At 66.0% G+C, this 51,593-nt stretch carries 49 protein-coding genes and 1 pseudogene; 18 read left to right on the top strand and 32 right to left on the bottom strand.

Translation table 11 applies throughout. From position 1 onward, the window contains the following. Positions 1–317: 317 nt before the first annotated feature. Positions 318–1,388 (bottom strand): LacI family DNA-binding transcriptional regulator, encoded by a 1,071-nt coding sequence (locus FM104_RS01100; protein WP_087129614.1) that lies wholly within the window; start codon positions 1,386–1,388, stop codon positions 318–320. A gap of 143 nt (positions 1,389–1,531) precedes the next feature. Between FM104_RS01100 and FM104_RS01095 the strand changes: the two genes are divergently transcribed. From FM104_RS01095 to FM104_RS01070, 6 genes are all read left to right on the top strand, one after another. Next, entirely contained in the window at positions 1,532–2,410 is an 879-nt protein-coding gene (locus FM104_RS01095; protein ID WP_087129613.1) for an ABC transporter substrate-binding protein, read from the top strand. 74 nt (positions 2,411–2,484) lie between these two features. After that, entirely contained in the window at positions 2,485–3,273 is a 789-nt protein-coding gene (locus FM104_RS01090) for an amino acid ABC transporter permease (RefSeq protein WP_087129612.1), read from the top strand. Further along, complete coding sequence (locus tag FM104_RS01085; RefSeq protein WP_087129611.1) at positions 3,270–4,040, top strand: amino acid ABC transporter ATP-binding protein; 771 nt, start codon at positions 3,270–3,272, stop codon at positions 4,038–4,040. Before FM104_RS01090 ends, FM104_RS01085 begins: the two co-directional genes overlap by 4 nt. Further along, complete coding sequence (locus tag FM104_RS16840; RefSeq protein WP_087129610.1) at positions 4,040–4,318, top strand: hypothetical protein; 279 nt, start codon at positions 4,040–4,042, stop codon at positions 4,316–4,318. Before FM104_RS01085 ends, FM104_RS16840 begins: the two co-directional genes overlap by 1 nt. Then, positions 4,315–5,199, top strand: coding sequence for a PfkB family carbohydrate kinase (locus FM104_RS01075; protein WP_218778536.1), 885 nt, complete (start codon positions 4,315–4,317; stop codon positions 5,197–5,199). Before FM104_RS16840 ends, FM104_RS01075 begins: the two co-directional genes overlap by 4 nt. Next, entirely contained in the window at positions 5,196–6,212 is a 1,017-nt protein-coding gene (locus FM104_RS01070; RefSeq protein WP_087129609.1) for an SIS domain-containing protein, read from the top strand. The genes FM104_RS01075 and FM104_RS01070 overlap by 4 nt, the downstream gene beginning before the upstream one ends. 320 nt (positions 6,213–6,532) lie before the next feature. On the opposite strand, the gene FM104_RS01065 is transcribed toward FM104_RS01070, so the two are convergent. Beyond that, positions 6,533–6,748: a hypothetical protein gene (locus tag FM104_RS01065; RefSeq protein WP_087129608.1), complete on the bottom strand. Its 216-nt coding sequence runs from the start codon at positions 6,746–6,748 to the stop codon at positions 6,533–6,535. Between the two features lie 125 nt (positions 6,749–6,873). Between FM104_RS01065 and FM104_RS01060 the strand changes: the two genes are divergently transcribed. Next, positions 6,874–7,416, top strand: a complete 543-nt coding sequence (locus tag FM104_RS01060) for a YaeQ family protein (RefSeq protein ID WP_087129607.1) — start codon at positions 6,874–6,876, stop codon at positions 7,414–7,416. Positions 7,417–7,668: 252 nt separating this feature from the next. Then, positions 7,669–8,751 carry a 3-deoxy-7-phosphoheptulonate synthase gene (locus tag FM104_RS01055; RefSeq protein ID WP_087129606.1) on the top strand — a complete coding sequence of 361 codons (1,083 nt, stop codon included), beginning with the start codon at positions 7,669–7,671 and terminating at the stop codon, positions 8,749–8,751. Between the two features lie 42 nt (positions 8,752–8,793). Here the strand turns inward: FM104_RS01055 and FM104_RS01050 are convergent, their stop codons facing one another. From FM104_RS01050 to FM104_RS01010, 9 genes are all read right to left on the bottom strand, one after another. Beyond that, a complete protein-coding gene (locus FM104_RS01050) occupies positions 8,794–10,200 on the bottom strand; it encodes an MFS transporter (protein ID WP_087129605.1) in 1,407 nt (468 codons plus the stop codon). A gap of 64 nt (positions 10,201–10,264) precedes the next feature. After that, positions 10,265–10,789, bottom strand: a complete 525-nt coding sequence (locus tag FM104_RS16220) for a hypothetical protein (RefSeq protein WP_143738224.1) — start codon at positions 10,787–10,789, stop codon at positions 10,265–10,267. Continuing rightward, positions 10,773–11,591, bottom strand: coding sequence for a prolipoprotein diacylglyceryl transferase (locus FM104_RS01040; RefSeq protein ID WP_087129603.1), 819 nt, complete (start codon positions 11,589–11,591; stop codon positions 10,773–10,775). Before FM104_RS01040 ends, FM104_RS16220 begins: the two co-directional genes overlap by 17 nt. Position 11,592: 1 nt before the next feature. Then, the gene (locus FM104_RS01035; RefSeq protein ID WP_087129602.1) at positions 11,593–11,910 is read right to left on the bottom strand and encodes a hypothetical protein; all 318 of its coding nucleotides are present in this window, start codon (positions 11,908–11,910) and stop codon (positions 11,593–11,595) included. Then, complete coding sequence (locus tag FM104_RS01030) at positions 11,907–13,538, bottom strand: radical SAM protein (RefSeq protein WP_256971450.1); 1,632 nt, start codon at positions 13,536–13,538, stop codon at positions 11,907–11,909. Before FM104_RS01030 ends, FM104_RS01035 begins: the two co-directional genes overlap by 4 nt. Positions 13,539–13,547: 9 nt before the next feature. Then, on the bottom strand, positions 13,548–14,483 hold the full coding sequence (locus tag FM104_RS01025; protein WP_256971449.1) for a PaaX family transcriptional regulator: 936 nt from the start codon (positions 14,481–14,483) through the stop codon (positions 13,548–13,550). Beyond that, positions 14,480–15,733: a kynureninase gene (locus tag FM104_RS01020; RefSeq protein WP_087129601.1), complete on the bottom strand. Its 1,254-nt coding sequence runs from the start codon at positions 15,731–15,733 to the stop codon at positions 14,480–14,482. The genes FM104_RS01025 and FM104_RS01020 overlap by 4 nt, the downstream gene beginning before the upstream one ends. 1 nt (position 15,734) lies before the next feature. After that, positions 15,735–16,724, bottom strand: coding sequence for a hypothetical protein (locus tag FM104_RS01015; protein WP_087129600.1), 990 nt, complete (start codon positions 16,722–16,724; stop codon positions 15,735–15,737). Continuing rightward, entirely contained in the window at positions 16,724–17,578 is an 855-nt protein-coding gene (locus tag FM104_RS01010) for a tryptophan 2,3-dioxygenase (protein ID WP_087129599.1), read from the bottom strand. Before FM104_RS01010 ends, FM104_RS01015 begins: the two co-directional genes overlap by 1 nt. A gap of 92 nt (positions 17,579–17,670) precedes the next feature. On the opposite strand from FM104_RS01010, the gene FM104_RS01005 reads away from it, so the two are divergent. Then, the gene (locus tag FM104_RS01005) at positions 17,671–19,167 is read left to right on the top strand and encodes a glutamate-cysteine ligase family protein (protein ID WP_087129598.1); all 1,497 of its coding nucleotides are present in this window, start codon (positions 17,671–17,673) and stop codon (positions 19,165–19,167) included. A 3-nt stretch (positions 19,168–19,170) separates the two neighbouring features. On the opposite strand, the gene FM104_RS01000 is transcribed toward FM104_RS01005, so the two are convergent. The 4 genes from FM104_RS01000 to FM104_RS00985 form a co-directional block, all read right to left on the bottom strand. Beyond that, positions 19,171–19,737 (bottom strand): cysteine hydrolase family protein, encoded by a 567-nt coding sequence (locus FM104_RS01000; protein ID WP_087129597.1) that lies wholly within the window; start codon positions 19,735–19,737, stop codon positions 19,171–19,173. Then, positions 19,734–21,188 carry a purine-cytosine permease family protein gene (locus FM104_RS00995; RefSeq protein WP_087129596.1) on the bottom strand — a complete coding sequence of 485 codons (1,455 nt, stop codon included), beginning with the start codon at positions 21,186–21,188 and terminating at the stop codon, positions 19,734–19,736. Before FM104_RS00995 ends, FM104_RS01000 begins: the two co-directional genes overlap by 4 nt. Positions 21,189–21,290: 102 nt before the next feature. Beyond that, positions 21,291–22,580, bottom strand: a complete 1,290-nt coding sequence (locus FM104_RS00990; protein ID WP_087129595.1) for a M18 family aminopeptidase — start codon at positions 22,578–22,580, stop codon at positions 21,291–21,293. 69 nt (positions 22,581–22,649) lie between these two features. Next, positions 22,650–23,213 (bottom strand): FHA domain-containing protein, encoded by a 564-nt coding sequence (locus tag FM104_RS00985; RefSeq protein WP_179206618.1) that lies wholly within the window; start codon positions 23,211–23,213, stop codon positions 22,650–22,652. 88 nt (positions 23,214–23,301) lie between these two features. On the opposite strand from FM104_RS00985, the gene FM104_RS00980 reads away from it, so the two are divergent. Next, on the top strand, positions 23,302–24,342 hold the full coding sequence (locus FM104_RS00980) for an NAD(P)H-dependent flavin oxidoreductase (RefSeq protein ID WP_087129594.1): 1,041 nt from the start codon (positions 23,302–23,304) through the stop codon (positions 24,340–24,342). 134 nt (positions 24,343–24,476) lie between these two features. Here the strand turns inward: FM104_RS00980 and purU are convergent, their stop codons facing one another. Continuing rightward, positions 24,477–25,334: a formyltetrahydrofolate deformylase gene (gene purU, locus FM104_RS00975; protein WP_087129593.1), complete on the bottom strand. Its 858-nt coding sequence runs from the start codon at positions 25,332–25,334 to the stop codon at positions 24,477–24,479. A gap of 73 nt (positions 25,335–25,407) precedes the next feature. Between purU and FM104_RS00970 the strand changes: the two genes are divergently transcribed. Next, complete coding sequence (locus FM104_RS00970) at positions 25,408–25,866, top strand: glutaminase (RefSeq protein WP_087129592.1); 459 nt, start codon at positions 25,408–25,410, stop codon at positions 25,864–25,866. A 49-nt stretch (positions 25,867–25,915) separates the two neighbouring features. Here FM104_RS00970 and FM104_RS00965 read toward each other — a convergent pair whose 3' ends face one another. The 7 genes from FM104_RS00965 to FM104_RS00935 all read right to left on the bottom strand — a co-directional run bounded on the left by FM104_RS00965 (position 25,916) and on the right by FM104_RS00935 (position 35,093). Further along, the gene (locus FM104_RS00965; RefSeq protein ID WP_087129591.1) at positions 25,916–26,638 is read right to left on the bottom strand and encodes a glutamine amidotransferase-related protein; all 723 of its coding nucleotides are present in this window, start codon (positions 26,636–26,638) and stop codon (positions 25,916–25,918) included. Between the two features lie 35 nt (positions 26,639–26,673). Beyond that, positions 26,674–27,429 carry a LysR family substrate-binding domain-containing protein gene (locus FM104_RS00960; protein ID WP_087129616.1) on the bottom strand — a complete coding sequence of 252 codons (756 nt, stop codon included), beginning with the start codon at positions 27,427–27,429 and terminating at the stop codon, positions 26,674–26,676. Positions 27,430–27,457: 28 nt separating this feature from the next. Beyond that, complete coding sequence (locus FM104_RS00955) at positions 27,458–28,135, bottom strand: helix-turn-helix transcriptional regulator (RefSeq protein ID WP_087129590.1); 678 nt, start codon at positions 28,133–28,135, stop codon at positions 27,458–27,460. A 109-nt stretch (positions 28,136–28,244) separates the two neighbouring features. Beyond that, positions 28,245–28,652 carry a transferase gene (locus FM104_RS00950; RefSeq protein WP_087129589.1) on the bottom strand — a complete coding sequence of 136 codons (408 nt, stop codon included), beginning with the start codon at positions 28,650–28,652 and terminating at the stop codon, positions 28,245–28,247. 80 nt (positions 28,653–28,732) lie between these two features. Next, complete coding sequence (locus FM104_RS00945; RefSeq protein WP_087129588.1) at positions 28,733–29,506, bottom strand: DNA-formamidopyrimidine glycosylase family protein; 774 nt, start codon at positions 29,504–29,506, stop codon at positions 28,733–28,735. Position 29,507: 1 nt separating this feature from the next. Then, on the bottom strand, positions 29,508–30,305 hold the full coding sequence (locus tag FM104_RS00940) for an EI24 domain-containing protein (protein WP_087129587.1): 798 nt from the start codon (positions 30,303–30,305) through the stop codon (positions 29,508–29,510). Between the two features lie 69 nt (positions 30,306–30,374). Next, on the bottom strand, positions 30,375–35,093 hold the full coding sequence (locus tag FM104_RS00935; RefSeq protein ID WP_087129586.1) for an ATP-dependent helicase: 4,719 nt from the start codon (positions 35,091–35,093) through the stop codon (positions 30,375–30,377). 71 nt (positions 35,094–35,164) lie between these two features. Between FM104_RS00935 and FM104_RS00930 the strand changes: the two genes are divergently transcribed. After that, positions 35,165–35,575, top strand: coding sequence for a DUF6157 family protein (locus FM104_RS00930; protein ID WP_087129615.1), 411 nt, complete (start codon positions 35,165–35,167; stop codon positions 35,573–35,575). Between the two features lie 42 nt (positions 35,576–35,617). Here the strand turns inward: FM104_RS00930 and FM104_RS00925 are convergent, their stop codons facing one another. Both FM104_RS00925 and FM104_RS00920 read right to left on the bottom strand, forming a co-directional pair. Continuing rightward, complete coding sequence (locus FM104_RS00925; RefSeq protein WP_087129585.1) at positions 35,618–37,315, bottom strand: ABC-F family ATP-binding cassette domain-containing protein; 1,698 nt, start codon at positions 37,313–37,315, stop codon at positions 35,618–35,620. Positions 37,316–37,566: 251 nt separating this feature from the next. Next, on the bottom strand, positions 37,567–38,220 hold the full coding sequence (locus FM104_RS00920) for an alpha/beta hydrolase (protein ID WP_087129584.1): 654 nt from the start codon (positions 38,218–38,220) through the stop codon (positions 37,567–37,569). Positions 38,221–38,261: 41 nt separating this feature from the next. On the opposite strand from FM104_RS00920, the gene FM104_RS00915 reads away from it, so the two are divergent. Continuing rightward, positions 38,262–38,846 (top strand): NUDIX hydrolase family protein, encoded by a 585-nt coding sequence (locus FM104_RS00915; protein ID WP_087129583.1) that lies wholly within the window; start codon positions 38,262–38,264, stop codon positions 38,844–38,846. Between the two features lie 469 nt (positions 38,847–39,315). On the opposite strand, the gene FM104_RS00910 is transcribed toward FM104_RS00915, so the two are convergent. The 3 genes and pseudogenes from FM104_RS00910 to FM104_RS00905 form a co-directional block, all read right to left on the bottom strand. Further along, entirely contained in the window at positions 39,316–39,570 is a 255-nt protein-coding gene (locus FM104_RS00910) for a hypothetical protein (protein ID WP_087129582.1), read from the bottom strand. A gap of 72 nt (positions 39,571–39,642) precedes the next feature. Continuing rightward, positions 39,643–39,879 (bottom strand): annotated as a pseudogene (locus FM104_RS16870) (hypothetical protein); the annotation flags it as partial. Further along, complete coding sequence (locus FM104_RS00905; protein ID WP_218778535.1) at positions 39,821–40,189, bottom strand: PadR family transcriptional regulator; 369 nt, start codon at positions 40,187–40,189, stop codon at positions 39,821–39,823. The pseudogene FM104_RS16870 and the gene FM104_RS00905, both read right to left, overlap by 59 nt. A gap of 79 nt (positions 40,190–40,268) precedes the next feature. On the opposite strand from FM104_RS00905, the gene FM104_RS00900 reads away from it, so the two are divergent. From FM104_RS00900 to FM104_RS00890, 3 genes are read left to right on the top strand one after another with little or no spacing between them, the layout of a single operon-like run. Next, the gene (locus tag FM104_RS00900) at positions 40,269–40,967 is read left to right on the top strand and encodes a hypothetical protein (protein ID WP_087129580.1); all 699 of its coding nucleotides are present in this window, start codon (positions 40,269–40,271) and stop codon (positions 40,965–40,967) included. A 36-nt stretch (positions 40,968–41,003) separates the two neighbouring features. After that, positions 41,004–41,591: a peptidoglycan-binding domain-containing protein gene (locus FM104_RS00895; RefSeq protein WP_087129579.1), complete on the top strand. Its 588-nt coding sequence runs from the start codon at positions 41,004–41,006 to the stop codon at positions 41,589–41,591. Between the two features lie 23 nt (positions 41,592–41,614). Beyond that, on the top strand, positions 41,615–42,991 hold the full coding sequence (locus FM104_RS00890) for a S8 family serine peptidase (RefSeq protein WP_087129578.1): 1,377 nt from the start codon (positions 41,615–41,617) through the stop codon (positions 42,989–42,991). A 296-nt stretch (positions 42,992–43,287) separates the two neighbouring features. Here FM104_RS00890 and FM104_RS00885 read toward each other — a convergent pair whose 3' ends face one another. The 4 genes from FM104_RS00885 to mobF form a co-directional block, all read right to left on the bottom strand. After that, entirely contained in the window at positions 43,288–44,001 is a 714-nt protein-coding gene (locus tag FM104_RS00885) for an META domain-containing protein (RefSeq protein ID WP_087129577.1), read from the bottom strand. A gap of 144 nt (positions 44,002–44,145) precedes the next feature. Next, entirely contained in the window at positions 44,146–44,334 is a 189-nt protein-coding gene (locus FM104_RS16215) for a hypothetical protein (RefSeq protein ID WP_143738222.1), read from the bottom strand. Further along, a complete protein-coding gene (locus tag FM104_RS00880; protein ID WP_087129576.1) occupies positions 44,327–45,082 on the bottom strand; it encodes a serine hydrolase domain-containing protein in 756 nt (251 codons plus the stop codon). The genes FM104_RS16215 and FM104_RS00880 overlap by 8 nt, the downstream gene beginning before the upstream one ends. A gap of 10 nt (positions 45,083–45,092) precedes the next feature. Next, positions 45,093–48,554: a MobF family relaxase gene (mobF, locus tag FM104_RS00875; RefSeq protein WP_087129575.1), complete on the bottom strand. Its 3,462-nt coding sequence runs from the start codon at positions 48,552–48,554 to the stop codon at positions 45,093–45,095. A gap of 342 nt (positions 48,555–48,896) precedes the next feature. Between mobF and FM104_RS00870 the strand changes: the two genes are divergently transcribed. Continuing rightward, positions 48,897–50,015 (top strand): hypothetical protein, encoded by a 1,119-nt coding sequence (locus FM104_RS00870; protein ID WP_087055728.1) that lies wholly within the window; start codon positions 48,897–48,899, stop codon positions 50,013–50,015. A 101-nt stretch (positions 50,016–50,116) separates the two neighbouring features. Further along, a complete protein-coding gene (locus FM104_RS00865; RefSeq protein WP_179206617.1) occupies positions 50,117–50,740 on the top strand; it encodes an LppA family lipoprotein in 624 nt (207 codons plus the stop codon). Positions 50,741–51,593 lie beyond the last annotated feature (853 nt).

Genomic DNA, 51,593 nt, shown 5'->3' with positions numbered 1-51,593 from the left:
CGGCGTGCGGTCATTAAGCCACTCCGAAACCACCCACGGTTACGTCAGGAGAGCCCGAAAATACAGGGATTGCGGGGGTTTTTCTTTCTCGGTGACAACCGCGAAAACATTCGCGGCATGGCGAGCCTGCCATGCTCGACGCGAGGCGAGGCCCTTCGGACAGGCGAATGACCCGGATCGAAGCGGTTGTCCTTCGCAGAATCCGCGCATCCAGCCCAACAAGCTGTTTTCGTCGCATACTTAGGCATCGTGCTGCTCGTCGTCGTCGCGATCGTGGTAGAAGGCACTTGCTCCGCATGAGGGAATCGAGCGCATATTTACCCGGTCGAGGCCCTGACCTCGCCGTGCGACTCGCGAATAGTCAGCACAGCGTCGAATTCTTGAGAAGGCGCAGCCAAGCCTTCGATTAGCCTCAACGCGGCCTTCGCTGTCGCGACGCCGACGTCGTAGATCGGGTGCGTGATACCGGTGAGCGGGGGATCGCTGATCCTCGCCCAAGGCGAATCATCGAATGCGATGACCGAAATATCTTGCGGAACTCGTAGTCCCCGTGCACGAAGAGCGATCAGGACGTTGAGGGCAACCGTCGCATCGGATGCAAGCATGGCCGTGGGCGGATCAGCCATCCTCAACATCTCATCAATGATCGCACCGGTCTCGGTTTCGCCGATCGCAAGATATCGAATGAGATCAGGATCGATTGCGATGCCATTGGCTTGAAGGGCGCCTATCAAACCTGATAGGCGGTCGGAAACAGACGATACCGCCGTCTCAACCCCGCTGAAACGGTCTCCGTCGGTCTTCAACGCTGAGATGAATGCGATTCTCTGGTGGCCGAGGTTAACCAGCATCTCAGTAGCTTGCGCTGCTGCTGGCGCAATGCGGACCCGGACTCCGACGGCGCCGAGTTCATCTGCCTGACGGTCCAGGAGCACCAGCGGTCGTGAGGCATCGAGGACCGCATGAAGATGTTCGGTGTCGTAGTTGGACGCAAGTGCGACAATCACCGCGTCGACACGCTTGTCGAGAAAGAACCGCACTGCGTCGCGCTCCTCAGTCAGTCGTTCCGATGTGTTCGCGAGGATGACATCGTAGCCAGCGGCCCGGGCGGTATCGGAAATTCCTCGTAGCGCCACACTGAAGTAGGGATTCTCTACATCACCGACAATGACACCAATCGAATGAGACCGCCCTGTGTTCATGCTCCGGGCGAGCTCATTCGGGCGGTAGTCAAGCTCCTCAGCGGCGGAGAGCACTCGATTTCGCACTTCTTCGCTAACCGCGCCGTATCCGCCGAGGGCGCGCGATGCCGTCGACTTGCCGACTCCTGCGCGCCGAGCCACGTCCGCGACGGTCGCGGGTCGGCGTATGGAATTCGATCCGATCATTCGGCTTCCTCCTAACAGAGATTGACAGAACGTCGATCATGCGCATATTGTCAATGGGTCCGGGCCCAGCCTAGTCCATGGGTCCGGACCCAAACCCTGATTGCAGCCTTCGCGGCCAGGGAATCAGTTCAGAGAGGAACTTCATGAGCATCTTCAGAATTCGACGGGGAGTCGCAGTCGCTGCCATTTTCGTCACTGCCATCGTCCTGACCGCGTGCTCCCCGAGTACCGGCTCCGACGGCGCGTCGGCTAACGGCGGTGACGACAACCCATACGGTCTGATCACGCCGGGGCAGATTCGTGTCGCAAGCGTTGGCGACCTGAAACCCTACAGCTTCACGGATGCGAAGGGAGAGTTCACCGGATTCGACGTCGAACTATTCACCGACGTCGCCGAGCGAATGGGATACGACGACGTCGTCTTCACTGGCCAGGACTTCGCAGCTGTTCTCCCCGCCGTTGCGAACGGTCAGTTTGACGTCGGCGTCGCGGCGATTGGAATCACGGATGAGCGTATGCAGACGGTTGACTTCTCCGATGGCTACCTCGCGGGATACCTGACCGTCCTCACGAAGCCGGACTCCGGGATCGAGGACGCAACTGGCCTTGTGGGCAAGCGTCTTGGGGTGGTGCAGGGCACGTTGCAGGAGGCCTACGCGGTTAAGAACTTCCCGGACGCCGCGCTCGTGCGGTACCCCGACAACAATGCGGGTGTCGCTGGTATCAACACAGGGAACGTCGACGCACACTTCCTGGACTATGAGTCGGCGAAGTCCTATGCAGAGCAGTACGGACTCGAGGGCGTCATCGACGTTCCGTCGTTTGATGCGCCGGCAGGCTTCGCAGTTGCGAAGGGCAAGGACAAGTTCACGGTCGCGCTGAACGACGCTTTGCATGCAGCCATGGAAGACGGCACCTGGAAGGAGCTGTACCAGAAATGGTTCCCCGGTTCGCCGATGCCCGATCAGTACCTGCCTTCCAGCGAGCAGGGTCAGGACAGCCAGCCCGAGGGCGACGAGTAATCACCTGATCGGATGTGGGGCGGCAGATCCACTGGCTGGAACGCATGTCGCCCTACATCCCGAAAGGAAACTTCATGGACTGGCTCGAAACCGTTTTCAAGACCTTTCTCGATTTCGACGCGATGCTGCAGGTGCTTCCGCAGCTTCTCGGAACCGGACTGGTTAACACATTCATCATCTCCGCCTGCGCCACTGTATTGGGAATCATCATCGGCATGATCCTCGCGATCATGGGGATTGCGCGCAGCGCCTGGTTGCGTCTGCCGGCGCGAATCTACACAGATATTTTTCGAGGGCTGCCTGCGATCCTCACGATTCTGTTAATCGGTCAGGGCTTTTCCTGGCTCAGCCAGCAGATCTTCGGACCCTCTCCTTACCCTCTCGGCATTCTCGCGCTGAGCCTGATCGCCAGTGCCTATATCGGCGAGATCTTCCGTGCCGGCATCCAAAGCGTCGAGAGAGGTCAGCTCGAAGCTTGTCGCGCGCTAGGCATGACGTACGGGTCAGCCATGCGGCTGGTCGTCGTTCCCCAGGGCATTCGTCGCGTGCTGCCTGCGCTGGTCAACCAGTTCATCGCGATCGTGAAGGATTCCAGCCTCGTCTACTTCCTCGGCCTCCTTGTCAGCGAGCGCGAACTTTTCCGTGTCGGGCAGGATGCCGCCGTGCTCACCGGAAACCTGTCCCCCCTGGTTTTGGCGGGAATCTTCTACCTCGTGATCACTGTCCCGCTCACCCACCTCGTGAACTACTTCGATAACCGCTTCCGCACCGGTCGTCGTAAAGCTACGTCGCCGAAGAGTGGCCTCGAGGAGGTCGCTGAACAGTCGTTGAGTCCAGCGCTCAACCACGGAGAGAACACATGACCTACACCTCACCTCTTCCGGTCACCGACGGCCATTTCTATGAAGGGTCACGCCTGCAGATCGAGAGCCTTGCAATGGCGTACGGTGAAATTGAAGTACTCAAGGACGTAACCCTTACTGTCGAACCCGCTACGACCACGTGCGTCATCGGCCCCTCCGGCTCAGGAAAATCGACTCTTTTGCGTGGAGTGAATCGTCTGCACGAGCCGAAGTCGGGCCGAGTCCTTCTCGCGGAAGACGATGCTCTGAGGCTGAAGCCTGATCTACTACGGCGCCGTGTAGGCCTCGTCTTCCAACACTTCAATCTATTTCCCGATCACACCGCCCTACAGAACGTCGCGCTCGCGCTGCAAAACGTCAAGCGCATGTCCAAGGGCGAGGCGGAGAGGAGAGCCCTAGCGCGACTGGCTGAAGTCGGCCTCGCCGAGCGGGCCGACCACCGGCCCCGAGACCTCTCAGGCGGTCAACAGCAGCGTGTCGCGATCGCGCGAGCTCTCGCGATGGAACCCGAAGTCATGCTCTTCGACGAGGCCACTAGTGCTTTGGACCCTGAGCTGGTCAAGGGGGTTCTAAATCTCATGGCCGAGCTCGCTCAGAGCGGTATGACCATGCTCGTGGTGACGCACGAAATGGGTTTTGCTCGCAAGGTGGCTGACCAAGTCGTATTCATGGACGAAGGTCGCGTGATCGAGACCGGCACGCCGGAGCAGATCTTCAATAGTCCTCAGAGCGAACGGTTGCGGCTCTTCCTCTCCGAGGTACTGTGATGGCGAGTTCCGTCACATGGCCGACCCGTGCGGCCGTCGTTGGGTTCGGGTCGTCTGGGCGGGTATTCCACGCCCCGTTCTTCGTCACCGACCCGGCGGACTCTCTCGACGTGATCGGCACGCCGCTGGCCACTGACGCAGACATGGCGCGGCCACTACTCGAAGCCTTCCGGCCGGACCGCTTCCACGCGGATGAGGAGCTCCGAGAGGGCGCCGTCTATGCCTGGGCTCATGTGCCCCGCGCCCTCCCTCAGGGATTCTGTGAGGGGAAGTCGTGAGCCGTGCCGTCAGTATCGCGGGGCTCGGAGACAACGTTGTCGACTGCTATATGGCGGCCGGAATAATGTTCCCGGGTGGGAACACACTCAACGTTGCGGCGTTCTCGGCGAGAGCAGGGGCTCGCGCGGCATACTTCGGCCAAGTCGCGGACGACCGCGCAGGCGATCACATCGCCCGCTCATTGGCGAACGAGGGCGTCGACACCTCGTGGCTCCGCAGGGCGCACGGTAGGACGGCGCACTGCATGATCGGCCACGATGCTCAAGGAGACCGCGTTTTCCTGTCTTTCGATCTCGGAGTGTCGCGCTTCGAACCCACTGTCGCAGATCTCGAAGCCCTTCGAGGTTTCGATGCCGTGCACGTCGGTTCGACTAGTGGGCTAGATTCGCACCTTGACACACTCTCGAGCATCACCCGTGTGTCTTACGACTTCGCCACCCACTCAGAGGCAGAGCATGTCGCGCGGATCGGGAGGAATTGCTTCCTTGCCGTCCACTCGGGCGCGGACTTGGATGATGAGGCGTTCGCAGATCTGCTCGCGTGCAGCGCAGCTTCGGGAGCCCAATGGAGTCTGGCCACCCGAGGAACCAAAGGCGCTGTGCTCAGTCATCAAGGGCAACGCTGGGTAGTAGCAGCCCGCACGGACCTTCCCGCGCTCGACACACTTGGGGCCGGCGATAGCTTCGCTGCGACGGTCCTTGTCGGGCTCCTCCGCGGCGAGGATCCACCGTCTGTGCTCGCCATTGCTGCTGATGTCGCTGCTGACACCTGCCAACGTCTCGGTGCCTTTGGCGACGGTATCCCGATCGATTCGACCATCCTTGCTGAGTGCACAGCCTCACGCGTCCTCGAACCAATTATCACAAAGGAGCACAGATGACCGACGGCACCTATGTCGGGCCCAAGCCCGTCAAACCCATCCCTCAGGAGATCCGCCCCTCGCAGGAAAACGCCCTCCGCCGATGGGGGGAGATCCGCGACTGGGTCCTGGGGCTGCCTGCTTTGGAGCGCGTCTTTCTCGTCGGAGCCGGTGGCTCGTACTCGGGGCTTCAGGCGGCGCACTACCTCCTCGATCGAGAGTCAGCCCTCCCGGTCGTCTCCGTGAACTCCGACGAGTTCTACCACCGCGCTTCGCCCAGCGTAGGACCGGGTGCCCTGGTCATCGCGCTTTCAGCCGCCGGAGCCACAGCGGAGACCGTGCGGGCAGCGTCTTGGGCGCAAGAACGAGGCGCAGCGGTGGTTGCCGTTACTCTGAAGTCCGATGGCCCGCTTGCGCAGGCGGTAAGCAATGGTTTCATCTCCCTCAACGGTGACGGCAATCAGATCGTCCTTCAGCTTCTCGTCCTCGCAACGCTCGCCCGAGAAGGCCACGATGTGAGCGCGAAGATCGACGCCCTCCACGCACTCCCGGACGCGACCGACGCCGCCCTGCGAGGGTTCGAACCTCTCGCCGCCGCAATTGCCAAGGATATGAAGGATGTTCCCGTAACGTATCTTCTTGCGTCGGGCCCGCTCCAGGGTATGGGCAGCACGTTCACGAGCTGCTTCCTTCAGGAGATGCAGTGGATGCATGCGGCAACCATCAATGCCAACGAGTTCTTCCAGGGTCCATTCGAGGTTTTCGACAAGCAGACCAAGAGCATCCTTTTCCTCGGCGAAGATGCTACCCGTCCCATGGTCGAGCGCGCCGAACGATTCCTCAGCGAGCACAGCGGCACGACACACCGGATCGACAGCCGAGACCTGGAGCTCGCCGGCGTCCCATCGGACCAGCGTGGCTTCATCGCACCGCTGGTCTTCTACCCAATGATGTTCCGGCTTGCAGAGAACTACGCTTCCGTTCGTGGCTACACACTTGAAGGACGCCGCTACATGTGGCAGTTCGCGTATTGATTGGTTGTAGTGGGGTCTTTCGAAACAACGAAAGATCCCACTACCGTTCATCCTTCACCCGACCCGAGCCCATCTAACATGTCGTTCTGCCCAATGCCGCGTATGACCGGACGATCGTGGGATCAGAACTCGTGCGGGCGGCGGCCGTATCGCCCGCGTGTCAGACCGTGATGGAGCCCCCAGCGCAGCGGCCATGCAAGCGCACCGAAAACGATCGTTCTTGCCTGCGTGGTTATGCCACCTATCCATACAACAGCCCCGAATCCGTCGGCTTGTCTGTCGAGCTAAGGGCACGAGTCACGCCTCCGATTTTGAAGCCCTCAGTCCTCCGAGTTCTTCGTCGCCTCCTCGGCCGCCTTCATCGCAGCGCGACCCTCATCCTGCGACTCGGCACCGGCATCAGCCGCAGAGTTCTCCCCCGTTGGCTCCGGCTGGGGATCGGGGTCAGCCGGCTCTCCGTCAGTGGTGGGCATCTGCTGGTCCTGAAACTGGCCGTCGGGAAGCGCGTCGTTCGCGTCGTTCTGCTTGTCTGTCATGGCACCAGTAGGCCAGACACAGCGATTCCTCGACAGGGCAGTGACGACAGAGGTGGCCAGCGGTACTATACGCACCGCGTCGCCCCGGCCGCGCCCGCAGCTGGTTCCGCGTAAGCTCGGACGCTATGGCAACAGGCGCGATGATCCACACGTTCGCAGTGCAACTGGCCGACGTGGATCGGGGCGTCTACGAAGAGCTGTCGCTGCGCGTGGCACGGCATCCGTCTGAGACCGATGTCTTCATGCTCACCCGTCTGCTGGCCTACTGCCTGGAGTTCGAAGAGGGCATCGTCTTCACTGACGGGATCGCCGCGACCGACGAGCCCGCGGTGCTGGTGAAGGACCTCACTGGGCGAGTCACGGCCTGGATCGAAGTGGGTGCACCGGATGCCGCGCGCCTGCACTTCGGCAGCAAGCTCGCCGACCGCACCACGATCTACACCCACCGTGACCCCGCCAAGCTTCTCGCACAGTGGGCGGGCAAGACCATTCACAATGCGGATGCTGTCATCTTGCACAGCTTCGATCCCGGCTTCCTCGATGACGCGGCGGCCGCTCTCGAACGCCGCAACACCATGACGATCTCGGTGACTGAGCGGCAGATCTATCTCGAGCTCAACGGCACGCACCTCAGCTCAGCCGTGCACGATCACGCCATCCAGCCCTGAACCCGTCACGGCCCCGTAGAGACTGCGACCGCGTCACAGTGCGACCCCGTGTCATCAGCATCCCCACCGGTGCGGTACGGTAATCCCATGATCACCCGTTGGTATGCGTATTTTGAGTCGGCTCTGGAGGGGCCGGCGCAGATCTAGCGCCCACCAACACCTTCAGAGCCCACAAGCCAGAGCATTTTGCTCTGGCTTTCGCCGTTTCGGCGGGCTCTGCGCGGGTCCGTCTCCACACAGACAGGACCCCTCATGACCGCAACACTCACGGCCGAGCCCACCACCGCCGATCTGCACGTCACCGGTTTCACCCCGATCCCCTCTCCGGCTGAGATCGCCCAGACGCTGCCGATCGGCGACGAGCGCGCCGCTCTCGTCTCGCGCAGCCGCGACGAGGTGCGCGCCGTGATGAACGGCACCGACGACCGACTGCTCGTCATCGTGGGCCCCTGCTCGATCCATGACCCCGAGGCGGGGCTCGCCTACGCCGGACGTCTGGTCCGCGAGGCCGACCGGCACCGCGACGACCTCCTCATCATCATGCGCACCTACTTCGAGAAGCCGCGCACGACCGTCGGCTGGAAGGGGCTCATCAACGACCCGCACCTCGACGGCAGCCACGACATCGAGACGGGGCTGCGCATGGCACGCGGCTTCCTGCGCGATGTCGCAGCCCTCGGCCTGCCTTGTGGCACCGAGTTCCTCGAGCCGATCAGCCCGCAGTACACCGCCGACCTCATCACCTGGGGAGCCATCGGCGCCCGCACGACCGAGAGCCAGATCCACCGCCAGCTCGCCTCGGGCCTCTCGATGCCGATCGGATTCAAGAACGGCACCGACGGCGGCTTGCAGGTGGCGCTGGATGCCGCATCGGCAGCATCCGCTCCGCAGGCCTTTCTCGGCATCGGCTCCGACGGGCGCGCGAGCCTCGTCACCACCACCGGCAACCCCGACACCTCGGTGATTCTGCGCGGTGCCTCCGACGGACCGAACTACGGGGCCGAGCACGTGCGTCGGGCATCCGAGCGGCTGGCGGCCGCGGGTCTCACTCCGCGCCTCATCGTCGACGCCAGCCACGGCAACAGCGGCAAGGACCACCGCCGTCAGGCGCAGGTCGCCGCCGAGCTCGCCGAGCAGATCGCCACCGACGGCGCGGCGATCGCGGGCGTGATGCTGGAGAGCAACCTCGTCGCCGGGGCGCAGCGGCTCGACGTCGCGTCCGGTCCTGCAGGACTGGTGCCCGGGCAGAGCGTCACCGATGCCTGCATGGGGTGGGATGCCACGGCTGAGGCACTCGACGTGCTGGCACGCGCTGCGCGTCAGCGCCGCGCGTGATGTTTTACGCGGCCACCGTGCTGTCCGGCGTGCTCACGTGACTCATCTGGTCGCTTCAGCTGGCGGGATGCGACCAGTTGCGTCATCTGGAGTAGCGCGGTCTGCGGGGCCCCGACGGATGCCGATCCACGAGACCACCCCGCCGAGCGCGAACAGTGCGGCGGTCACCCAGACCGCGCTGTGGAATCCGTCGAGATCGAGGGTGCCGCCCACGATCGTCGACAGCATGGCGACGATGAGCAGCCCTGCGACGCGGGAGACCGCGTTGTTGACGGCTGAGGCGATGCCGCTGCGACGCTCGTCGATCGCGCCGAGGATCGCCGAGGTCAGCGGCGCCACCGTGAGGGCCAGGCCCAGCCCGAGCACGAACATCGACGGAAGCACCTGCCACCAGTAGCTGAAATCGACGCCGACGGTGAGCAGCAGCAGAGCGCCGACGGCCATCAGCAGCGGGCCGACCGTCATGAACAAGCGCGGCCCCAGCCGCCCTGCCCAGGCACCGGCGCGTGAACTCAACACGATCATCAGCACCGTGACCGGAAGGCTCGCAAGCCCCGCGGCGGTCGCGCTGAGGCCTGGCCCCTGCTGCAGATACACCCCGATCACGAAGCCGTTCAATGACAGCGCGGCGTACACGAACAGGGTCGCGATGTTGCCCCAGCCGAAGTTGCGCACGCGGAACAGCGACAGCGGCATCAGCGCCGTCGGGCGCGTTTGACGGGTGAGGAACAGCGCCATGAGCAGGATGCCGACGACACCGGGAATCCAGATGATGGGAGCGGTCCGCCCGAACCGCTCCTGCTCGATCAGCGCGAAGACGAGCGCGCCGAGGCCGATCGCGCACAGCGCCCCGCTCCACCAGTCGACGTGCACACCTCGCTCGTGCTCGGGGAGCCGCAGTCGCGAGAGCAGCACCAGCGTCACCGCGATCGGCAGCACGTTGATGAGGAAGACGAAGCGCCACGACAGGAAATCGACGAAAAGGCCGCCCATCAGCGGACCGATCAGCTGCGCACCGGTGGTGAACGCCGTCCACACGCCGATCGCCCGCGACTGCAGCTCTCCGCGCATCGTGGCGGTGATCAGGGCGAGCGAGCTCGGCACCAGCAGTGCGCCGGCGGCACCCTGTGCGGCGCGAGCGATGATCAGAAGAAGAGGATCGGGTGCCGCCGCCACCGCGATCGAGGCGATGCCGAAGGCGATCAGCCCCACTCGCATCACCCGCACGCGGCCGTACGCGTCGGAGAGCGAGCCGGCCAGCAGGATCAGCGCACTGAGGGTGATCAGGTACGCGTCGACCACCCACTGCTGGGTGCTGATGCCGCCACCGAGTTCCCGGCTGATCGCGGGCAGCGCGACGGTGACCACGGTGCCGTCGAGGAAGGTGACGAAAGAGGCGATGATCGCGACCGTGACGACCAGTCTCTGCAAAGGCGCGAACGAGGGCACAGCCTGACACTACTCCCGCACCATCGACGCGGGCGCGGTTCTGCGGACTCTCCGCGTCGGTTGGTTAGAGACCGGTGAGAAGCAGAATGCAGGGGCCGATGATCAGCAGCCACATGCTGGCCGCGATGATGAGGATGCCGGTGGCGAACGATCGCGTCTTCGCGAAGAACATCATCACGGCAGCGGCAAGCGCAATCAGAATAAACGGCCACAAGAAGACGATGGGTGTGCCGCCACCCACGATCGACATGCCGAGGAACATGGCACCGACCCCCAGGGCATGCGCCACGACGCCGATCGCGATGCCGATTCCCAGCCCCGCACCGAAGCTGAGTCCCTTGCGCGGTGGCGGGGGAGTAGCCTGCCACGGGCCCGGCGCGTAGCCCATCGGTCCCGGCTGCCCCGGTTGCGGCAAAGAAGTGGGGGATGAGATCGCTCCGGGGGCAGGCATCGCCCCGGGTGGGGGCATCGAGCCGGAGGGATCGGGTGTCGGCGGCACCACGGGGGGCTGCTCCGGGGGCACGGGAGGCTGAGCGGCGGGCTCCTGCCCGGTGGGTTCCGGCTCCGGGGCTTCAGGCGTGCTGCTCATCGCGCATCTTCCTCTCGAGTTCGACGGTGCTGTCAGCGCGGAATCGACCGCTTCGGATCATCCATATGATTCTGGCGGCAAGGAGCGGAATAGTCACGAGCAAGAAAAGCTGGGGTCTGGTCAGTCCCATCCAAGCGATCTCGTTGCCGCGCACGAATTCGACCGTGAAGCGGAATACCGCATAGGCGCCGATGTAGATCGTCAGCGTCTCACCCGCGGCGATCGGACGATGACGCAGCCAGAACCACAGCAGCGCGAATGCGGTGACGTGAAACATGATCTCGTAGATGAAACTCGGATGCAGGGGAACACCGGCGTCAGCACCGACGCGCGCTGCAGCAGCCTCGTCGAGCACGACGCCCCATGGCAGCCCCGTCGGTGTGCCCGGCTTCTCGGTGAGCAGACAGCCGATCCGACCTATCGCCATCGCGAGTGCCACCGCGGGTGCGAAGAGGTCGCCGCTGCGCTCCGGATAGCCGCAGAGCCGCTTCGCGACGTGCACGCCGAGCCACGCGCCGACCAGCCCCGACAGCATCGACGCATTGCCGTAAGCGAGCTGATCGAACAGCCCCAGGTTCTGCGAGAAGTCGACGTGCTGCGCCCAGGTTCCCAGCCGTGCAAATACGGCCGCGCCCAGCAGAGCGCCGAGCACCAAGTAGGCGATGCGATGATCGGTGACGCGGCGGCGCTGCTTCTCGACGACGAAAACGATTCCGGCGGCGAGAATCCCGAGCGCTACGAACGTCGAATGCGTGTCGATGGCCGGCAGCCATGGCACCAGATCGCTCAGCGTAGGAAACATGTCAGCCCGCCAGCATCCGCACCCAGAGCATTACCCAGAACGGAATCGCGACGGCGGATGCCACGGCCACAATGCCCAGATAGGCGAGGACGAGTCGGGTATCGCCGAGCTTGCAGCGTGAGCGCAGCAGTCCGCCACGACGCGCCCGCGCGTAGCCCGCGATCGCGACGAGCGCGAAAGTCAGCACCGCGATCGGGCCGAGCAGGCAGGCGATCAGCGCGACCGTCGTGAAGACGCAGAGCCGAAGCGGATCGAAAGCCGGTTCGGGGTCGCCGACCGAGGGATCGTACTGGTTGAGGGCGGGGTTGTGGGGTGTCACGGCGTCACCAGCGGAAGGGCCGTGCGGCCACCGGTCTCGCGTACCGGAGTGCTGCTGGTGGCCGGACGCCCCGTCGCGGTCGATAGGCGGGTACGGCTCAGCGGTGCCCACGCCTGCAACGCGCAGAACGGGACGCACTGGTGCGCCTGCGTCGTCTCATTGACCGTCGCGACATGCACGCAGCACTGCGTGAGTCGCTCTTCGATCATCGTGTTGATGTCCATGAACGGCTTGACCGTGACGCGCAGCACGCGCTCGCCCATCATCTGCCGCATCCTGCCGTGCTGGCCGGGCAGCTTCGACGCGGCGAGTGTCGCCAGTGTGCCGATGCCGAGGTCGCAGTTGACGCAGATGTCACGCCAGATGTCGCCCATCGACGGGTGCGAGAGCGACGACTGCTCACTGAACAGGTCGAGCAGCGAGTTCTTCACCGCATCGCGGATCGCCTTGTTCACATTCGAGTCGGCGATGCGGTTGGCGAGCAGGTCGGGATTGAGATCGAGGAACCCCTTCAGCCGTTCCGGACCGATCAGCGACACCAGCGACTTCCAATCGCCCGCATCGTCCTTCAGGAAATAGCCGACCGAGCAGCAGTGCGGGTGGCTGCAGGGGAGCGCCGTGAGGTCGCGCCAGGTGATCTCGCCGCCGGTCTGCGGGCCGAGGCGCGCCAGCACCCCGGTGTGCGTGAGCCGGTCGTCGGGGTCGATGCCCGAGTTGCGGCCCGAGCCGAAAACCGGCTGAATCGTCACACCGCCGACGAACGGTGTCACCTGCGCTCGCCGGATCACATCGCCGATTTCGTCATCGTTCACGCCGAGCGTCGCGGTCATGGTGAGCGTGGTGAAGACGCCAGCATCCGACAACCGCTCCAGCGCTCGCTCTTTGAACCGGCGGATGTCCGCGCCGCGGTGATACGCCGCTGACTCCTTGCTCTCGCCGTCGTATTGCAGGTAGATCTCGACCCGTTCGCGATGCTTCTTCAAGAACGCGACGAACTCGTCGTCGTTCGCGATGCGCAACCCGTTCGAGTTGATCAGAATGCGCACGACCGGTCGGGCGACCAGATGCTCGACCAGCTGCTCCAGCCAGGGATACAGCGTCGGCTCGCCACCCGACAGCATCAGCACGTCGATGCGGTTGTTCTCACGCGCCAGGCGCTGATCGATCGAGGCGAGCACTTCGGCCAACGGCGCGACAGATGATGCCGCGGGACTCGACTCGGCGAAGCAGGTGGGGCACTTCAGGTTGCAGTGGTCGGTGATGTCTGCGAGCAGGATGCAGGTGTGCTGGGTCTGCATCTGCGGCAGGCCGTCTTCATATGCCTGCGGCACCGGCTTGAAGTTGCCGGCCACATCGGGGGTGTGCACCTTCGTCGGGGCCGTCCACTGCTCGAGGTAGCTGAGGATCTCGGTCGACTCGTCGTACATCGTCGAGATGAGACCGTGGTCAGGGCATCCGCGTTCCAGCCACACGACGCCGTCGCGGTCGGCCAGCCATCCGGAAAGTCGCCGAACCTCGCTCAGCGGCTGATCGGGCTTCTCCTCGTGGCACTTCGGGCAGAATGCGTTCACGTAGCGATGAACGCGGTAGTCGCGCAGGGGCATGCCCGTGCCGGTCTTCTGTGCCATGCGATCACCCTAGCCGGGGGTGTGTCCGCAGACCCGGCGGACGTGCTCCCATGCCGTGTCGGCGAGCTCAGTGGAGCGCATCTCGAAGGCGGCGAAACTCGCCGCCCCCGGCCAGTCCGCTGGCAGCAGCTCGGGCGGAAGACCCGGATCGATGTACGGCAGCGTGCGCCAGCTGTCGATCAGAAGCACGTACGCCGCGAACGGATTCGCGCGGGGGGTGCGCAATGACTCCTGGAAGCGGGTGTGCTCAGCCCGCAGCGCCGATAGATCCCACCAGGACGCAACGGCGTCTCGCAGCGGCCGAGCCGGGCGCGGGTCGGACGTCTCGAACAGCGTGACGAATTCACGCGCGCCGATCTCATCGAGCAGCTCCGCAACCTCGCCGTCGAGGTGCGCGGGCAGGATCCACAGGGCGGATGCCACCGAGCCGGCACCGAGGAACAGCAGCCGCTTGCGCAGCTGATGACGCAGATCGCGGCGCGACTCGGGGACCGTCGCCGAGATCAGCATCCACGGGTCACCCGCGGTCATCGTGCGCACTTCGAAGATGCGCCGGTCGCCGCGCTCCAGCATCCCCATCGCCGCAGGATTGAGCGCATACCCGCGGCCGGATGCTGCCAGCAGCAGGCCCTTCTGCTTGAGTCGCGCGATAGTGGTGCGGGCGCGCGCCGGAGCGATGTCGAGATCACCGGCGAGCTGCACCAGGTCGGCCGAGGAGATCTCGCCGCCGAGCCGCCGCAGGTACAGGGCGATCAGTGTGCGCAGCAGAGAGGTGGTGCTGCCGGGCCGCGCATCGATGTCGTCGAGAACAGGGCCTGCTGCTTCCCCAGACGCCCACACTTCGGGGGCCGTGGGTACAGATGTCGGACGGATGCCAGCATCCGGTCCGACATCTGGCGTGTCGGCCCCCGAGGTGTGCAGCGGCCCGACACGATCGCGGGTCACTGCAGGGCGTCCCGCACGGCGAGGACGCCGCGCAGGGTCTCTTCGTGCGAGGTGCTCAGCGGCGAGAGCCCGAGGCGGATGCCGTTCGGGAACCGGAAGTCGGGGATCACGCCGTCGTTCCACAGCTGCTGCGTGACCTCGCGGAACGAGTCGTGCGCGATCGTGACGTGACCGCCCCGGTGTGCGGCATCCCGTGTCGAGACCAGTTCCACTCCGAGCGGGGCGAGCACGGCGTCGTACGCGCGCACGGCGAAATCGGTCAGCGAGATCGACTTGGCGCGCACAGCGCCGATGCCCTCGACGTCGATGAGGTCGAGCATGCCCTGCATCGCGAGCATCGACATCACCGGCGGCGTGCCGCTGAGCAGCTGACGGATGCCGGCGACGGGCGCGTATTCCGGACCCATCGCGAAGATGTCGGCCGCGCCCCACCAGCCCTGGATCGGCTGCTGCACGGCACCGTGGTGCTCGGTGCGCAGGTAGCCGAAGGCGGGGGAGCCGGGGCCGCCGTTCAGGTACTTGTAGGTGCAGCCGACAGCCATGTCGACGCCCCAATCGTCGAGGTGCATCGGCACGACGCCGACGGAGTGGCAGAGATCCCAGAGCATCAGAGCGCCGACATCCTGCACTGCCTTCGTGATCTGCGGCATGTCGGCCAGCGCACCGGAGCGGTAGTCGACGTGGCTGAGCACGACGAGCGCGGTGCGCTCGGACACGACGGATGCCACAACCGCCGCGGTGACCCCGATGATCGGGTCGGGCTCCACCCAGCGCAGTGTGGTGCCGGTCTCCTCGGCGACTCCGGCGGCGATGAAGCGGTCGGTCGGGAAGTTCCCCGCCTCGATCACGATCTCGGAGCGACCGGGGCGAGCGGCGACAGCAGCGCGCATGAGCTTGTAGAGCATGACGCTCGTCGAATCGGCGACGACGGTCTGGCCTGCCGCGGCACCCAGCGTGACCGCTGCGATCCGGTCGCCGAGCTGCATCGGCAGCTCCATCCACTGCTCGTCCCACGAGCGGATCAGACGCGTGCCCCAGTCCTCTCGGATGAATGCACTCACCTTCTCCGGAATGTCGCGGAGGGGCCGGCCGAGCGAGTTGCCGTCGAGGTACGCGTCGACACCGGGGGCGTCGGCGAATTCATTCAGGTGGTGCGCCAGCGGGTCGGCGGCGTCGAGCGTGCGCGCCTCGGCGAACAGTGCTTCTGCGGGGTCTGCGGGGTCTGCGGGGGTGACGGCTTCGTCAGTCATGTCAGTGCTCCGGGTCGGTGGGGTCGGTGGTGAGTGCGTCGAGGTCGGCCGGGGTGAGCCGGCGCGACCTGTTCGGGTCGTCGTCGGGAAGAAAGAGCAAGGGGGCGCCGGGAATGAGCGGGTCAGCGGGAGCCAGGGCGGTGAGCAGATCGTCGCCCTCGATACCCGCCTCGCGCAGCGCATCGACTTCGGCCTCGTGCAGGTCGACCGGCATCGTGCCGTTGCCCATGTCGGTGCCGTAGACGACTTCGCCGCCGGCTGCGACGAAGCGGCGCACATTGTCGACGACGATCGCATAGGCCTCGCCCTCATGGATCGCCATCGTCGAGATCCATGACGTCGACACGGCTTGGGCCGCGATCTCCTCCGGTGCGAGGCGTTCTGAGAACGGTGCGTGAGCCAGTCGTCCGGCACCCAGGCGCGCCGCTCGCTGCGCTTGACCGGGGCCTTCGGCATGGGCGATCACCGGGATTCGGTGCGCGGCGGCCCGATGCACGATCGCTTCGAAGGTCGCATCGACGAGCGTCGGGCCGGCCTCGCTGTGGGCCACGATCTTGATCAGCGAGACATCGGCATCCGCAAGCTCGGCGACCACCGCATCTGCTGCTGCCGCGTCGCGAATCTCGCGCACAGAGCCGGCGGGCGCCCACGTCCGGTCCGACGGGTAGCCGCCTGGTGCGGTGAGGAAAGGGCCGGCGTAGCGCACGTTCACCGGACACGATTCGTGAGCGCTCAACTGATCGGCCACCTCACTGATCCAGTCCAGATCCGCACCCAGATCCACCACGGCACCGAGGCGCGACCCTGGTAGCAGCTTGTAGTCGATCAGCTGCAGGTGCACATGGTGATCGGTGAAGAGTCCGGTGACGAGGCCCTCGAGCCGTGGCGCACCAGCCGGAGCGGGGTCATCGAGCAGATGGACGACCCCATTGCGCACGATCAGCGTTCCTTCGAGCGCCACGGCGCCGTCGAAGAAGCGCACCGCGTGCATCAGCGGCCGATTTCGGTGCGCACGCTGTACAGCTCGGGGAAGAACGTCAACTCGAGCGCCTTCTGCAAGAAGCTCACGCCGCTCGAGCCGCCGGTGCCGACCTTCATGCCGATCGTGCGGGTGACCGTGCGCAGGTGGCGGAAGCGCCAGAACTGGAAGTTGTCCTCGACGTCGACGAACTCTTCGCACGCCTCGTACAGGTCCCAGTGCTCATGCGGGTTCTCATAGATCACGCGGATCGCGTCGACGAGCTCGGGGTGCTCGCGGTACGGCAAGCGCACATCGCGGTCGAGGATCTCCTGCGGCACGGGGAGGCCGCGGCGGGCCACGAGACGCAGGAACTCGTCGTACAGCGTCGGACGCTCCCACTCGGCGGTGAGCAGGGCGAGGTTCTCGGGGTGGTCGCGGAAGAGACCCAGCATCCGCTCGTTCTTGTTGCCGAGTGCGAATTCGACGCCGCGGTACAGCACCGATTGGAAGCCGGAGGCATTGCCGAGGGCGCCCCGGAACTCGGCGTACTCGGTGGGGGTGAGCGTCGCCAGCACCGACCACTGCTGGGTCAGCACCTCCTGGATGTGCTTCACCCGCGCGACGTGCTTCAGTGCTGCGCGCAGGTCATCCTCGGCGAGGCGGTCGCGGGCAGTACCCAATTCGTGCAGCACGAGCTTGAGCCACAGCTCTGTCGTCTGGTGCTGGATGATGAACAGCATCTCGTCGTGGTGCTCGGGCTTGGAGACCGGATGCTGCGCGCCGAGGAGCCGATCCAGGTCGAGGTAGGACCCGTAGGTCATCCGATCCTTGAGGTCGGTGACGATGCTCTCTTCGAGGGTGCGTTCGTTCTGTTCCGCAGTCATTCTGTCAACATATCATTATCTGGCCGCTCGTCACTAAAGTGAAACCAGGGTGGTGATCACCTCGACCCCCATGAGTTCGGTAGTGTCGCGGAATGGGAGACAGTGTCAGTGCGCAGAGCTTCACGCGCCAGGATCGAACGAGATTCCGCGCGCAGGTCGAGCGGTGTCTGGAAGCGCTGGCGAAGATGCTCGCCGAAGGGCAGTTCGACGCCTCCGAGCCGCAGCTCGGTCTCGAGATCGAGCTCAATCTCGTCGATGACGGCGGTGAGCCGTCGATGTCGAATGAGGAGGCGCTGGAAGCGATCGCGAGCCCCGCTTTTCAGAGCGAGCTCGGGCGGTTCAACATCGAGCTGAACGTTGCTCCCCGCCCGCTCGACGGCGACAGCATCGCAGAGCTGGAGAAGGCATTGCGCAACGCCTTCGCGACCGCTGACGACCGCGTGCGGACCGTCGGCTCACGGTTGGCGATGGTCGGCATGCTGCCGACACTGAACGAGCACCATTTCACCGAGAAGTGGCTGTCGGCCGATCCGCGCTACGGCTTGCTCGGTCGCCAGGTGCTCTCGGCGCGCGGCGAGGACATCGAATTGAAGCTCGAGGGGCCGCCGCTCGCAGAGGGGCAGCAGCCCGAGCGGCTGGACATTGTCTGCGACACGATCCTTCCCGAAGCGGCGTGCACCTCTGTGCAACTGCACCTGCAGCTGCAGCCGGAAGAGTTTGCGTCCTACTGGAACTCGGCGCAGGCGATCGCCGGCGTTCAGGTCGCGCTCGCTGCCAACTCACCGTTCTTCGCGGGGCGGGCGCTGTGGCACGAGACCCGCATCCCGATGTTCGAGCAGACGACCGACACCCGCTCGCAGGAGCTGAAGAATCAGGGCGTGCGCCCGCGGGTGTGGTTCGGAGAGCGTTGGATCACCTCGATCTTCGATCTGTTCGAAGAGAACTCGCGCTACTTCCCGGCGCTCTTGCCGGTGAGCACCGACGAGGATCCGTTCGAGGTGCTGGCTGCCGGCGGCGCGCCGGAACTGGCGGAGCTGCGGATGCACAATGGCACGATCTATCGCTGGAACCGGCCGATCTACGACAAGCAGGGCGACGGCTACCATCTGCGTCTGGAGAACCGCGTGCTGCCGGCCGGGCCCACCATGGCCGATGTGATGGCCGATGCGACGTTCTATTACGGGCTGGTGCATTCGCTGGCGCACGCTGACCGCCCGCTGTGGACCCAGATGACGTTCGACGCCGCCGACGAGAATCTGCGCTCCGCGGCACGGGACGGCATCGAGTCGCGCCTGTACTGGCCCGAGGTCGGCTGGGTGGGGCCACGCGAGCTCGTCCTCCGCCGTCTGCTGCCCCTCGCCGCTGAGGGACTGGACGCGTACGGCGTCGATGCGGAGGTGCGCGATCGCTACTTGAACATCATCGAGCAGCGCTGCCTCACCGGCCGCAACGGGGCCACCTGGCAGCGTGCGAATGTCGCCGCGCGCGAAGCCGCCGGAGAGAAGCGCCCGCAGGCTCTGCACGGGATGCTGGAGGAGTACCTCGAGCGGATGCACACGGGCGAGCCCGTGCACACCTGGGACGACTGAGCGTCAGCTGCGCGCCGCGAGCACTTCGCTGGTCGTCGTGAGGGTGAGCTGCGGCGGGTAGAGGGCCATCACCTGCATCGCCGCGGCGTGATTCTCAGCGGTCGAGCCCGCGCACGCGTCGGTCGCGATGGTGATGCGTGCGCCAGCATCCGCTCCCGCCAATGCCGTCGAGATCACGCAGCAGTCCGTCGACACACCGGTGAGCACGACGTGCGCGCCGCGACCGACGATCGCTTCGAGCTCGGGGCCCCACTTCCCGAAGGTCGGCAGGTCGAGGGTTGGATGCCGCGAGAGTGCGGATGCCGCCGGCACGAGATCGAACAGGTGATCGGATGCCGGCTGGTCAGCGAACGGCCACGCCGCGAAGTACTCGCCCCACGATGTGGAGCGGTCAGCCGTCGGCATCCACCTCGTCACGAGCACGCGCTCGCCGAAGGCAGTCGCGAGACGCGCGATGTTCGCCATCGCTTCATCGAAGAAGGGCGAACCCCATTCGGAATCCGGCGCCGCGAAGATGTTCTGCGGATCGATGACGATGAGCCAGGTGTCGTCGCCGGCCGCGCTGGTCATGCCTGCTCCTGACGACGGATCTTTCCGGCTCGGGCGAACCACGTGACGAGGAACGACAGCACCAGCGCGAAGAATACGCCGAGGTTCGCACCAGCCCAGACGCTGTCCTCACCGCCGAACAGGAACAGCAGGTAGCCCTGCCAGTTGTTCCACGCCGCGTCCTCAGCGAACAGATTCACCACGAGGCCCCAGCCGATCACCGACGTGACCACCATGGTGAGGATCGACGTCCAGTCCCAGGCGCCGTAGCGGCCGTTCGCGTCGAACAGCGCGTCGTCGTCGTAGACCTTCTTGCGGCGCAAGATATCGGCGATGAGGATGCCGGCCCAGGCAGCCAGCGGAACGCCGAGCGTGATGAGGAACGACTGGAACGGCCCGAGGAAGTCCTCGGCGAAGAACACCACCCAGATCGTGCCTGCGGTGAGGATCAGCCCATCGATCGCTGCGGCGGAGGGTCGGGGGATGCGGATGCCGAGGCTGAGCAGCGTCAGGCCCGAGGAGTAGATGCCCAGAACCGCACCGGAGACGAGGGCGAGCACGGCCGTCAGCAGGAAAGGAACGAGCACCCAGATCGGCAGGATCGCGGCCAGCGCACCGATCGGGTCGTTGCCGACGGCTTCCATCAGCTTGTCGTCGGAACCGGCGAGCAGGAGGCCGAAGACCACGAGGATGACGGGGGCGATCGCCCCGCCGAAGGTGTTCCAGAACACGATTGCGCCGTCGGAAGCCGTGCGCTTCTGGTAACGCGACCAGTCGGCGGCGATGTTGATCCAGCCGAGGCCGAAGCCGGTCATCACCATGACGAGTGCGCCGATCACCTTGCCGATGTTGCCGTCGGGGTGGGCCATCACTGCTGCGAGATCGACGTGCGGGATGGCGAGGATCACGTAGAGAATCGTCACGGCGCCGGTGATCCAGGTGAGCACCGACTGCATCTTCATGATCGTGTGGTACCCGAGAACGGATGCGGCCACGATGAGCGCGGCCACGATGATCGTCGCCGTGATCTTCAGCGCGATGCTGTCACCATCGCCGCCGAGCTGGGTGATGACGGTCGCCGTGGCGAGCACCGCCATGATCGCCAGGAACGTCTCCCACCCGATCGAGGTCAGCCACGAGACGATGCCCGGGACTTTCTGGCCGTGCACGCCGAAGGCCGCTCGGGAGAGCACCATAGTCGGTGCCGAGCCCCGTTTGCCGGCGATCGCGATGAGCCCGCAGAGGAAGAACGACACGACGATGCCGATCACCGAGACCAGCGTCGCCTGCCAGAACGAGATGCCGAAGCCGAGAACGAACGAGCCGTAGCTGAGGCCGAACACCGACACGTTCGCGGCGAACCACGGCCAGAACAGATCGCGTGGTTTCGCGGTGCGGTCGGACTCGGGAATAATCTCGATGCCAGCGCGCTCGATCAGCGCCGGTGCTGCGGTCTCAGGTGCCGTGGACATGATTGCCTCCGAAAGTGGGATTGTGCTCATCCTGGCACTGACCACTCGTCGGATGCGAGAGCCCGGCGCGGAATCCCGCTAATCACCGGGCGGCTGCCGAGGTCAGCCGGCGAAGAAAGCGTGCGCCACCCTCGAGAGGTCGTAGAGGTCGCTGACGCCGGCGAGCTCGCGAGCGGAGTGCATCGACAGAATCGGGATGCCGACATCGACCGTGCGGATGCCGAGGCGCGTCGCGGTGATCGGGCCGATGGTCGATCCGCAGGGCACCGAGTTGTTGGAGACGAAATCCTGCGAGGCGATGCCCGCGGTCTCGCACCACGCGGCCCAGGCTGCTGCGCCGACAGCATCCGTCGCATAGCGCTGGTTCGCGTTGATCTTCAGGATCGGGCCCGACCCGAGCACCGGCTGCACGACGGGGTCGTGGCGGTGCTGGTAGTTCGGATGCACCGAGTGGCCCACGTCACTGGAAAGGCACCACGATGCGGCGTAGGCGCGACGTCGGTCGGAGGCATCGGCGCCGAGCGACTCGTACACGCGCTCGAGCACGTCTTCGAGGATCGGCCCGGCAGCGCCGGAGCGCGACGAGGAACCGAGTTCTTCGTGGTCGAATGCTGCCAGCACTGGGATGACGTTTCTGGGGAGATCGGAGTCCGTCGCCTCGATCAGCGCAACCACCCCGGCGTGCACAGACGCGAGATCGTCGAGACGGCCGGACGCGAAGAATGCATCGTCCTTTCCGAAGACAGCGCCGCGAGCGGCATCCGCCACCACGACGTCGAACCCGCGGATCTCACTCGCGTCGACGCCCGCCTCGGTGGCCAGCTCGGCCAGCACATCCTCGGACTCGGGCTCGCCCAGGCCCCACACCGGCTGCGTGCCGGTCTGCTTGTCGAGAGAGAGGCCATCGTTCACACCGCGATCGAGGTGGATCGCCAGCTGCGGCAGCCGCAGCAGCGGCCCGGTCGCGGCGAGCACCACGCGCCCGTCGGCGAGAGCGAGGCGGCCAGCCAGGCGCAGTTCACGATCGAGCCAGGAGTTGAGCAGCGGCCCGCCGTACACCTCGACCGCCGCCTGCAGCCAGCCGCGTGCACCGGTCGTCGGCTGCGGCTTGAGCTTGAAGCCGGGGGAGTCGGTGTGCGCGCCGAGGATGTGGGCCGGGGTCGTCGACGTTGCATCGGCCGGCACTGCCCACGCGATCGCCGCGCCATCGCGGACGATGACGAAGCGTCCACCTGCCTGGGTGGGCCATTCGTCTGCCTCTTCAAGCCGGGTGAACCCGGCCTCCTGCAGCCGTCGGGCTGTCTCTTCCGCGGCGTGGTAGCTCGACGGCGATGCGGCGACGAAGTCGGAGAGGTCGGCGGCGTGCGTCAGGGCAAGGGAACGAGCAGACATGTCTTCGATGCTAGCCGCCGCTGCGACTCAGCCCGGCCAGCCGGCGGCCGGTGCCCCGCTCGTGCGGGCTCAGGGAGATTCCCTCGGCACGCCCTGGCTCGATGCCGTCGGATCGGGGGCGTTCGCACCGTCGTCGGTGGCGACGACCTCCACGATGGACTCGACGACGTCACCCTCGGCGTACTCGGGTCGGTTCTCTTGAAGGGGCTGATGCTCGCCTTCGCCGCCTTCACGGCCACCGAAAGGGCGGCCGTGGTCGGCGAACTCCTGACGAGAGAAGACGAGAGCCCACTCGCCGATCGTGAAGCGCGCACCGGTTCGAAGGACCTCCGAGCGCTCGCCTTCGGTGCCTGCCTCGCTGTTCGCGTTCATCGTGCCTGCGCCGATGAGGTGCAGCACGTACTCGTCACGCTTGTCGTGAACGATGGTGGCGTGCTGTCCGTCCGCTCCCTCGAGGACGAGGCTGCTCCCCGCGTCTGAGCCGATCGTCACGTTGTCGATCGTGATGTCGTAGACGAAGCGCTCGTCGTCTCCTCGTGAAATCAGCAGGTGCGGCTCGCCAGCGCCCCAGGCGGAGTGCGTCGTGGTCGGTTCGTTGCCCGCAGAGCGGTCGCGATCAGAGGTGTCGTCCATGCCTTCGACCATAGGGAACAACCGCGTCCGGCGGCAGGGGGCTTGACAACGAAGGAAACACGACGCTACGCGGGCGTAGCCTCGAAACATGACTGATCTGCGGCGGATGCTCGGCATCGAGCATCCCATCGTTCTCGCCCCGTTCGGCGGGCTGTCGTCCGTGCCGCTCACCGCGCAGGTGAGCGGGGCGGGCGGGCTCGGCTCCTACGGGCTCTATGGCTACGACGGCGAGCGGATCCGCGATACCGCGACGGCGCTGCGCGCTGCCACCTCAGCGCCATTCGCCCTGAACATCTGGCTGCCCACCGGAGACGAGGTCACGCCCGGGGTGGAGCACGACGAGTACGCCGTCGCGCTCGAGTCGTTCTTCGCCGAGGTCGGCATCGAGACGCCGTCGCGGCCGGAGAGGTACCTTCCCTCGCTCGACGAGCAGCTCGAGGCGATCTGGGCGGCGGCACCTGCCGTGCTCAGCGTGGTCTTCGGCGTGCCTTCGGCAGCACTGGTCGATGAGGCGCACCGCCGCGGCATCCGCGTGCTCGGCACCGCGACGACTGTTGCCGAGGCACAGGCGCTGGAGGCGGGCGGGGTCGATGCCATCGTCGCCACCGGCTCGGAGGCGGCAGGGCATCGCGTGTCGTTCCTGCGCCCGGCAGAGCAGTCGCTGGTCGGTCTCGTCGCGCTGCTGCCGCAGGTGGCGGATGCTGTCGCCGTGCCGGTCATCGCCGCGGGCGGGATCGGCGACCGGCGCGGTGTCGCGGCGGCATTCGCGCTGGGCGCGTCTGGGGTGCAGGTGGGAACGTCATTCCTCGCCACCGCCGAGTCGGCGGCGAACGACGCGCATCGTGCGGCGATCCGCTCCACCGCAGCCGACGAGAGCGTGCTCACCCGGGCCATGAGCGGGCGGCTATCCCGCGGAGCCCGCAACCGCGTGGTATCCGAGATCGAAGCGGCGGGGGCGATCGCTCCGTTCCCCGCACAGAACTGGCTCACCGGTCGTTTCCGCGCGATCGCGGGGCAGCGCGGCATGGGCGAGCTGCAGTCGCTCTGGCTGGGGCAGTCGGCCCCGCTCGCGCGGTGGGATGCAGCATCCGACGTCTTCGCAGAGCTCCGCGCCGGCCTCCCCGCCTGACCGTTCCGACCCCGCATCCCCCACCCGTCTATATGGCGAAATGTCTCGGTATTCCGGCAGAATTCCAAGACTTTACGCCAAATAGACGGTAGTGCCGGGGTGGAGGCGAGGGGAAGGTGGGGCGGCGCTGCTGGTCAGAGGATGACGGTGGAGCGGCCGTGCACGATCACGCGGTCTTCGGCATGCCACTTGACGGCGCGGGCGAGCACGAAGCGCTCGACATCCGCACCGCGACGCTGCAGTTCGGCAGCTGATTCGGCGTGCGTGACGCGCGTGACGTCCTGCTCGATGATCGGGCCCTCATCGAGGTCGGCCGTCGCATAGTGGGCGGTCGCGCCGATCAGCTTCACGCCGCGATCCTTGGCCCGGGCGTACGGGTTCGCCCCGATGAAAGCAGGCAGGAACGAGTGGTGGATGTTGATCACCGGGGCACCGACCTGCTCGATGAAATCGTCGGTGAGGATCTGCATGTACCGCGCGAGCACGACCAGGTCGACGTTGCCCTGCAGCATCTCCAGCTGGCGCGACTCCATCTCGGCCTTGGCGTCATCGCCCGCGCCGCGCGGGATGTGCACGAACGGCACGCCGAACGTGCGCACCGACTCGGCAAGATCCGGATGGTTCGAGACGACCATGGTCACGTCGATATCGAGCTCTCCGCGCTGGGTGCGCCACAGCAGCTCCATCAGGCAGTGGTCGTACTTCGAGACGAAGATCGCCACGCGCTTGCGCCGCGCGACATCGTGCAGCGACCACTCCATCGAGAACCGTTCGGCGACGTCACCCAGCGCTGCTTCGAGCTCGGGACGCTGCGCAGCGAAGCCGTCGACCTGCAGCACCGTGCGCTGGAAGAAGCGTCCGTCTTCGGTCGAATGCTGATCGAGCGAGACGATGTTCACCCCGCGAGCGGCCAGCACTCCCGCGACGGCCGCGACGATGCCGGGCTGGTCGTCACAGGCGATGAGAAGGCGCGCGGTATCGGTGTGCGGCATGAAAGCTCCTTGCAGATGTCTGCATCGATTCTGCCCCTCGGTCGGCCGGCGTGCGAATCGCTACCCTGTACCAATGAGCACCACGGCCGATCTGCTGGATGGCGCGCGGCGTCGGCTGGCGGCAGCACCGCGCGAAGGGCTGGGCATCGAGCGCACCTCGCGCTGGCGCGGCACCCGCATCGTGCGCGCCGGCACGGCCTGGCATCTCGGCGTTCTCCTGCTCGCAGATGAGAGCGTGATGGCCACGGGCGAGATCCTTCGTGCGGCAGCATCCGTGCGCCGCGGGTACACGGCCGAGTCCGCGCGGGCGCGGGCCGAGCGGCGAGGGCAGGCTCGGCGCGGCGGTTTCGCCGAGGGCGAGGTCGTGCATGTCGGATGGCAGGTGCTCGATGTCGTCGCGGTGGATGCTGGCGCAGCATCCGGCCCTCTTGCTCTGCTCGACGGCGTGCCGCACATCCGCTGGTCGGCGAGCGGGAGTCTTGTGCCGTTGGCGGGCTATCTCGATGAGCGGATCACGCTCGCCGGGGCGTGAGCCTAGCGGCGGGGCGCGGCCAGATCTCCGCGGCGAAGACTCCGCGGGGTCAGGCGCCGAGCAGCCCGGGGAACCGGCCGAGGAGGTCGTCGCCCTCGACGGATGCTGACAGCACAGCGGCTTCCGTCTGCGCGAACGAACTCGGATCGAAGTAGCCGGATGCGCGGTACACGGCCATCCTGTCGGCGAAGTCCTGTGGTGAAGCCTCGGGGTGGAACTGGGTGGCGTACAAGTGGGTCCCCGCTCGGTACGCCTGCACGGTGCAGGCGCTGTTGGTGCCCAGCAGCACCGCACCCGGAGGGGTGTCGCGGGCAGACTCCTTGTGCGCGGTGAATACCGACAGGCTCGGCGCGCTCGGACCGAACAGCGGGTCGGCGGTGCCGGCTTCAGTGAGGTGAACGGTGCTGGCGCTCGCCTGTTCGGGCTGGTCGGTGTGCACCTCGCCACCCAGCATCCGTGTGACGACGCCGATGCCGTAACAGGTGAACAGCGCGGTCGTCTTGCCGTCGAGCGCGCGTGCGGCGATGCGCTCGAGGTCGTGTTCGACCGCGCGTTGCGGATCGGTCTTCTCGTGCTCGGCGTCGGTGACGTTGAAGGGCGACCCGCCGATGACGAAGCCGTCGTACTGCTGCCATTCCGCCGTCTCGAGCGAGGCGTGCAGCAGATCGATGCGGTCAAGCCGTTCGATGCCCAGGCCGCGGCTGAATGAGCGGTGCTCGGCATCGGCCGCGCTGCGCTCGGGACGCACGCAGACATAGAGCACCGAAGACATGCGGCGAGTCTATTGTGCTGGCTGCCGCGACGCGGTCAGCGCGAGGAGTTGGTCGAGCGTCCGCGCACGATTCCGACGAACGTCTCGACATCCGGCGTGGTCGCATCGCGTCGCCAGGCGAGCACGACCGGGGAGACGGGGCCGGCCAGCAGTGGCCGGTAGCCCGCATCTTTACGCTGATGCAGGCGGGCGAGCGACATCGGCACCACGAGGATTCCCGCGCCGGATGCTGCGGTCGCGACCGCCTCCCCAGTGGTCGCCAGCTGCGGAAATCTCGGCTCAGCGGTGGGCAGACCGAGGGGGCCGAGCACGTCGTCGGCCGGGGTGATCAGCACCTCACCGGCGAGGTCGTCAGCGGTGAGCTCATCGACCGCCATGAGGTGAGAATCGGCGGATGCCACGACAACCGGCACTTCCTCGTACAGCGGAATCACGTGCAGATCCTCGGTGCGCTGCAAGGGCAGACGCACGATCGCGGCATCCAGTCGTCCAGACGGATCCGCCTCGTCGAGCCGCTCGCGCTGATCGGCGAACGAGAGCGGCACGAGCTCGATCGCGACGCGCGGCATCCGCTCTTTCCACGTGTCGACCCACTTGCCCGGCGTCGTCCCGGGGATGACGCCCAGACGAAAGGCGCGCGGCGGTTCCGGAGCCGTGGCGGGTGCGTCGAATCGCTTCCTCGCCGCCTTCTGGGCGGTCTTCGGCTGCCCCTTTACGGGCTTCTTCGGCGCGGGTCTGCCCGCGTGCGGCCTGCCAGTTCCGCGTGCGGGCCTGCGCCGATCGTTCTTCATCGGTTCAGCGTAGCGGCGGATGCCGTGATCAGTCTGCCTGGCGGATCGCCACGCAGCATCGGCCGTCATGCGGCTCGCCGCTCGCGCGCAGGTGCGTGCACTGCAAACCGTCGAGGATGCCGTCGACGAGCGCGAGGTTCGCCGAGCAGACGAGAGCCGTGTGGTCGCGGGCGAGAGATTCGAACGGACAGTTCACGAGGACGATGGCGTCGCCTTCGGCACGCGGCTCGTATCCGTGAGCATCCAGGACGGTGGAGATGCGGGTGAGCTCGTCAGCTGTGGCCTCCGGGCGGCTCGCCGCGGCGATCTGTCGACCTTCGTCTTGGGCGACTTCGACGACGGTTGCGTTCAGATCGCCGCCGACAGCAGCGCGCTCGATGGTGCGCGCGAAGAGGTGGCCGACCAGGTCGTAGCGCCGCTCGGGAAGCGACACCGCGATGGTTCCCTGCGCGCGGCGGTAGAGCTTGGAGGGGCGTCCGGCGCCCGGACCCGAGCGCCCGCTGAGACGGCGGAACTCGGTGTCGAGCAGACCTGCCTCGACGAGCTTGTCGAGGTGAAAGCGCGCCATGTGCGCGGCGATTCCGATTGCGGCGGCCGCCGCGTCTCGGGTCACAGCATCCGCTTGCGCGACGACGAACTCGTAGAGCTCTCGTCGCGTGTCATCGGCGAGAGAGCCGATACTCGATGCGCGTTCGGTGATGTCCATGGCGACCTCTGAAAGAAGGATCTCTGCGGCCAGAAGCCGAAGCTTCTAACTTAGAGCGTAACTTCTTTTAGAAGCTGGTGGTCGCTGATGATTCATGCGACCCGCGCCTTCAGGCTGCGAGCCACAGCCCCTTCTGGTCGGTGATCACGCGGAGTCCTGCTCCGACGCTCTCGTCGTGTCCGATACGGGTGCCGCGTGCGATTCGCGCACCTGCGCCGATCTCGGCACGCACACCGATCCATGCGCCGTCGCCTACTGCAGCGCCCGGCCCGATGTGAGCGTGCGCGTCGATCTTCGCGTTCTCGCCGATGACGGCATCCGGCTCCACCCACGCGCCCCTGGACACACGGGCGCCTGCGCCGACTCTTACTCCGGGTTCGATATACGCGCCCACCTCGATGAGAGCTTTCGGGTGCACCTTCGCGCCGTGCGCGACGAGGCCTCGTCCATTGGCGTGCTTGCGGTAACGCAGCGTCGTGCCGTGGTCGTCTTCGATATCGATGTAGTTCTTACCCACGATTCCTCCGATTCCCGGGCGGTTCCCGATATAGCTACAACCACGGTGCCGCCGGTTTCATTCCCGGAGCGCGATAAGCCTTATCTCTGGCAGTTCGGGCACCAGAATGTGATGCGCTCGCGGGTGGGATCGGCGCCGATGCTGCCGGTGCGAATCAGCGTTCCGCAGCGGCGGCAGGGGCGCTGCGCGCGGCCGTAGACCCAGTCGGTGAAGCCGCGGCGGGCATTGCCGGTGAAGGTGCGGTCGGCGCGGTCTCGGTTGGCGCGGATCGTGCGCACACCCAGGTCGAGCAGCGCGGGTGCGTCGACTTCGCACGCCGGGGTCTCGGGCAGGATGCCGCGCAGGAACAGCAGCTCTGCCGCGTACTCGTTGCCGAAACCGGCGACGTTGCGCTGGTCGAGAAGAGCGACATGGATGCTGCGCTGATCCGCCGACAGGCGCCTGGCTGCCTCGGCGGCATCCCAGTCATCGGCGAGCGGATCCGGGCCCAGGTAGCCGACGAGATCCTGCTCGTCTCGCGTGGCGATGACGCTCACCTCGGCGATGTCCACGCCCACGGCTTCCGCCTCAGCCGTCCCGACGATCGCGCGGACCTTGAACGCCGGATGCCGCCAGCGTTCGCCCGGTCGGTACAGCAGCCACGCACCATCCATGCGCAGATGGGAATGCACGGTGCGATCACCCACGCGCATGAGCAGATGCTTGCCGCGGGGCACCACTCTGTGCACCGTTTCGTGGGTCAGATCGACGGTCGCGGCCTGCGGAACGCGCAGGTCGAACCGCGTGACCGTGTGGCCGGCCAGCGCAGTGTTCAGCCGGTGCGCGGTGCGGAAGACCGTGTCGCCTTCGGGCATCTCAGCGCGCTTCCGCAGGGCCCGTGTAGGGCGGTGGTGCGGTCGGCGCGGCGGCGTGTTCGGCGAGCGCGCCGCGCTCCGCGAGATCACGGGCGAGGATTGTGGAGGCGGCGACCGCCGCTGGCATCGCGATGATCGCGCCGAGCGGCACCAGGAAGCACAGCTGCGTCGCGACGCCGAAGCCGATCACGCGCGCACGACCGGCGCCGAGCATCTCGCTTCGGGAGTAGGTCGTCAGACCGCGGGCATCGAACGCGCGACCGGTGAGCTCTCGCGCCAGGAGCCGCCCGGACAGGATCACTCCGGTGACGGTCGCGAGGAGTCCGCCGACGAGCGGCAGGAAGCCGATCACGAGGGTGAGGAGCGCCACGAGAATGCCGAGGGCCACCAAGCGGATGCCTTCGCCGATCGTCGTCCAGAATCCGGTCTTGCCCTGTGGCTCATCACCGCCGAGCGCGAGCTCGACTCCGCGCCAGATGCGCTGATAGAAGGGGTCGCCGATTGTGAGGGTGAGGGCGGTGAAGACCGCTCCTGCCAGGGCCAGGGCTGCGATGAAAATGACGATGCCCAGCCCGACTCGCAACAGCTGGCGCCATGGCTGCCCCCAACCGTCGGCGAACGGGGTGATCCAATCGGTGACGGCGCCGAGTGAGAGCGCGAGCGGCACGAGAACTGCGACGAGGAGCGCGAACGCGATGAAGGCAGGGATGAGGCCCAGGGCGAGAAGCTTCGTATGCGTGCGCCACATGCCGAATCCGCGCCCCAGAGTGCGCACGCCGGTGAAGAACTCACTGATCAATGGCGGCACCTCTCCTGCTGTTCGTGTCTCGATACGGTATCGCGGCGCCCTCGGTCTGCCGACGTCGGGTCAGAGGGCCTTGCGCAGGGTGAAACCGCGCGGGGTCGGTACAAAGCCGGCCTCTTGCAGCGCCGTCGCGAACGGGGTGCCGTAGATCGGTGCACCGTTGATCTTCTCGACGGTGAGGGTGTCGAGGCGTCGGGTTCGCGCCGTGGCCGCGAGATCGGATGCGGCAGCTCGCAGCACGTCGGCATCATCGTCGAATGCCAGCACCGTACGGCCGCCGCGCTCGAGATACAGCACCAGAGCACCGTCGACCAGTACCACCAGGCCGCCCGCCTTCCGCCCGGGGCGGTGCGAGACCTCATCGAGACGGGGCCAGCCGAGAGCTGCGCCGTACGGGTTCGCCGGATCGGTCGCCGCGAGCGTCGTCGCCTTGCGCGGCGGCGGATCGGTGAGCCCCGCGAAAGTGCGCAGACGATCGACTGTGGTGGATGCGGCGAACTGCGCAGCGCCCAGCTTTTCGATCACGTAGCCGCGTCGACAGTGCCCGGCCTCTTCGAACCCCGCCAGCATCCGGTACGCCTGAGCGAAGCCGCCTGGAACCCCCTCGGCCTGAACTGATCCACGGGTGACGACGCCGTACCGATCGAGCAGCAGGCCCGCGGTGACGGTGGCGCGCTTGGCGGCATCCGCCGGCACGGTCTGCGTGGGCGGCGGTGTCGTCTCCGGCAGGACCGCCCATCGCCCGCCGACCGAGGGCGGCCGCGCTGCCGGCCGCGCCAGCGAGACTCCGCGATAGGCGCGCGTGCGCGGAGCGCGTCGGGTGGACTTGTGCGCCTGCGAGCCACCCGCGATCAGTGCGCGCACCGGCGAGAAGGTGTCATTGGTGATGTGCCCCTCCCACGTCAGCGTCCACAGTGCATCGAGCACCGACTGCTCGTTCTCGGCATTCACCATCGCCCGCAGGCCACCCGCGAATGACGCGCCGCTCAATCGCAGAGCATCGAGTATTCGCTCTTCGAGTGAGCCCGGGGCCGGTCGCTCGTCGGGGATCGGGAGCGTGAACGGAGCCAGATCGACCGGATGCAGTGACACCCACCCGTCTCGGCCGGGAAGCGCGCCGTGCCCCGACCAGACCACCTCGCCCGCCGACGTCAACTCGTCGAGCAGGGCGGGTGTGTAGTCGCGCACCCGACTGGGCAGCACGAGCGATTCCCAGGCACTGGCGGGAATCGGCACTCCGGCGAGCTGCTCGATCACGGTCAGCACTCCGTCAAGACCTTCGAGAGGCCGAGTGAGGTGCTGCCAGTCGGGGAGGAACCGGGCGTACGCCCGTTCGGAGACCGGTTCGACGCTGCCGCGGATCGCCGCCAGCGACCGCATGCGCAGCCGCCGCAGCACCTCGGTGTCGCACCATTCGCTCTCACCCGTGCCATCGGTCGCATCAGCGGGCAGGAAGAAACCGCTGGTGAGGCGGCCCGCTGATTCCAGGCGCTGAAGCGTATGCCGAGCCACGGCGGCCCCGAGCCCGAGTCGCTCGGCGACGGATGCGGTCGTGAAAGGCCCGTGCGTGCGCGCATGTCGCGACACCAGGTCGCCGAGCGGATCGGCGACAGGTTCCAGGAACGCGACCGGGATGCCGACCGGCAGCGCCGAACCCAGAGCGTCACGGAGCCTTCCCGCGTCTTCGATCACGGCGAACCGCGACTGACCGGCGATCTGCACGGGGATCACTCGGCGTGCGGTGATGAGTTCGGCGAGATGCGCTGAGGCGCGGCGCACGTCAGCCGGGCTGACGTCGGCATCCGGCGACGACGTGGTTTCTGTCGATGACTCCTGCTCGGTCTCTGTCAGTCGGGCGGCGACTTCGGAAGCATCGAGCGGCCCGAGCATCCGCAGCAGATCGGCGACACCCTCGATGCCGCGTGCGCGTCGCTGCGGGTCGAGACGCTGCGCCTCGCGCTCGAACTGCGCGATCACGTCGGGGTCGAGCAGCTCGCGCATCTCGACCGTGCCGAGCAGTTCGCCCAGCAGTGCCGGGTCGACAGACAGCGCGGCAGCACGACGTTCGGCGAGAGGCGAGTCGCCTTCGTACATGAACGCGCCGACGTATCCGAAGAGCAGATCGCGGGCGTACGGCGACGGCTGAGCGGGCTCGGTCTCGATGAGACGGATGCGGCGTTCGGAGACATCGGTGATCAGCCGGCGCAGCGAGGGCAGGTCGTAGACGTCCTGCAGCACTTCGCGAAGCGTCTCGAGGATCACCGGGAAGGTCGGATGCCGTCGCGCGACCTCCAGCAGCTGTGCCGAGCGCTGCCGCTGCTGCCACAGGGGCGTGCGCTTGTTGGGGTTCATCCGCGGCATCAGCAGCGCGCGGGCCGCGCACTCGCGGAAGCGCGAGGCGAACAGCGCCGAGCCGCCGACTTCTGCGGTGACCATCTGCTCGATCTCGTCAGCGTCGAAGACGAACAGCTCTGCCCCAGGCGGCTCGGCATCGGCATCCGGTATCCGCACGATGATGCCGTCATCGCTCGCGACGGCGGAGCCCTCGACTCCGAGCCGCTCCCGCACTCGCGCGTTGATCGCCAGCGCCCACGGCGCATGCACCTTCATGCCGTATGGGGAATGCAAGATCACGCGCCAGTCGCCCGCCTCATCGTGTCCGCGCTCGACGGTGAGCGTGCGGTCGGTCGGGAGGGTGCCGGTGGCTTCGCGCTGCTCGGTGAGATAGCCCATCAGATTGTCGCGGGCGCGCTCGTCGAGTCCGGCATCGATCAGCCGCTGCTGCGCTTTCGCAGGGTCTGCCGTCGACACTTCTCGAGAGAACCTGCCGAGTGCCTCGCCGAGTTCGAAGGGGCGGCCGATGCCGTCGCCGTGCCAGAACGGCACCTTGCCCGGTTGCCCATATGCGGGCAGGACGTTCACTCGGTCGTGGGTGATCTCGGCGATGCGCCAGCTGGTGGTGCCCAGGGTGAAGACATCGCCGACGCGGGATTCGTAGACCATCTCCTCATCGAGTTCGCCGACGCGCGCACCCGTGGTCTCACCGGCGACGAACACCCCGAACAGACCGCGGTCGGGGATCGTGCCGCCGCTGGTCACGGCGATGCGCTGCGCACCGGGACGGCCGGTGAGGGTGCCCGCGTCGCGATCCCACACCAGCCGGGGTCGCAGCTCGGCGAACTCGTCCGACGGGTATCTTCCGGCGAGCAGATCGAGCGTCGCTTCGTACGCTGACCGGGGCAGCGACTGGAACGGCGCGCTGCGGCGCACGGTCTCGAACCATTCTTCGACCGAGATCGCATCGAGTGCGCACGCGGCGACGGTCTGCTGCGCGAGGATGTCGAGCGGGTTGCGCGGCACGGTGATCGCCTCGATCTGGCCCGCCAGCATCCGCTCGGTGACGATCGCCGTATGCAGCACGTCGCCACGGTGCTTGGGGAACAGCGATGCCCGACTGACCTCGCCGACCTGGTGTCCTGCCCGGCCCACCCGTTGCAGCCCGGATGCCGCCGACGGCGGCGCCTCGACCTGGATCACCAGATCGACCGCGCCCATGTCGATGCCGAGCTCGAGACTGCTGGTCGCGACCACGCAGCGCAGGATGCCGGATTTCAGCTCGTCTTCGACGAGAGCACGCTGCTCTTTCGACACCGAACCGTGGTGTGCTTTCGCGAGCACGGGGTCGGCTCCCGCGGTCGAACCCGCCTGTGCCGCCCCGACGGCTCCTCCAGACGGCGCATTCGCGCCGCCCGGAGCCTCTGCCGCGGGGGCCCGCGCGGCCGGGGGAGCGCTCGGAGCGGGGGCGGGCACGCCGAGACGTTCCGCATAGATCTCGTTCAGTCGGCCCGTGAGTCGTTCGGCGAGGCGGCGCGAATTGGCGAACACGATCGTCGACTGGTTCTCGAGCACCTTGTCGACGATCGCCTCTTCGACGTGCGGCCAGACGGAGCCGGTCACCTCGGTGTACTCGGCAGGATCGTCGGAGGCGACGGCGCCGGGTGCCGGAGGAGGGTTTCGCATGTCATCCATCGGCACGACGACGCCGAGCTCGAAGGTCTTCACCGCACGCGGCGCGACGATCTCGACCGGCGCGGAGCCGCCGAGGAACCGTGCGACCTCATCGATCGGGCGCACCGTGGCAGACAGCCCGATCCGCTGAGCGGGCTTCTCGGCTCCGGCCGCGCGCCGCAGCGCATCCAGCCGCTCGAGGCTGAGCGCCAGGTGCGCGCCGCGCTTGGTCGCAGCGACCGCATGCACCTCGTCGATGATCACCGTGTGCACGCCGCGCAGGGTTTCGCCGGCGCGGCTGGTGAGCATCAGGTACAGCGACTCCGGCGTGGTGATGAGGATGTCGGGCGGATGCGAGACGAGCTTGCGCCGATCGCTGGAGGTCGTGTCGCCCGAACGGACGCCGACGCTCACGGCAGGGGCGTCGAACCCGAGTCGGCGTGCCGACTGTCCGATGCCGACCAGAGGCGAGCGCAGGTTGCGCTCGACATCCACGCCGAGTGCCTTCAGCGGCGAGATGTAGAGGATGCGCGTGCGCTCGTCGTCACCGGGCGCCTTCGGCTCCTGCAGCCCGGATCGTTCACGGAAGACGCTGTCGATGGCCCACAGGAACGCCGAGAGCGTCTTGCCCGAACCGGTCGGCGCGACCACGAGCGCGTGCCTGCCCGCAGAGATCGCCTTCCACGCGCCCGCCTGCGCGGGCGTGGGCGCAGCGAAAGCGCCCCGGAACCAGTCCTGTGTCGCGGGGGTGAATCGGTCGAGCACGTCGCTCATCCCTCTATCTTCACCCGGGCCTCCGACATTCGGCTCTCGACAATGTCGGAGGGGTGCGGGATGCTGTCGACATGGCGCACACGACGAACTACACGAGCACGTTCATCGAAGTCTCTGACGACTGTTCTGTCGAGTACGGCGTCGAGCCGCCGATCGCCGAGAATCTTTCGATCGCCGCACTGCACTACCGGCTGATCATCGATGAGCCGTACCAGCGCACCTCCGATGATGTGCTCTTCGAGACCTTCGCACTGCGCAAGGGCATCGACCCGGCAGACACCGCGGCTCGCGAGGAGTTCTTCTCGAAGGGACAGGCCTGCCTGCGCTCCTCGCCGCTCAGCAAGCGCTACGGCTGGGGCACTCATCACGATGCCGAGGGCCGCGTCGCCATGTACCCGCGCGACTCCGCCGAGTATGCGGCGTTCGCCGCCGACCCGGCGCTGGCGCACACGAAGGCGATGCGCAGCAGCCGTGCCGCCTGAGCGCACAAGAGCCAAGGCCCGCGTCCAGCGCAGCAGGGCATGTCAAGCGATTTCGGTGAGGTGCCCATCGGCATCCAGTTCGAGCGTCAGCGTCAGCCCCAATCGAGTGAGGAACGCGTCGTCGTGGCTCACGATGAGAACCGCACCACGGAAAGCGCGCAGCGCCGACACCAGCTGATCGACCGTATCCAGATCGAGATTGTTCGTCGGCTCATCGAGCACCACCAGGTGCGGAGGCGGGTCGGCGAGCAGCATCCGCGCCAGGGCCACGCGGAACCGTTCGCCGCCCGATAGCGCGGCGACCGGGCGGTCCACCGCGGCGCCGCGAATGAGAAAGCGCGCCAGCTGGTTGCGCAGTTCTTTGTCGGGCACGTGCGGCGCCGTGGCGGCGACGTTCGCGGCGACCGATTCGTGTTCCGCAAGCCCGTCGACGCGCTGCGAGAGGTAGCCGATGCGGTCGGTGTGCGCCTCGGTCTGAAGGAGGTCTGCACTTCTGAAGGACTCTGCGGCAGCATCCGTCCTTGAGAATTGCAATCCTCCTTCAGAGTTGACGGCGGATGCTGGCAAACGGACGGCGGGTATTGGCAAACCGCCGGCACTCGCCACGAGCCGCTCGAGCAGTGTGGTCTTGCCGACTCCGTTGCGCCCGATCAGCGCGACGCGCTCCGGACCCTGCACGATCCACGACCGCGAACCGTCGCCGAGCGTCAGGATTCGCCGTGACGGCGGCACCTCCGGATCGGGCAGTTCGATATTCATGCTGTCGTCGTCACGGATGCGGCGTTCGGCCGTCTCGCGTGCCGCACGGGCAGCATCCTCTTTCGCACCGACTTCGGTGCGCAACCTGCCTGCCGACACCTCGGCCGCCATCTTGCGCCCATGCGCGATGATCTTGGGCACCCGCGTCTCACGCTCGGCCGTGCGGGCTGTGCGCGCCCGATGAGCGAGTTTCGTCTCGGCGTCGATGCGCTGGCGCTTCTCCTTCTTCAGCGCCTGCGTCGCCGATACTGCGGCTTGGCGGGCGGCATCCTGCTCGCTGTCCAACCACGCTCGCCACGCGGAATACGCGCCGCCGAAGACCCGCAGCTCGCTGCCGTACAGTTCGGCGGTGTCGTCCATCAGCTCGAGCAATGCGGTGTCATGGCTGACAACGATGAGTGTTCCCTGCCATGTGCGCACCAGGTCTGACAGGCGTGCGCGGGCTTCGCGGTCGAGATTGTTCGTCGGCTCGTCGAGCAGCGTGATCGGTGTTCGGCGCATCCGGATGCCGACGATCGCGACGAGCACGGCTTCGCCACCTGACAGCTCGCCGACGGTGCGGTCGAGGAAGGCCGGATCCAGGTCGGCTTCCGCGAGCGAGGCTTGGGCTCTCGCCTCGATATCCCAGTCGTCGCCGACGGCATCGAAATGCGCCGGATCGACGTCGCCGCGCTCGATGGCGCGCACGGCATCAAGCGGATCAGCGACGCCGAGCAGGTGTGCCACCCTCGTGTTCGTGTCGAGTGTGAGGCGCTGCGGCAGATATGCGACGTCGCCGGTCGTGGTGATCTGTCCGGTCGAAGCCCGCAGATCGCCGGCGATGAGGCGCAGCAGGGTGGACTTGCCGGCGCCATTGCGGCCGACCAGCCCGGTGCGTCCGGAAGCGAATGCGCCGGACACAGCCGAGAGCGCGATGGAGCCGTCGGGCCAGGTGTGAGTGAGGCGGTCGAAGACGACGGCGGCGGATGTGGATATTGACATGAGCGACTCCCGAAGATGGGTGCGCAGATGCCGACGGGCCGCATCACGTCAAAAGGCGTGGAAGGCCGGGGTCTGGAGCTCGTCGCGTGCCTGCTGAAAGGGTCCCGAGGGTCGTCGGATCAGCGCGTGGGTGGATACGCGAAGGCGACGACTCAGATCAAGGGACTTCCTCACACGGGGGACAGGACCTGACGACTTTATCCCGGGCGTGTCGCGGGTGCAACTGTCTGTAAGTCGACCGCATCAGCCAGTCAGGCGGATGCCGCGGCATCCCTCCATCGGGTCAGGAAGACATGCACATCGGTGAGCTCCTGCTCGGAGATGCTGTGCGTGAGGCCCGGGTATACCCGGCCGGAAAGTTCGGAATGCGTGGGCAGCCACTGCGCGGTGTGCTCGATGAGGTGCGCGGGAATGACGTCATCGTTGCTGCCGCGGCCCCAGAAGACCGGCGGGCGCGTCTCGGTCAGCAGTTCGTCATTCGGCAGGTCTCCGGGCGCGGCGTAACCACTGAGCGCGACCACGCTGCCGAACTTTTCGGGGGCGAGGCGCAGCGCTTGCAGCGACACGGCGGCTCCCTGCGAGAAGCCCAGCAGCGCTACGGATGCCGCATCGCCAGCAGCTTCTTCGAGCCATCGTAGCAGCGACTCGGCAGCGAGCGTGATGCCTTCGGTGGACCTGCCGTTGAGTGAATCGATCGCATACCAGGAGCGCCCCGGCATCGGCCAGGGGGGAGTGAGCGGTGCGGCGACGGCGGCCACAGCAATGCCATCGGGCAGGTGCGGGATCAGCCCGAACAGGTCGCGCTCATCAGCACCGTATCCGTGCAGCAGTACGAGGAGCGGTTTGCCGCTGCGAGGCTCGGGCGACCACAGCGTGGCGGACGAATCGATCGAGAGAGTCACGATCCCATCCTGCCAGCAGCCACTGACGCTGGTAGAAATGAACCATGAGCGTGCGCACCCCCGACCCTGACCCGGGCGATGACTTCGGGTTCGACGATGTGCCGCGGAATGCCAATCCCGCCTGGCTCAGCGACATCGAGCTCGAGGAGGCGCGTCGGCGACTGCCCATGCTCTACGTGGAGGCTGTTCCGGTGCGCACCGACGGGTCGGGGCAGGTGACTGCTGTCGGCGTGCTGCTGCGCTCCACTCCGCTCGGCGAGATCACCCGCACCCTCGTCTCCGGCCGGGTGCGCTACGGCGAGAGCATCCGTGAGGCACTCTTCCGCCACGTCGAGAACGACCTCGGCCCGATGGCCTTCCCGCTGCTGCCCTCATCTCCGGATCCGTTCACTGTCGCCGAGTACTTCCCGATGCCGGGCGTGAGCGCGTACCACGATGAGCGTCAGCACGCGGTCGCGCTGGCCTTCGTCGTTCCGGTCACCGGCACCTGCGAGCCCCGTCAGGACGCGCTCGAAGTGACCTGGTTCTCGCCAGAAGAGGCAGCATCCGACGACGTTTCCGCCGAGATGGAGGGCGGCCGGGGCACGCTCATCCGCCAGGCCCTCGCACACCTCGGTCTGCTGCGCTGAGCCCGTTGCCCGGCGCTGCCGCCGGAGCGGGCGGCAATACCACATGTCGCGTTTGACGCGACTACTTCCGACCGAATGGCGTGGGAGTTGAACTTCACCGCACTCCCTCTTGCGTAAGGACGTGAGTCGGGCTCCGGACCCTGGGACGCGGCGAAGTGCATCTGTTGCCGTGGGTATCTTCTTCAGGGTTAGATGTCTGCAATCCGGACAGCCGCAGGATCACGACGGTTACGTTCTGGATGGCACCGATGCGAGCGACGATGCATTCGGCCGCTCCGAAGAACAGTGCCCCATCGAGGCGGAACAGGGCGATGCGCTCATCCCCGGGCTGCGCGGGCGGGGAAATTCTTCGCGGTGGACGCCGGCGGAGTTCGCGAGGTGCTGCAGCTTCGAGCGCGGCGAGAGAACAGCCCCGCCACCCGGTAAGGGCAACGGGGCCGGATGTCTCGACTACCGCTTGACGTTCTCGTTAGTCGGCAATCACCGGAAGGGGCACGCCGGCGGGTGCCGGGCCTGCGGGCATCTGAAGTGTGAACATGAGAATCCCGATGATGACAGCAGCGCTGGCTACTGCGATGGGGGCCCAGTTGTCCTTTCGGTTACCTCGTAGACCGAAAACGACCCAGCCGAGCACAGCGAGGGCGAGTGCGGCTCCGACGACGGGGACGAGGAACGCGGCGGGCACAGCGATGATCGCGAGAATGAGACCGATTGTGTATGCCATTCCCGGCCTTGGTGAAACCTCTTCGGGTTCGGCCGGAGCAGGCTGCGGGGTCGCAGTGCCGGCGATCTGCTCGACTGTTCCAAGCTGATCGAGAGCGGCGCGTACTGCCGTTTCCTGTTGTCCAGGTGGAGCAGCCAGTACCGCTTGCTCGAGGTGGCTACGGACCTCATAGAGCACTCCGTCGCGCTCCGTTGTGTTTCGAAGGGCGAATGTGAGCTCTTGGAGATATGACTCTGCGAGCTCAGGGAGCTCAACCCTCTGTGTGTAGCTCACTGGCTCCTCGCCTTCTGGATAATACGACGTTGACATCCCCCGAAAAGTCCCTCCATGCGGTGGTGAACTCCTCAAGTGCTCTCAAGCCTGCTTCCGTTATCGAGTAATACTTCCGCGGAGGCCCGACGTTCGACTCCTCCCAGTGCGTGACGACCCATCCGGCATCACGCAACCTTGTGAGTACGGGGTACAGCGCTCCGCCGCTGGCGAAGAGGACACCGCCTTCGGCAAGCGTCGCAGCGAGCACGTGTCCGTAGGAGGACGCGGTAGATAGCTCCGCGAGTACACAGTACTCGAGGACTCCCTTGCGAAGCTGCGCGAACAGTTGTTCACGTGAAGGAATCACTGTGACAGTGTACGCGTGATGCCTTGGATTAGCAGCTACCTGCGATAGATAGGTACCTGCTAGCCTCAGGATCACCACCATGGTGGTGATCGAGCTCAATGAGGAGAGAACCATGAAGTTGAAGCCTGCATCTGCTTTCACCGCTGTCGTCGCGTGCGTGGCGTCGCTCGCGTTTGCGAATACCAGCGCAAGCGCCGAAGTGTTGGATGCCCCAGCGCCCCAGACTGTCGTCAACGAGTACGATGCCAATTTCGAGATCACTGCTGATCTTGAGTCCTACCTCAACACTCTTTCCCAGGGTGAGCGCACAGCTTTCGTCAACACGATGCTGCCGAGCACGACTGTCGAGACCACTACGGTCACGCCGGCGAACGCAGCCGCGAAAACGTCCCTCGAGGCAGCGGCGGCTACGGGCGACATTGTGACGCCCTTCGCTACTGGTTGCTGGACTGCGCGTACTGACTGGGAGCAGAAGAACATCTACGGCGGCGGTATCTACAGCTGGTACCACGTGGGTCGCTGGTGCGCCAATGGGTCGACGGTGACCTCGGCATCGCGAGCCGACTATGGCGGGCAGACATATGCCATCGGCTGGCGCAAGGAGGGCCTCACCGCGAGTGCCGCTGGTGTCGTATCGAACCAGGGGCGCAGCTACACCCAACAGAAGTTCGTTCTCGGTGTCGGCGGTTGGGATGTCGACACCCGATACGAGTGCGCCCGAGTTGCAGGCAAGTCGAACGCTACGGCGACCGGCACCATGACCTGCGGTATCTACTGACCGGCTTGATAGCCGGTATTCGGAAAGGAGGACATCATGCGATTACGCAAAGGTCGTTGGCGGGACTTTGTAGTTGCGCTGCTGGCGACCATCACTGGACTCGGCTTCTTCGCTGCACCGGCAAGTGCTGTGGAACTCGGATCGGGAACGCCCGAGAGTTCACATGTCGATACAACGCCTACACCGGACGGAGTATCTGAGGCCGAGTGGTTGGTCGCAATCACGGAATCCGAGGAGCAGTTCGGCGAGGGCGACCGCGCATACCTCGAGGCGCTCAAGGCGGTGGCTCCGCGGAGGGTGACATACTGCACCCAGCGAACGATTGTGAACGTGGTACCGCCGGGGATCTACGCGATCCCGACGGCGCCGGGGGTCGGGACCAACTGCGTGATGGAGTCCGGTCTCACGAACAACGCTGCGGTCCGGGTTCTTCAGACCGCGTTGAACCACTGTTACGGTCGCTCGCTGGTTGTCGATGGCAGCTTTGGGCCAGCGACGTACAACGGGCTGATGCACGCGCAGAGCGTTCACGGTATTGGAGTCGATGGCGTGTACGGCCCAACGACTCGCAGCCATCTCAAGTTCCCGGGCAGCAGCGGCTGCCTGCCTCTCTCTGCACTGTAGGGAGAACATCTCACCGGAGATCAATGTTTCGTCTCACCACGACGACAGGCCCAGCACTGCTGCTGGGCCTGTCGCTTGCTCTCGGGGGCTCTCTCACAGCAACGGCAGTCGAGTTCACTACCCCCACCCCCTCACCAGCCCCTTCCCCGGACGCATCGCTTCAGAGCTCTGTGCGGGAGCAGGAGTTTTGGCTCGAGAGCCTGAGTATCCCCGACGCATGGGGAACTACGCGTGGTGAGGGGCAAACCATCGCCGTGATCGACACAGGCATTGGTCGCGGGTCGCCCGTCTTCGAAGGCGTGGTCGGCGGCAAGGACTTCTCCGGAGTTGGGACACTCGATGGACGCACGCCAGTGGGCGTGCAGGATCGTGACCATGGTTCGCTAGTCGCCTCGGTGGCAGCGGGGAGAGACACCCTTGATGGCACTGCCATGATCGGAGTCGCTCCAGACGCGGATCTACTCTCGGCGTCGATCGGGTTCCCGGGCTCGCAGAGCAATATCCCGTTCACCCGGCAGGTGGCAGACGCAATCTTCTGGTCGGTTGACAACGGCGCCGACGTGATCAACCTGTCGTTCACAACAAACACGCTTGATTGGGACGAGTCTTGGGACGAAGCGTTCCTCTATGCGTACGATCACGACGTCGTGATCGTGGTCGCGGCGGGTAACCGAGGTAGCGGTACGAATATGGTCGGAGCCCCCGCGACGATTCCAGGGGTACTCGTGGTCGGGGGTATCGACCGCAGTGGCTTTGCGAGCCAAGAGGCGTCAACGCAGGGAATCACGATTGGCGTCTCGGCCCCGAGCGAGGAACTTGTGGGCGTCACAGCTGAGGGGGCGGTCGTGAACTGGTACGGCACCAGCGCTGCGACACCGATTGTCACGGGTATCGTTGCGCTCGTACGCGCAGCGCATCCTGAACTCACGGCAGGCCAGGTGATCAACCGCATCGAGCTCACGGCTGACCCAGTGGGTTCCGGTCCGGCTGGGGGTATCGGTAACGGACCTGATCCGCTCTACGGATACGGGATCGCCAATGCAGGTTTGGCGGTGACAGCGGATATTCTCGCCGCAGGTGATGAGCCCGGTGAACTTCTACGAGAGTGGATCAAGCTCCATCGGCGCGCGAAGACGGTACCGGCGCCTGATCCTGCCCCCGGCGCGGTCGAGATTCCGCCGCTGCCAGCTCCCGACAACCCCACGGCAGTGTCGCCTCTGCTTCCGAGCGAGGAGAGTCTCCTCTATGGCACTCTTCCGCTCTTTGCGTTCACGATTTCTGGAGTTCTTGTCGGGTTGGTCGTGACGGCGGCTATAAAGCGTGTTCGTCTCGCTCGGGAGGCTGAGCAGGGGAGAAACGCGCCCGACGAGAGGCGGCATCGGAGTACGTCCTCGGTCTGATTGCAGACGAGTCGAATAGGGAGCCCACCCAGGGTCCAGAAATCGCGGGTTGTCGTATGTGGTGCTGTGACAACGACGGGAAGGAGCATCACACAAATGACCTTAGTTACCGATCGCGTGGGCGGGACGCCGCACTGGCGGCGACCCGTCCACGTTGCAGGTCATCAAAGGCATCGGCTCCTACGGCGTTCAGCTCGCCCACGAGGTCGCCGACACCGGCTACTCCCAACGGGGATGAGTCTGCGGGCGCACAACACTTTCCCTGATTGTGGCCGACTCCATTCGAAGTGTGGAGACTACTGGTTTGGTGCGCGCGAAAGAACTCCGCTCAGGCCGCCGTTCTCATCGAGCACATAGAGCGTGTCGCCGCTCGCGACGGCGGCGACCACCGACCCCTGAAGTTCAGACTCCAGGCCGGAGCACATCATGAGTGACGTGATCATGTCAGAGAACACGACCCTCCCATCGGACACGCTCCACGCCCCGCTCATCCCGTTGCATCCGTCGCTGCCGGCGACAGTGCCATCGTCGAGGACTGTCAGGAACGCCGAGCGCTCCCCGACCTCGCCCCACTGACCCACGGGATCATCGGTCGGAGAAGCAACGATGGTCTGTATGTCAGCGCCCAGCTCGCCTGCCTCGCTGAGGATGAAGCCGGAGCTCCACGCTACGGCGGCATAGGTGACGACCGGGGCGAGCACAAGGATCACCACGCCCGCGACAGCGATAGGACGTGCCGCTGAACGCCGAAGCACGGCGGCGAGCATCGTCACGACGTAGAGCGCGAGAAGAATGATCGTCGCAACCATGCCGCTTCCCGCCCGGTAGGACGCGGAACAACTCGTCGGGGGTGGATCGATCGTGGGGCACACACCCGCACCGAAGGGCACCGCGGCAAGCCAGACGAGCGCGACAGTCCCCACCATGAGGATCGACGCCGTGACCATGAGTCCCCAACGGGGACGCACCCGCAGGCGCGCATCCTTCTCTCCGACTCTGGCCGAACCCATACACCGACCGTACCGGCTGCCCCTCACACGTCGAGCCCGGCTCTGCCCGTCTTGACCCACCAGTCCCCGCCCAACTGGCACCGCAGCTGCTCTCAAGTTCTCGCCCCGACATCAGAGAATGCACGCGGGCTACGACGTCGTAGGTCAGAATCCGATGCCGCGCTCACGATGTGGGTCGGTGTACTGGCGTTGTTCATGCTCGGCGGATGTAACTTGTGCTGCGCGTTCGGCGCGTGCGCGTTCTGCCTTGACTCGCCGGGCGTCGGCCTCCGCGTGCCGCTGGCGTATGAGGTGCGCGGCGTCCACCGGGCGCAATTCGTGTTCTTCACTCAACTCGCCGACTATGCCGGATACGCCCTCGACTCTGCCCTGTTCGCACCGGGCCAGGCGTTGCGGGACGAGTTCGTGGGGGCGAGGTTCCACACCAAGCCACCGGGCGCAGCGACAGGCTGGCTGCCGTCCTCGACAAGGCGATCACCCCGACCGAGCAGACCGTCCGCATCCACCGGGAAGCGCTGCGCGAGGCTCTCGAAGAACGAGAACGCCTGCTCGACCCGGACGAGGATGTCGCGTCTGCTCGCGAGGGACGACACCCGTATCGGCGGGGAGTGTCCGAGTCGCGTTCGGTGACGACTTCAAGCAGCCGGGTCAGCACGGCGTATCCCAGGTTGGAGTAGTCGAACGTGCCCAGGGTGTCGGTGCGTTGCTCGTCGAGGGTCGGCAGCACCTCGGTGTCGAAATACGCGGTCGTGTACTTCGCGTACGGATCACGCGCCTCCGCCAGCGTCGTGATCATGCCCTTGGGAACGCGCGGCAGACCGGAGGTGTGCGTCACGAGTGATCGAACATCGACCGCCGTCGGCAGCTTCACCTCCGGTAAGTACTCGCTGACCGGCGTTGAGAGATCGAGGGCGCCTGCGTGGGCGAGCTGCTCAGTGATCCGGGCGGTGACGGTCTTGCTGATCGATCCCCATTCGAGCATCGGGGAACCCCGGTGCAGCGGCCCGATCTGCTCGGCGGTGATATCACCGTTGTCGCGGAGCCGGTACGCCTGACTCTTCCGCCGCACCAACCAACTCATGCCATCAAGCCTATAGACCTCGACTGACGCCACCCTGTCCAGGCGTGTTCCGCTGCTGCCCGAACTCTTGGCTGGCGCGCTCCCGCTCGGTCCTCTCAGCAGCGAGGGCGGCTTGCGCGGCACGAGTCTGCTCGATCCGTGCTGCGGCTTCAGACGGGGTGAGCGAGCGCAGCAGCTCGGCTTCTTCCTTCGCCCGCCTCGCGGCGTCTGCTGTTCTCACGGCCTGCTGCGCGGGGTTCGCGCTGAGGTACGCATGCCGATTGCGGCTCACGGCCTCCGGCCCGAATATCCGCGCGTAGGTCGCGACCCGTGCAGCCTTTGCGCGTTGTGGTCTGGAGAATAGCGCGTCACGGGCTTCCTGATGTTGCTGCTCGGCATCGAGCACGCGCGGGTCGTCATCGACCCGCGAACGGGTGACTCGCTGGATCCAGCCGTCGGCTGCTTCGTTCAGCGTTGGAATCTCACCCCACTCGTTGGCCAGGCGGTGACGCGCTGTGGACGCTCGTGCTCTGGCGTGTTCGTGTTCATCGCGGGCACGCCATTTCTCGAACCACGATGCCGTCCGCGCCTGCTCTCCTGTCACACGCTCGGCGCTGACAGCCTCCTGCCATTTGGCGAGTGCGTCTCTCGCTGCGGCGGAAACATGCGCGGAGACCTCGTCGCGTACCTGCTCGGCCCGCTCTCGCGCATACTGCTCGGCTATACGCGCTGTCTCGCGCATGGTGCTCTCCGCGGCACGGAGGTCTGCAAGAACCGTAGCGACCTCTTGCCAGCGTTCAGCCTGCGCCTGAGCAAGCTCCGCGCGCTGCACAAGAGACACAATTTCCTGGTTCACGAACGACATGGGGCCGCTCTTGACGATGCCGCGCACCGCTTCTTGTGCGGTGCGGGTTGCATGGTCGAGGCCACGGTCTGCAGGGTCGCGTTCCATCGCTGCAACGAACTGCACCCGCGCATCAGCCATGCTCTCGGCGATGACGTGCAGCCGGTTGTGCTCGCGGCCTCGGGTCATGCCGACGTAGACGCCAGCCGCGCTTGTCGCGTCGGTGAGCATCATGTGAGAAGTATCGACGGTTGCGCCTTGGACGCCGTAGGCGGTGGCCGCGTAGGACAGGTGTACGTGCTCGCTCACGTACTCAGGCGAAAGGGCGACGGTGCGCGGGTTTCTGCGTCTACTGACGGCTTCTCGCGCGTAGACCGTGCCATCGTTCTCGACGTGTTGGACGATCCACTGTTGCCGGTTCGCCACGCCGAGCGCGGTGTCGTTCTTCCGCGTCTGGATCAGATCACCTCGACCGATAGGCAGATCGTCGCTGCCGGTCGCGGTCACCGTGTCGTCGACCTCGCCGGACTCGACCCGTCCTGTGCGGATGCGTTCGTTCAGCGTGGCGGCGTCGTCGTTCGTGGCAACAGTGATCGCCTCACCGTCACGGGATTGCTCGGTGATGTGCTCGCGGGCCTGCTCCTCGTCGGTGTGCAGGGTGATGAGACCCATTGCGGCGAGTCGGTCGAACACGTCGCCGGGGTTCTCCCTGTCACGCATGGTCAACGTGAGCGCCGCGTACTCGGCGTCTGCGAACCGGTGCAGTTCGGTCATGTCGTAGGTACGGCCACGAATCTGTGCGGCCATGTCGAGTACCCCGCCCCGTCCGACGGCGGGGAGTTGGGCGCGGTCACCGACGAGCGCGACCGTCGCGCCTGCCTCTTGGGTGATGGTGAGGAGGGCGTGTGCGGTGTCTTGGTCGAGCATCCCGGCCTCGTCCACGATCACCCGCTCACCCCGGCGCAGCACTGCATCCTCTGCCGGGTCGGTGTAGGTGCGCCCGGTGTCCGGGTCGGCGTCGCCGGGGCCCAGGCGTGTCCATACGCCGTCGGCGTTCCATCGCCATCCGTGCGCGTGCACGAGCGCCGCAACGCTCGTGGCCAGTACGCCGAGTTCGTCGTGCGCGACCTGCGCCGCCCGCAGTGTCGGCGCAACCACCCGCGACTCCCTGTCCTGCTCGGCGGCGACTGCAATGGCGGTGCGCAGCATCGTTGTCTTCCCGCTGCCCGCAGCCCCCTCCACGATCACCAACGGATCGGTCGAAGCGATCGCCGCAGCAGCGACCGTCTGCCCATTGTCCAGCCCTTCCGCTCGTGCGGCCTCGGTCACGTCCGGGTACACAGGCTCTTGCTCCGGTCTGGCGGCGGTGATTTGGTCGCGGAGCGTGGTTTCGGCGGCGACCACGGTGAGGCTGGTCAGGTGCGCGACATGCTCCGGGGTCGCTGCGTCCGGTGGGAGGACGGAGAAGCAATCCGAGACCGCAAGCTCGGTCGCTATCGTGATGAACTCGCGCAACTCGGCCGGGGTCGCGCGCACGCCGTGCTCGGTAGTGATGCGGGTGACATGCTCCTGCACCGCATGACGCGTCCTCGCCGACGATGCGGCGGCGCAGCGATCCAGCGCCCGCGACGCAACCTCCTGCACGACCAGATCATCCAACAGCACCCGACGCTGCACGGCCGTGCGCGCGAGGCGTTCGGAGTTGTACCCGGCGTCGCGGAGTTCCTGCACCCACCACTGCTCGTTCTTCAAATCGGCAGGCTTCTTTCCAGGCCGCTGGTGCGTCCAAGCGATGCCTTGCAGTCGGGCCGTCATGACCGGGCCGAGGGCTTCGCCGGGATGCTGCGCTTCCCATTCGGCTTCGAGCCGGTCAAGATTGCGTCTGATCTGCGCTGACCGCTTCGACATGATGCCGTTGAACGGCTGCAACTCCGTCACCTCACCGGAGACGGGATCGAGAGTCAGGCCGTGTTCTGTGAGGGTCTGAGCGAGTTGTGGGTGTGCGGCGATGACGGCGGTGCCGAGGGCACGGATCGTGCCCTGCTGCTTGAACAGGGCGGCGGTGTCTAGTGCCCGCCACTTCCCAGCGGCAAAGACTCGCGTGCCGATCTGCATGTGGGTATGACGATGAGGATCACCTGCACGCGATGTCTTGTGCCGGATACCAACGACCTGCATCTGCTCGATAGGCAGAACTTCCCGCGCGTCACGCGGGCCGACCCTGGTCACGGAGTGCTGGCCAAGCCACCGGCGTATCTCAGCCAGCGCGTCTTGCTGCGCGACGTCTAGCGCTTTCGAGACTTCGGGGTGGAGGGCGGCGGCGACCGAAAGGGACTTGGGTGCGTTGATCGTCATCTCCGCGAACAACGGAGACCCCTTCGTGCCCTCGGTCGCCGCGCGCGGGGTGCCCATCGACTCGCCTGTGATGGGCTCAGCCCAGTCCACCCACCCCTCATAGTCCTCGGCAGTCAAGGAGCGGGTAGCCGTGACCTCGCCGCTGGGGTCGAGCACCGCGTACTCGGCGACCGCGTTGTCAGCGCCGAGGTAGTACTCATCCGCACGGGAACGGTCGGCCTCGACATAGCGGCGCGCGGCGGCACCGTTGCCGCGGAACAGGATCACGCCGCCCTTCACCTTGACCTCCCTCATGAGTCGTCTCATGAGGGAGGTGCGCACGCCCCACCAACGGTGGCATACGTGCCTCACTTTGTTGCTGAGGAGTGTTTGAGCCGAGGAGCCAGGCAGTCGGGTTCTCAGGGGCGGTTCGTAGACTCGGGGGGTGCGGATTCTGGTGGAGGTAAGTGAGCGGGCTCAGGCCTGTTACGACGTGGGGTTGTCTGCCGGATTTGAGACAGCCTGGGGTCTCTCTGCGGCTGATCCCACCTTGACGCGGCTTGACGCTCAGAAGCGGGTGTCAAGCATCGACTTCGATCCGTCCTCTGAGCGGATGCGACGCGGTAACTTCTCGTCCGCACCGTGGGTGGTGTCCGCATGATCGACACAACCTCGCTGGCAGACCTCCTCATGTGCGGGCCACGGGGACGACGCCTGCTCCTCGAGTATGCGATCGCATCCGATCGCCTCCACGTCCCCGAGTACCGTGAGGACTCGTTCAACGCGGGAGTCTTTCTCGCCTCGTATCACCTTGACCCAGGCAAGGGCACATCGGTGCAGTTGATCGGCAACGTCGGTGGGGAGGTTCGGGAGGTCGCCCCCGCTGAGGTTGCAGCGCGCTTGGAAACTGTGTCGTTGGCCGAAGTGACCCCGGAACTGTTGCGTGACTGCGTCTCCGAGCCGGTCGGTTCGGCCAGGTACTGGCAGGAGGCGGACGGGAGCGACGTACTTGCGGTGTCAGATGAGTTGCAGGTTCCGCTTCGCCGCGTCGCGGAGCACATTGCCGCGTCTGCGCATGCCACGTGGTGGGGTGAGCCGGTGGCGGAGCGTTCCCAATGGCAGGTGGAGTGGGATGACGCACCAACGCACGAGATCATGGCAGACCCGATGGCATTACTCCGCAAGGTGCGGGATCAGATCGTCGAGGAAGAACTGGCTGCTCGGCGGGAGCGTCCGTCGGATGTGACCGCGAACTGGAGCGGGAACTGGTGGTCACGCCCACCGTGGGAGCTTCCCTCAACCACCAGGGCACTGTTCGACGAGAGTCCTGCCGGGTTGTGGTTCGTGGAAGACAGCCTCGGCTGGGAGCAAGCGAACACGCGGCGGCTGGGGGTACCCGCTGGGCTGCGTATCTTCGAGATTGACACCGCCGAAGCGTGGGCGGATCTATGCGCGCGGTTCCCGATCGAGGTCACCGCGCAAAAGCGTCACGACTGGTACCGCGCCACCGGGCGAGACGGTGCTTGGGTGGTCCCGGACTGGGCGAAAGTCGCCGAACACTACGACGCTGTACACCTCCAGACACAGACCTATCTCTCTGCGGCGGGAATCGCGATCCCTGTCGATGAGCAGACCGCTACCGTGATCGCGGGCTGGGACCCGGATCAGACGTTCTGGTTTACACCGAACGTGCGCTACATCGATGATCCTGTGCGGTGGGTAGTTGAAGAGAATGGCGAACGCACCGATTGGGTGAGACAGGAGAACCCAACATGATGATCGGAACACGATTGCGGTCGCGTGTCGCGCTCGGCACGGCAGCTGCCGTAGCAGCAGTGATTCTGTTGACTGCCTGCGCACCTTCACCGACAACAACCATGACCGACGCTGAGGGCAACACGGTCACCGTTGAGTGGGTCGACTACCCGGCGAACGCGGGCATCCCAGCAAACGATGTGTTGATGCTCCCCGCTGCTGAAGAGGTTGAAGCACGGGCAGACCAGCTCATCGCCGAAGTTCAGGACACTCTCGAAACCCAGTACGGCATCACCGGATGGACGGTAGAAAACGAAAGTGGCTGGTACCCGCAGGAAGGCAACGGGTACGGCGGAACATCACTATTGACGACCTTTAACTCGGCGCTCTACGAGGTGAGTGTCACCGTCTCTGTCGAACAATGGGATGCGGTCATCGACACCGTTCGGCAGGTCGCGGAACAGTACGGGATCACTGATGTAGCGAGCGACACCTACTTCGAGGAGTATCCTGTGTGGATGCGGGTGGGGAGCTTCCATCGTGGGGCTGAGTTCTTTGACGTAACGGTCCAGGATGAAACGCTCGACCCTGACTACCAGGCGGGCGAGAGCGATGACGGGCTCGTGGCGGGTGTCTCCCTGTTCTATGGGATCACGACGATCAGCGAAACAGATCGTGCCGAGTTCATCCGCCGCGCGGCTCCCTTTGAGGGAATCACGTTGCCGGAGGCGACGACCTCCGACTGACACTCACGCACGGTCCCGCCACCGTGGCGGCACCGTGGGATCAGGGGTTTTCCAGTTTGCGGGTGAACCGCGCCGGTGGAGCCACCATGGCCCCACCATGCGACCTGGGGTTTCTTGATCCTGAAGGGAACCGCGGTGCCGCCGATTCAGCGAGACCGTCTGTCCTGGGAAGCCTCTCGTGGAGTAGGACCACGGTGGTGTCGAATCGACACAACCGCCCCTTCCCAGGAAAAGTTGCTTCCTGTGAATCTCGATCTGGCTGTGCGGGGGTGTTGAATCAACACTCCCGGTGGTTGCGAATCACGACCACCGCACCGGTCTCCTGATTGAATTGCGTGAGCACATATAGTAGCTCAAGTCGCGAGTAAATACTAGATGTTGTGGTTTGGGTGACGCACCTGTCGTGTATGAACACGATCACGCACACCACCAGTACACCGAGTATTGCCCGCACCAGTCAGGTACGGACCCCATCCCGGGGACGGGCGCAGGCACCTGGCGCACTCCCGCCAGGCTTCGACCCAGAGGGGTTCACGCGAGAGGCGTGTGAGCGGTCGGGGGTGTCCTTCGCGGTCACCGACCCGGTCGCGCTGTCAAAGCTCCGCGTGCTCACCAAACTCGAAACCTGACACCGCACCCTCGATGCAGCATTCCCGGGGATCACCTGCATGTGCAGTGCTGTGGTGTCAGGCTTTGAAGGTGATCTGCACCCGTTCGGGCCTGAACCGTGCGCCGCCGTTGGGGAGGGGCAGGATCACGAGGGTGTCTACGAGGGCGGCGATGATGGCGCGTTTCTGTGGGATCGACCACTCCGACTCCCACGCCTCACGCATCGCTGTCTCGTCACCGATCG

Origin of the sequence: Microbacterium esteraromaticum (assembly GCF_900163815.1) — a bacterium.
Classification (GTDB): Bacteria; Actinomycetota; Actinomycetes; order Actinomycetales; family Microbacteriaceae; genus Microbacterium; species Microbacterium esteraromaticum_B.
Note: the sequence above shows the minus strand (reverse complement) of the source record. Positions and strands in the feature narration are given on the sequence as shown.

What these genes read in the sequence shown, in the direction of transcription:
- FM104_RS01100 (WP_087129614.1), bottom strand. Translation starts at nt 1,388, where the DNA reads ATGATCGGATCGAATTCCATACGCCGACCCGCGACCGTCGCGGACGTG.
- FM104_RS01095 (WP_087129613.1), top strand. Translation starts at nt 1,532, where the DNA reads ATGAGCATCTTCAGAATTCGACGGGGAGTCGCAGTCGCTGCCATTTTC.
- FM104_RS01090 (WP_087129612.1), top strand. Translation starts at nt 2,485, where the DNA reads ATGGACTGGCTCGAAACCGTTTTCAAGACCTTTCTCGATTTCGACGCG.
- FM104_RS01085 (WP_087129611.1), top strand. Translation starts at nt 3,270, where the DNA reads ATGACCTACACCTCACCTCTTCCGGTCACCGACGGCCATTTCTATGAA.
- FM104_RS16840 (WP_087129610.1), top strand. Translation starts at nt 4,040, where the DNA reads ATGGCGAGTTCCGTCACATGGCCGACCCGTGCGGCCGTCGTTGGGTTC.
- FM104_RS01070 (WP_087129609.1), top strand. Translation starts at nt 5,196, where the DNA reads ATGACCGACGGCACCTATGTCGGGCCCAAGCCCGTCAAACCCATCCCT.
- FM104_RS01065 (WP_087129608.1), bottom strand. Translation starts at nt 6,748, where the DNA reads ATGACAGACAAGCAGAACGACGCGAACGACGCGCTTCCCGACGGCCAG.
- FM104_RS01060 (WP_087129607.1), top strand. Translation starts at nt 6,874, where the DNA reads ATGGCAACAGGCGCGATGATCCACACGTTCGCAGTGCAACTGGCCGAC.
- FM104_RS01055 (WP_087129606.1), top strand. Translation starts at nt 7,669, where the DNA reads ATGACCGCAACACTCACGGCCGAGCCCACCACCGCCGATCTGCACGTC.
- FM104_RS16220 (WP_143738224.1), bottom strand. Translation starts at nt 10,789, where the DNA reads ATGAGCAGCACGCCTGAAGCCCCGGAGCCGGAACCCACCGGGCAGGAG.
- FM104_RS01040 (WP_087129603.1), bottom strand. Translation starts at nt 11,591, where the DNA reads ATGTTTCCTACGCTGAGCGATCTGGTGCCATGGCTGCCGGCCATCGAC.
- FM104_RS01030 (WP_256971450.1), bottom strand. Translation starts at nt 13,538, where the DNA reads ATGGCACAGAAGACCGGCACGGGCATGCCCCTGCGCGACTACCGCGTT.
- FM104_RS01020 (WP_087129601.1), bottom strand. Translation starts at nt 15,733, where the DNA reads ATGACTGACGAAGCCGTCACCCCCGCAGACCCCGCAGACCCCGCAGAA.
- FM104_RS01015 (WP_087129600.1), bottom strand. Translation starts at nt 16,724, where the DNA reads ATGCACGCGGTGCGCTTCTTCGACGGCGCCGTGGCGCTCGAAGGAACG.
- FM104_RS01010 (WP_087129599.1), bottom strand. Translation starts at nt 17,578, where the DNA reads ATGACTGCGGAACAGAACGAACGCACCCTCGAAGAGAGCATCGTCACC.
- FM104_RS01005 (WP_087129598.1), top strand. Translation starts at nt 17,671, where the DNA reads ATGGGAGACAGTGTCAGTGCGCAGAGCTTCACGCGCCAGGATCGAACG.
- FM104_RS01000 (WP_087129597.1), bottom strand. Translation starts at nt 19,737, where the DNA reads ATGACCAGCGCGGCCGGCGACGACACCTGGCTCATCGTCATCGATCCG.
- FM104_RS00995 (WP_087129596.1), bottom strand. Translation starts at nt 21,188, where the DNA reads ATGTCCACGGCACCTGAGACCGCAGCACCGGCGCTGATCGAGCGCGCT.
- FM104_RS00990 (WP_087129595.1), bottom strand. Translation starts at nt 22,580, where the DNA reads ATGTCTGCTCGTTCCCTTGCCCTGACGCACGCCGCCGACCTCTCCGAC.
- FM104_RS00985 (WP_179206618.1), bottom strand. Translation starts at nt 23,213, where the DNA reads ATGGACGACACCTCTGATCGCGACCGCTCTGCGGGCAACGAACCGACC.
- FM104_RS00980 (WP_087129594.1), top strand. Translation starts at nt 23,302, where the DNA reads ATGACTGATCTGCGGCGGATGCTCGGCATCGAGCATCCCATCGTTCTC.
- purU (WP_087129593.1), bottom strand. Translation starts at nt 25,334, where the DNA reads ATGCCGCACACCGATACCGCGCGCCTTCTCATCGCCTGTGACGACCAG.
- FM104_RS00970 (WP_087129592.1), top strand. Translation starts at nt 25,408, where the DNA reads ATGAGCACCACGGCCGATCTGCTGGATGGCGCGCGGCGTCGGCTGGCG.
- FM104_RS00965 (WP_087129591.1), bottom strand. Translation starts at nt 26,638, where the DNA reads ATGTCTTCGGTGCTCTATGTCTGCGTGCGTCCCGAGCGCAGCGCGGCC.
- FM104_RS00960 (WP_087129616.1), bottom strand. Translation starts at nt 27,429, where the DNA reads ATGAAGAACGATCGGCGCAGGCCCGCACGCGGAACTGGCAGGCCGCAC.
- FM104_RS00955 (WP_087129590.1), bottom strand. Translation starts at nt 28,135, where the DNA reads ATGGACATCACCGAACGCGCATCGAGTATCGGCTCTCTCGCCGATGAC.
- FM104_RS00945 (WP_087129588.1), bottom strand. Translation starts at nt 29,506, where the DNA reads ATGCCCGAAGGCGACACGGTCTTCCGCACCGCGCACCGGCTGAACACT.
- FM104_RS00935 (WP_087129586.1), bottom strand. Translation starts at nt 35,093, where the DNA reads ATGAGCGACGTGCTCGACCGATTCACCCCCGCGACACAGGACTGGTTC.
- FM104_RS00930 (WP_087129615.1), top strand. Translation starts at nt 35,165, where the DNA reads ATGGCGCACACGACGAACTACACGAGCACGTTCATCGAAGTCTCTGAC.
- FM104_RS00925 (WP_087129585.1), bottom strand. Translation starts at nt 37,315, where the DNA reads ATGTCAATATCCACATCCGCCGCCGTCGTCTTCGACCGCCTCACTCAC.
- FM104_RS00915 (WP_087129583.1), top strand. Translation starts at nt 38,262, where the DNA reads ATGAGCGTGCGCACCCCCGACCCTGACCCGGGCGATGACTTCGGGTTC.
- FM104_RS00910 (WP_087129582.1), bottom strand. Translation starts at nt 39,570, where the DNA reads ATGGCATACACAATCGGTCTCATTCTCGCGATCATCGCTGTGCCCGCC.
- FM104_RS00900 (WP_087129580.1), top strand. Translation starts at nt 40,269, where the DNA reads ATGGTGGTGATCGAGCTCAATGAGGAGAGAACCATGAAGTTGAAGCCT.
- FM104_RS00895 (WP_087129579.1), top strand. Translation starts at nt 41,004, where the DNA reads ATGCGATTACGCAAAGGTCGTTGGCGGGACTTTGTAGTTGCGCTGCTG.
- FM104_RS00890 (WP_087129578.1), top strand. Translation starts at nt 41,615, where the DNA reads ATGTTTCGTCTCACCACGACGACAGGCCCAGCACTGCTGCTGGGCCTG.
- FM104_RS00885 (WP_087129577.1), bottom strand. Translation starts at nt 44,001, where the DNA reads ATGGGTTCGGCCAGAGTCGGAGAGAAGGATGCGCGCCTGCGGGTGCGT.
- FM104_RS00880 (WP_087129576.1), bottom strand. Translation starts at nt 45,082, where the DNA reads ATGAGTTGGTTGGTGCGGCGGAAGAGTCAGGCGTACCGGCTCCGCGAC.
- mobF (WP_087129575.1), bottom strand. Translation starts at nt 48,554, where the DNA reads ATGAGGGAGGTCAAGGTGAAGGGCGGCGTGATCCTGTTCCGCGGCAAC.
- FM104_RS00870 (WP_087055728.1), top strand. Translation starts at nt 48,897, where the DNA reads ATGATCGACACAACCTCGCTGGCAGACCTCCTCATGTGCGGGCCACGG.
- FM104_RS00865 (WP_179206617.1), top strand. Translation starts at nt 50,117, where the DNA reads ATGACCGACGCTGAGGGCAACACGGTCACCGTTGAGTGGGTCGACTAC.